A 56,949-nucleotide genomic window follows, 5' to 3' on the forward strand; every position below is an offset into this window, starting at 1 on the left:
CGACCAACGCCAACATGAGTTACAATCATAATGGAAATAGTGTCGACATTGATCAAGAAATGTCAAAATTAGCAGAAACCCAAATTTATTACAACGCGTTGGTCGACCAGATGAATGGGAAGTTTGCAACGCTAAAAACGGTGATCAAAGGAGGGAAATAGGCGGTGTCGATGTTTCAAAGCCTGAACATCTCCGCTTCGGCGCTCACGGCCCAGCGGTTGCGCATGGATGTCATTTCGTCCAACATCGCCAACGTCGATACCACGCGGGCGCGCTTGGTCAACGGCGAGTGGGAACCGTACCGCCGCAAAGTGGTCATATTTGAGCCGCGCGGTGCTCAATTTTCCAGCTATCTGCAGGCCGCCATCGGACGGGCGGAGCCGGTAGAAGGTGGAGTGGAGGTGCGAGAAATTGCCGAGGATCCCGCGCCGTTTAAGCTCGTGTACGATCCGGATCACCCGGACGCCAACGCCGATGGCTACGTTCGCCTGCCGAACGTGGATCCGCTTAAGGAAATGGTCGACTTGATCGGGGCGACTCGCTCCTATGAAGCGAACGTCACGGCGCTGAACGCCTCCAAAGGCATGCTGATGAAGGCGTTGGAAATTGGGAAATAGTTCGTAAGGAGGATGGGCGATGATCGATGGAGTCAACCGCGTCGGGTTGGGAATGACCGCGGCCGTTTCCTCTCCGGTGAAACCGGCTGTGGCGCAAAAGCAGTTTGTCGCTTTTTTCAAAGAAGCGCTCAACCGAGTCAACGAGGCGCAACTTCAAGCGGATGAGCTGACGGAAAAGCTTGTTCGCGGGGAAAATGTCCAACTGCACGATGTGATGATCGCAGGGCAAAAGGCGAGCATCGCCCTGCAGCTGACGCTCGAAGTTCGCAATAAGGCGATTGAGGCCTATCAAGAAATGATGCGCATGCCATTGTAACGACCATGAACAGCATTACATATGGAAGCGGCCGTCATCACGGTGCGATGGCGGTGGGCAGCTCGATTATCGGGGGAATCGTATGAGAGACAAATGGAAAGAGTGGTGGGGCCGGGCTCGCGTGTTTTGGCAAGAACGGACGAAAAGACAAAAACGGCTCACGCTCGCCGTAGCGGCTGCTGTGCTCGCGGCTGCCGGCATCGCGATCTTTTGGGCGACGAGAACAGAAATGGTGCCGCTTTACAGCAACTTGACGCCGCAGGAAGCTGGGCAAATCAAGGCGACGCTCGATGAGCGTGGCGTGCCGGCTGAAGTGGTGGACGGCGGCACGACGATTCAAGTACCAAAAGAGCAAGTCGACGCCTTGAAAGTGGAGCTGGCCGCCGAAGGCATTCCGAACAGTGGAATGATCGACTATTCCTTTTTTGGCCAAAACGCGAGCTTCGGCATGACCGACAACGAGTTTAATATGGTGAAGTTAAAAGCGATGCAGACAGAGCTCGCCAACTTGATCAAAACGATCGATGGCGTGCAAGATGCGAAAGTGATGATTACGCTTCCGCAGCCGAGCGTATTCGTTTCTGATGAAAAAGGGGAAGCCTCGGCTTCGATCGTGCTGAAGACGAAGCCGGGCTACCGGTTTAGCGACGAGCAAATTCGCGCGCTCTATCACCTCGTCGCGAAAAGTGTTCCTAATCTCTCTACAGATAATATCGTCATTATGAATCAGTTTTTTGAGTATTTTGATTTGAAAAATGACGGCGAAAATTCGACAGGAACGACATTCGCTTCGCAGCAGCAAATCAAAAAACAAATCGAACGCGACATCCAGCGCCAAGTGCAGCAGCTGCTTGGCACGATGATGGGGCAGGATAAAGTCGTCGTTTCCGTGACAGCCGATGTCGATTTCACGCAAGAAAAGCGGGAAGAAAACTTAGTCGCCCCGGTCGATGAGAAAAACAATAAAGGCATTGCGGTCAGCGTCCAGCGCATCAAAGAAGCGTATTCGGGAAGCGGGGCGCGCCCGGGCGGCGCGGCCGGAACGGGCACGAACGAAGTGCCGGGCTATCAGTCCGCCAACGGCGATACAAACGGCGATTACGAGCGGACTGAGGAGACGGTCAACAACGAGGTCAACAGAATTAAAAAACAAATCGTGGAAAGTCCGTACAAAATCCGCGACTTAGGCATCCAAGTGATGGTGGAGCCGCCGAAGCCGAATGATCCGAATTCGCTGCCGCCGGAAACGGTCAATGACATTCAAAAGCTGCTAGGGACGATCGTGCGGACGTCGATCGACAAAGGCGAAGGGCAAACGCTCACCGATCAGGACATCAACAACCGCATCGTTGTGTCCGTACAAAAATTCAACGGCAAACCAACGTTTACAGAAACAGCGCCAGCAAGGCCGGCATGGTGGTGGTACGCCGCCGGCGGCGGAGCGCTCTTGCTGATCGCTTTGCTGTTGTTCTTCTGGCTGCGCCGCCGCGAGGACGAAGAGGAAGAGGAAGAGTTTCCGCTCGCTCCGTCGATGGCGGAGCCGGAGTTGCCGGAGCCGCCGGAGACGGAGTCGGTGATGCGCCGCCGGCAGCTTGAGCGTCTGGCGAAAGAAAAGCCGGACGAGTTTGCCAAACTATTAAAAACGTGGCTATCGGAAGAGTAGGAGGAACGGCGTATGGCAAAGCGTGAACGGAAAGGCGGGCTGACGGGCAGACAGAAGGCGGCCATCCTCCTCATTTCCCTTGGCCCGGACGTATCGGCCTCTGTTTATAAGCACTTATCCGAAGACGACATTGAAAAATTGACATTGGAAATTTCCAACGTCCGCCAAGTGACGGCCGACCAAAAAGAAGAAGTGCTCGAAGAGTTCCGTCAGCTCGCGGTAGCGCAAGATTACATCGCCCAAGGCGGCATCGCCTACGCGAAAGAAGTGCTGGAACGAGCGCTCGGCCCAGACAAAGCGATGAGCATCATCCATCGGCTGACATCGGCGCTGATGGTGCGTCCGTTTGACTTCGCCCGCAAAGCCGATCCGATGCAGCTGTTAAACTTCATCCAAAACGAGCATCCGCAAACGATCGCTCTCATTCTCTCCTATTTGGAGCCGGCTCAGGCCGGACAAATTTTGTCCGCGCTTCCGCAGGAAATGCAGGCCGATGTCGCCCGGCGCATCGCGCTGATGGACAGCACATCGCCTGAAATTATCAGCGAAGTCGAACAAATTTTGGAGCGGCGACTGTCGGCAACGTTCGTCCAAGACTACACGCAAGCTGGCGGAATCGAAGCGGTCGTCGAGGTGTTGAACCAAGTCGATCGAAGCACAGAGCGAACGATTTTGGATGCGTTGGAAATACAAGATCCGGAGTTGGCTGAGGAAATCAAAAAACGAATGTTTGTATTTGAAGATATCGTCACGCTTGACAACCGCGCCATCCAGCGCGTCATCCGCGAAGTCGACAACAACGACCTCATGCTGGCCTTGAAGGTGGCAAGCGAGGAAGTGAAAGACGTTGTCTTCCGCAACATGTCGGCGCGAATGGCAGAGACGTTCAAAGAAGAGATGGAATATATGGGACCGGTTCGGCTCCGGGATGTCGAGGAAGCCCAGTCGCGCATTGTTGGCATCATTCGCCGCCTTGAAGAGGCCGGTGAAATCGTCATCGCCCGCGGGGGAGGAGATGATATCATTGTCTAATGTGATTAAAGCGCCAACGGTGGCGGCGCGCGCAGGCAAAAAAATCATCGCCGTGCATCATCCGCTCGCCGTCGGTCTTTCGGAAATGGACGGCAGGCCCGAGGAAATGGAAGCGGTCGTTGCCGCTAGGGAAGAAGCGGCCGAGCTTCGCCGACAAACTGAGCAATATTGCCAGGCGATGCGCGAACAGCTCGCGCGCGAACAAGAGCAATGGCAGGCTGAAAAAGAGCGGCTCATGCAAGAAGCGCGCGCCCAAGGGTATGAAGACGGCTACGCAGCCGGGCACGCGGCGGCGCTCAGCGAGCATCGCGAATGGGTGGAACAGGCGCGGCGCGCGGCGGAGCGGGCGAACAGTGAGTTTTACGCCCGCATCGAAGCGACGGCGGAAACGATGCTCGAAGTGGCGCTAAAAGCGGCAGAACGCATTCTTGGCGCCGCGCTTGAGAACGATCGGAACGCGTTTTTACCGCTTGTTCTGCAAGCGTTGCAAGAAGTGCGGCGGCAGACGGAAGTGGCCGTTTACGTTCATCCGCATTGCTACGAAATGGTGACGGAACAGCAAGAGCGGCTGAAATCCGTTTTTCCGCAGCGCGTCGATTTGTTCATTTATCCCGATGATACGCTGCCGGAATACGGCTGCCTCGTTGAAACGCCGTTCGGGCGCATTGATGCAAGCGTCGATACCCAGCTGGAACGGCTGCGCGAGGCGCTTTTCCGGCGGTTGAAGGAGGAAACGTCCCCTGAACTGGCAGGCGCTTCTTGATGAAATGGCTGTGGCTGACTTGTATCGACGATTTGGTAAAATATCACGCGTCATCGGATTAATGACGGAATCGAAAGGACCGGAAAGTTCGATCGGCGACCTTTGCTACATTCATGAAGCGAGCGGCCGCCGCAAAATCCCCGCTGAAGTCGTCGGCTTTCATGAGCAGCACGTGTTGCTCATGCCGTTTTCCGCCATGACGCACATCGCCCCCGGCTGTCTCGTCGAAGCGGCTGGCAAACCGCTCGAAGTGCATGTCGGTGAGGCGCTGATCGGCACGGTTTTGGATCCGCTCGGCTACCCGCTTGACGGAAGCGCGCTGCCTTTAGGCGTAAAGCCCGTGTCGGTCGAGCGCGATCCACCCAATCCGCTCACCCGGCCGCCGATCGCCGAGCCGCTTGAAGTCGGAGTTCGCGTGATCGATAGCTTGCTTTCCGTCGGCAAAGGGCAACGGGTTGGAATTTTTGCCGGCTCCGGCGTCGGCAAAAGCACCTTGATGGGGATGATCGCCCGCCATACATCGGCTGATGTCAACGTCATTGCCCTGATCGGCGAGCGCGGCCGCGAAGTGCGTGAATTTTTGGAGCGCGATCTCGGTCCGGACGGCCTCGCTCGCTCGATTGTCGTCGTCGCTACGTCCGATCAGCCGGCGTTGATGCGCGTGAAGGGGGCCTATACGGCGACAGCGATCGCCGAATATTTCCGCGACCAAGGAGCCGATGTGATGCTCATGATGGATTCGGTCACTCGCGTCGCCATGGCGCAGCGGGAGATCGGGCTGGCCGTCGGCGAGCCTCCGACGACAAAAGGCTACACGCCATCCGTGTTCGCCCTGTTGCCCAAGCTGCTGGAACGGGCCGGAACAAACGCGTCCGGGACGATCACGGCCTTTTATACGGTGCTTGTCGACGGCGATGACATGAATGAACCGATCGCTGATGCGGTGCGCGGCATTTTGGACGGCCATCTTGTGCTCGAGCGCCAGCTGGCCAACAAAGGGCACTATCCGGCGATTAACGTGCTGAAAAGCGTCAGCCGCGTCATGCCCCACATCATCAGCGCCGAGCATCGCGAAGCAGCGAATCGGCTTCGTCGCCTTCTGTCCACTTATATGGATTCGGAAGACTTGATTCAAATTGGGGCGTACAAGCACGGATCATCCCGTGAAATTGATGAAGCGATTCAGTTTTACCCGCGCATTATGGCGTTTTGCCGCCAAGAGATCGACGAAAAAACGACTCGCGTGGAAAGCATTGAGGCGCTGTTCCGTCTGGTGTCGGCCGGGTGATGGAAACGTGCGCCATCTTCACGGGGGAAAGGGTGAACAAACGTGATGACGACGTTTCGGTTGCAAAAAATATGGGCGATGAAGGAAAAAGAAAAGCAAGCAGCGCTTGGGGAATACAAAGCGGCGGTGCGCAAGTTTGAACAGGCGGCCGAAACACTGTACCGGCTGCTGAAGGAAAAAGAACGAGGCGAAGCGGCCCGGGACGAACAGCTGCGAGCCGGCCTGCCCATCGGGGCCATCCGCCATATGCTGTACTATCTCGCCAACATGGAACGGACGATCGATCATTATCAGCTCGTCGTCATGCAGGCGCGCGAGCAGATGCAACGCCGGCAGCGGCGCTTGGTCGAGCTGAACATCGAGGCGAAAAAATATGAAAAAATGCATGAGCGCGCGCAACAATGGGCCAAGCAGCTCGAAAAAGAGGCGGAGCGCCGCTTCTTTGATGAAATGGCCATCCAGCGGTTTGCGCGCCAAGGAGAGTTGTAGATGGCGGGAAGCAACATCGAACAGGAACAACAGACGAGCCGCTGGCAATGGCTCTTGTTCGTCGTGATCATCCCAAGCGTGTTTGCTGCTTTCTTCCTTTTGTTGATTTTGAACGCCGCCGGTGTTGACGCGGCGAAAACGGCAAAGCAATGGGTCACGAACGTTCCGTTTGTTTCGGAATGGACCGATTGGAAGAAAAAGGAGAAGACGATCCGCGAGGCGATGGCCAAGCAACAAGAAACGATCGCACGGCAAAAACGAACGATCGACGAGCAGCAAAACCAAATTCGCCAGCTCAAAAATGAACTGGCGGCCAAAGAAAAAGAGCTGGCGCGGTTGACAGCCCCCGCCGCCGAACCCGACAAGCCGGCGGCTTCCGCTGCGGAGGCTGCGTCTCCTTCCGTCGATGTCGCGAGTCTGTATGGCGCGATGTCAGACAAGCAGGCAGCGGCCGTTTTAACCGAGCTTTCCGAGAGCGAGGCGCTTGATGTGTTAAGCAAGATGGACCGCGACAAAGCGGCGGCGATTTTGGACAAAATGCCGGCGAAACAAGCAGCGAAGCTGTTGTCCTCGCTGAGCAAATTGACGATGGGAGAGGAGGCGGCCCAATGAATGTGACGTTGACAGCCCGTTCGCCGCAGGCCGTGGGCGATCAGTCCGCCCCGGCGCCGCTTAAAAAGGAAACCGGGCCCAGCGGGGCATTCGCACAATTGCTCGCACATAAACAGACCGAACCCTTCCCGGTGGAAACGGCGGTGGCGGAGCGGCCCCCTTTGCCGGAAAACAAAGCGGAACAACTTGAAAACAAAGTGGAACAACTTGAAAACAAAGCGGAACAAACCGATGGACAGGGCGGTTTCGAGTGGCTTTCCTTTTTTACTGGCCCGACGATCGGAATTTTTCCGGCGTTCCGTTGTTTACAAACCGGAGATGACCAAATGGTTGTCGCAAAAGAGGGGCAACTCATTTCTTCTCAGCCTGATCGCAAAGGCCAACGTTCATCCATTGACATCGGGGCGCTTGAGCTTGGGAGAGAGGGGAGAATGGCCGCGTATGAAGGGGGGCGCTTGACTGCGATCGTCGAACAGGCATCGAACCGCGATAGTAACCGTTTGTCGGCAGAGGGAGCGTCCTATGCTTGGTCATATAAGGCGAACCAAGGGGTTGCTCAGCAGCACGCTGAAATGACATCCATCCCTCTATCTTCTTTGGCGCTGGCGGGAGAACATGAACAACAAGCGCTCGGCTCGGTTCTCCCCGTTGATGTCAGCCCTACCGTCTCTGCTCACGAGCGGCTTTCGCTTCGCAGAGAGGACGGAGTGCGAACGGATGGACAGGCAGGATTTTCTGCCCATCCGACTTCTTGGTTCTCTCCGCCGCTCGGTTCAGACAGCCAGACGAGCCAAGCGGAAAATGGACATTCGGATTTTGTTGTTGACCAAGTCGCCCGCGCTTTGCGGCTGGGACGTTGGATGCGGCTCCCGGGCGGGGCGGCGCAGCTCGTCATCCGTCTTCATCCCGAGCATCTTGGCACAGTGACGGTGAAAATGACGCACGAGGGCGGGAAGCTGACCGCTAAGCTGCTCGTCGCCAACGATGCGGTGAAAGAGTTGCTTCACGCTCATCTGCCGCAGCTCACCCAGCTGCTTGATGCGAGCCAGATCACGGTTGAAAAGTGGACGGTTTGGACCGATTGGGAGGGCTCTTCGTTGCCGCCGCAGTCCGAGGGGCGTCAAGGCGGCCGCCAACATAATGAATCGCGGCGGGAACAAAAGCGGGAATCATCGCCTTCTTCCTCGTTTGCATTAGACGGGGTGGAGGCGGATGAATAGGAGGATGAAAAATGACAACAAACGCCATTGATTCGAATTTGTGGCTGGCTAACGCCGCTCAGCCGGAGTCGAAAACGGGAAATCGCATGTTAGGGAAAGACGATTTTTTAAAAATTTTGCTCGCCCAGTTGCAAAACCAAGATCCTCTCAATCCGCTGGAAGATAAAGATTTTATTTCACAAATGGCGAATTTTTCTTCGCTCGAGCAAATGATGAATATTGCTAATTTAATGCAACAATGGATGCAAACGAGCCACCGCGATATGCTTTTGCGCTATAGTGAATGGATCGGCAAAACGGTTTCTTGGCTGGATGGTAGCGACGTCAAACAAGCGGTTGTTCAATCTGTCCAACAAAAGGACGGACAGGTGGTTTTAGGGCTTGAAAATGGTGCGATGATCGCGGCCGATCAGGTTATCAAAGTCGAACAAACATCGTAAAGGGGAGAGAAATCGATGCTTCGTTCCATGTATTCGGGCATTGGTGCCATGCGCAATTTCCAGACGAAACTGGATGTGATCGGAAACAATATTGCCAATGTCAACACATACGGCTTTAAAAAAGGAAGAACGATTTTTAAAGATTTAATGAGTCAAACGATCTCCGGGGCGAGCGCTCCAGGCGCTGGCCGCGGCGGAACGAATCCAAAACAGGTGGGGCTTGGCGCCCAGCTGGCCGCCATTGACACCGTTCATACCCAAGGAAGCTTGCAAACAACGGGTCGGGTGCTTGATTTGGCCATTTCCGGCGACGGATTTTTCGTCATCGGCGATTCGTCCGGAAACAATCGTCTGTATACGAGAGCAGGAAACTTCTATCTTGATTCACAAGGCTATATTGTGAATGCGGATGGCCAATATCTGCTTGGGACGGGAGGGCGTACGATCAAAATTCCTGCCGACGCTAAAAACATCAGCATTGGCTCGGATGGAATGGTGAACTATGTTGATGCCAACGGCGCATTACAACAAGCGGGACAAATTCAATTGGCGAAATTCGTTAATAACGATGCATTAGAAAAAGTAGGGAACAACTTGTTCCGTGACACAGCCAACTCCGGCCAGCCGACAACAGGGACGCCCGGTACGGGGGGAACCGGAACGATTGTCTCCGGATCGCTGGAAATGTCCAATGTGGATTTAGCGGAAGAATTTACGGAGATGATTGTTGCCCAGCGCGGTTTCCAAGCGAACACGCGCATCATTACCACCTCGGATGAAATTTTGCAAGAGCTCGTGAACTTGAAAAAATAGAATAGGAGGTAGGGCGTGAGCGGCTTTCTCTCGCCCGCTTTTGCCGATGATTTCATTGACGAAGCTCAACGGCAAACGGTTTACGCTCAATGCGCTGTACATTGAACAAGTCGAAGCGTTTCCCGACACGACCGTAACGTTGACAAACGGTAAAAAATTCGTCGTCCGCGAAACGGTTGAGCAAGTGACGGCGCTCGCAAGCGAATTTTATCGGCAAATCGGCATGTTTCGCTTATCGGGAGCAGGAGGATTGGACAGTGAAAGGGAATAAGGCAATGAAACTGATGATTGTTTTGTTGGCGGTCATCGCCTTGGCCGGCACAGCGGTGCTGATGGCGGTGACGAAGATGGGGAATGCCAAAGAGCAGGAGGCGCCGAGCGCTGACGAACTGGCGGAAAGCTCGATCGACATTCCGGAGATGACAACGAATTTAGCCGATGGCCGCTATATTAAAATCGCATTTAAAATCCAAACGGATAGTGACAAAGCGCGGGCAGAGGCGGAGAAGCGCGATTTTCAAATTAAGGATGTGATCATTGAACAACTGGCGGAAATGAAAGCGGCCGACTTTAAAGGAAAAGAAGGAATGGCGGCATTAAAAGAACGGCTGAAGCGCGACATCAATGGGTTGATGCAGGAAGGGAAAGTAGAGAATGTCTACATCACTTCCTTTATCCTCCAATAGCCTGCCGACTAAAGGGGGGAAGGTGAGATGACAGCCGGGGAAGTATTGTCACAAAGCGAAATTGACGCGCTGTTGGCCGCGCTTTCCACCGGGGAAATGAGCGCGGAAGAATTGAAAAAAGAAGAAGAAGGACGGCGCGTCAAAGCGTACGACTTCCGGCGGGCGCTTCGGTTTTCGAAAGACCAGATTCGCAGTTTGACGCGCATTCACGAAAACTTCGCCCGCCTGTTGACAACGTTTTTTTCCGCCCAGCTGCGCACGTATGTGCAAATTTCGGTCGCTTCGGCCGATCAGATCCCATACGAAGAGTTCGTCCGCTCCATTCCGAAGATGACGGTAATCAACGTCTTCGAGGTGCCGCCGCTGAATGGCCACGTGCTTTTGGAAGTCAACCCGAATATCGCCTATGCCATGTTGGATCGGGTGATGGGCGGACGCGGCGTTGGCATGGACAAAGTGGATCAGCTGACGGAGATCGAAACGCGCATCATGTCCAATTTGTTTGACAAAGCATTTGTCCACTGGCGTGATGCGTGGGAGTCGGTGGCTGAGGTCGATCCGCTGTTTGTCGATTTTGAAGTCAATCCGCAGTTTTTGCGCATGATTGCGCCGAATGACACCGTTGTCGTCATTTCGCTCAACACGCAAGTTGGTGAAGCGCGCGGCATGATGAACGTTTGCATTCCGCACGTCGTGCTCGAGCCGATCATGCCGCGGCTGTCGGTGCATTATTGGATGCAGGCGCAAACAAGGGATCGTTCCCCCGAGGAAGCGAAACAGTTGGAACAGCGCGTCCGTGCGGCCAAGCTGCCGATCATTGCCGAGCTCGGCACCGCGTCCATTACGATCAACGAATTTCTTCAGCTCGAGGTCGGCGATGTGATCCAACTTGAGCAGTCCATCCATGAACCGCTGGTCGTCAAAATCGGCCATATCCCGAAATTTATCGGCCAGCCCGGCAAGCGGAACAAAAAGCTGGCGGTGCAAATTTTAGCGATGAGCGAGGGGGACGGAGACAGCCATGATGAATGATGGAATGCTTTCACAAGATGAAATCGATGCGTTGTTGCGCGGAATGGGCAACAGTGAAGGGATCCCGGCGCTTCATGACATCTTTTCTCCACTGGAACAGGACGCTATTGGGGAAATAGGCAATATTTCCTTTGGCAGTTCGGCCACCGCGCTGTCAATGCTCTTGAATCAAAAGGTGGAAATTACGACGCCGAACGTGTCCGTAATTGAACGGTCGAAAATCGCCGATGAATTCCCCCATCCGTATGTCGCCATTCAAGTCAACTACACGGACGGGTTTCTGGGAACGAATTTGCTCGTCATCGAGCAGCATGATGCGGCGGTGATCGCCGATTTAATGTTGGGCGGCGACGGAACGGCGGTGAATGATGAGCTTGGCGAGATTCAATTGAGCGCGGTTCAAGAAGCGATGAACCAAATGATGGGGTCGGCAGCAACATCGATGTCGACGGTTTTTGGCAAGCGAGTGGACATTTCTCCGCCGACGCTTCATCTTCTTGATTTGTCCGAAGGAAAAGGACTGGAGTATTTGCCGGATGAGGAGTTTTTCATTAAAGTGTCCTTCCGGTTGAAGGTCGGTGAGTTGATCGACTCCAACATTATGCAGCTGTTGCCGGTGGATTTCGCCAAGGAATTGGTTGGCTTGTTGCTTGGGCCTCCTTCCGAGCCGAAAGATGTGGAAGAGCGGACGGAGCCGGCGCACGCGCGCGCCATGCCCGCTGATGGGCCCGATCCTAGTCCGACACCGGCGAATGTGGGGGGAGCGATGGTTTCCCAGCCCGCCGGCCGACCGGGACAAGCTTCGGCCGAGCGCGTGAAGGAAGCGGACGTTCGGCCTGTCCAAACCGCCGATTTTGCTGAATTTGACGCTCCATCGTTAGCGGCTGCTGAGACGCGCAATTTGGAACTGCTGTTTGATGTTCCGCTGCAAGTGACGGTGGAGCTCGGGCGGACGAAACGTTCCGTGCAAGAGATTTTGCAGCTGTCAACGGGGTCCATTATTGAATTGGACAAACTGGCCGGGGAGCCGGTTGATATTTTTGTCAACAATAAGCTGATTGCCAAAGGCGAAGTCGTCGTCATCGACGAAAACTTTGGGGTGCGCATCACCGATATTATGAGCCAAAGCGATCGGTTAAAACGGCTAAAATAACAGGCATGCAGGAGGTAGGAATCATGGCAAGAGTGCTTGTCGTTGATGATGCAGCGTTTATGCGTATGATGATCAAAGACATTTTGACGAAAAACGGCCACGAGGTGGTCGCGGAAGCAGCTGACGGGCGGCAGGCGGTCGAAAAGTACAAAGAGACGCGCCCTGACATCGTGACGATGGACATTACGATGCCGGAGATGGACGGGATCGCCGCGCTCAAAGAGATCAAAAAAATCGACAGCAACGCCAAAGTCATTATGTGCTCCGCAATGGGGCAGCAAGCGATGGTCATTGACGCCATTCAAGCCGGAGCGAAAGATTTCGTCGTCAAGCCGTTCCAAGCTGACCGCGTCATTGAAGCGATCAACAAAACGATTGGGTAGGCGGCCAACGGTGAACATCGTGCCCATGAAGTGGTGGACGGCTGTCGTGATGGCGGCGGCGATCGTGCTTGGCGGAATGCCGGCAGCGGCCGCGCAAAATCCGACGGTCGCTGATTGTCTCAAGCATCCGGACGCGTGCGGACCGGACGTTCCGGCTCGCGGATCGGAGACAGCGCCCGCTCCCGCAGCGGATGCCGTTTCCGCCTCCGATGTGCTCCGTTTGATCGGAGCGACCGCTTTTGTTCTCCTGCTTCTTTATGCGCTCTTGAAATGGCTTGGCCGCCGCCAGCAGTTGTTGTCGAACTCCAAAGGTGTCATCGAGCATCTGGGCGGAACGAGCGTCGGGGCGAACCGTTCCGTTCAGTTGGTGAAAGTTGGGCGCCGGTTGCTTGTCATCGGCGTTGCCGACTCCATTCAACTGCTTCGAGAGATCGAGGATGAGGAGGAAATCAGCGAGCTGCTGGCTCAACACCGCAATCGGGTGGAACGAATGACGGAATTTGGCCGGTTTGGCGTCCGCCTTCGCGAACAGTGGATGGCCAAAATGAAGGGGGAAACCAACTCCTCCCGGCCGTTTTCGGCGCTGTTGACTGAGGAGATGAAGCGAATGGCTGAAAAGCGGAACGAATGGCTCAAGCGCGTGAAAGAGAAAGGGACGGGCGGCGATGAATGAATTCGTCCATATGTTTCAGTCGATGGCTCCCGAACACGTCTCGACATCGGTGAAGCTGCTGCTGTTGCTAACGGTTTTGTCGATTGCTCCCGGCATTTTAATCATGATGACTTGTTTTACGCGCATCGTCATTGTGCTGTCGTTCGTGCGCACGGCGCTCGGGACGCAACAAATGCCGCCGAACCAAGTGCTCGTCGGGCTCGCCTTGTTTTTAACCTTTTTCATTATGGCGCCGACATGGAAAGAAATCAACGACCAGGCGCTACAGCCGCTGTTCAATGACCAAATCAACTTGGATGAGGCGTACGAGCGGGCCGCCGTTCCGCTGAAGCAATTTATGAGCGAGCATACAAGGCAGAAAGATTTGGCGCTGTTTTTGTCTTACAGTGGCGCCAAGCAGCCGAAAACGGTCCGCGACATTCCTTTGTCTGCGCTTGTGCCGGCGTTTGCGATCAGCGAATTGAAGACGGCGTTTCAAATGGGATTTATGCTTTTCATTCCGTTTCTCGTCATCGATATGATTGTCGCGAGCGTCCTCATGTCGATGGGGATGATGATGCTGCCGCCGGTGATGATTTCGCTGCCGTTTAAAATTTTATTGTTTGTTCTCGTCGATGGATGGCATTTAGTCATCAAATCATTGCTGCAAAGTTTTCAATAAAAGAATTGGGTGGCGTGGATGAGTGCGGATTTGATCATTCGCCTTGCTGAACAAGGGATTTATATGACGTTGGTCGTCTGCGGGCCGCTGTTGCTGTTGTCGCTTGTCATCGGGCTTGTCGTCAGCGTGTTTCAGGCCGCGACGCAAATCCAGGAGCAGACGCTCGCCTTTGTGCCGAAAATTGTCGCCGTTTTGCTTGGGTTTGTGTTTTTTGGCCCGTGGATGCTCTCGAAAATGGTGTCGTATGCGCACGATATTTTGAACAATCTTGCTTCATTTATAGGCTGATCGGCAATGGAACAACTATGGACTTATTTTCCGGCGTTTTTGCTCGTCTTTGTGCGCACCGCTTCGTTCTTTGCGGCGCTGCCGCTCTTTTCGTACCGGGCGGTGCCGACTGCTTACAAAATCGGCTTGGCGTTTTTTTTCAGCTGGCTCGTTTTTTGGGCGCTGCCCAAATCACCGGTGGCGCTTGACGGCGTTTACGTGTTGCTCGTCTTGAAAGAGGCGCTCATCGGCTTAGGGCTCGGGCTGCTGGCGGCGATCATCATGGCCGCGGTGCAAATCGCCGGCGGGCTGATCGATTTTCAAATCGGGTTTGCCATCGCCAATGTGATCGATCCGCAAACGGGGGCGCAAAGCCCGCTGCTCGGCCAATACCTTCATTCGTTGGCATTGCTCTTGTTGCTTTCGCTCGACGGCCACCATTTGTTGCTTGACGGCCTCTTTTCCAGCTACCACTGGCTGCCGCTTGATCAGTGGCCGCACGTGGCCGATGGACGGGCAGCGGACTATATGGTGCGCTTGTTCGCGGCGATGTTCGCCGCCGCGCTGCAAATGGCTGCCCCGCTCGTCGGTTCGCTCTTTTTGGTCGATGTGGCGCTTGGCTTAGTCGCCCGCGCGGTGCCGCAAATGAACATTTTTGCTGTCGGTTTTTCTGTCAAGACAGCGGCGGCGTTTTTGCTGTTGACGGCGGCGATCGGCACGATGCTGCTTTCTGCGCGCGGACTGTTCCAGCTCATGTTTTCTTCGCTGCGCGGCTTCATGCAGCTGTTGGGGGGCTCATAAGATGGGCGAATGGCGGCTTGATTTGCAGTTTTTTGCTGGTGAAAAAACAGAAAAAGCGACGCCGCGTAAACGGCAGGAAGTGCGCGACAAAGGTCAGGTGGCCAAAAGCGCCGATTTAGTTGCGGCCGCTGTGCTGCTCGGCGCGCTTCTCGCCCTGTTCCTAGCCGGAGGATACGAGCGCGACGGGTTGCTTCGCCTGTTTGCCCGCGCGTTGACCGATTACGCCACGACACCGCTGACGATCGATTCGCTTCACCTTCTGTTTCTTGACTGGCTTCGCCACGGGGCCTTGCTGTTGGCGCCCATCTTTGCCGCGGCGGTGTTTGCCGCCTGGCTTGCCAACTTTTTGCAAGTCGGCGCCCTTTTTACCGTCGAACCGCTGAAAATGGACTGGAATCGGCTCAACCCGGTGCAAGGGGTGAAGCGGCTCGTTTCGTTGCGCGCGGTCGTGGAGATGGTAAAGTCGGTATTAAAGGCGGGCGTGATCGGCGCCGTCGTGTTCGCCGTGCTGTTGGCGGAAAAAAGCAAGCTGTTGGCGCTTGTGGCGCAGCCGGTCGCCGGCGCGCTTGCCGAAATCGGCAGCTTGACCGTGAAAATGGGGTTGTATGCCGCTGTGGCGCTCTTGTTTTTGTCATTGTTTGATTACTTGTACCAACGATTTGAATTTGAAAAAAACATTCGCATGTCCAAGCAAGACATCAAAGACGAGTATAAAAAGACGGAAGGCGACCCGCTCATCAAATCGCGCATCAAGCAAAAGCAGCGCGAAATGGCGATGCGGCGGATGATGCAGGAAGTGCCCAAAGCAGATGTCGTCATCACCAACCCGACGCATTACGCCGTTGCCCTCCGGTATGAAGATGGCAAGATGGAAGCGCCGGTCGTCGTAGCGAAAGGAGCGGACTATATGGCGCTGAAAATCAAGGAAGTGGCGAAAGCCCACGGCGTGGTGACCGTGGAGAATCGTCCGCTGGCGCAGGCGCTCTACCGCCAGACGGAAGTCGGCGACATGATTCCGGAGGCGTTTTTTCAGGCAGTGGCGGAAATTTTGGCATACGTCTATCGGCTGAAGCGAATGTAGCATCAGGGAGAGAAGGGAATGCAAGCGCAAATCAAAGACTTGTCGGTGTTATTTCTTGTCGTGCTCATCGTCGCCATGCTCGTCATCCCGCTGCCGACGTGGCTGTTGAGCGTATTGATCATCATCAATATTTCTCTTGCTTTGCTTGTGCTGCTGACGGCGATGAACACGAAAGAGCCGTTGGAGTTTTCCGTCTTCCCGTCCTTGCTGCTCGTGTTGACGTTGTTTCGGTTAGGGCTGAACGTGTCGACGACGCGTTCGATTTTAAGCACAGGGAAGGCGGGCGGCGTCGTCGAGACGTTCGGGACGTTTGTCGTCGGCGGCGATGTCGTCGTTGGATTTGTCGTGTTTTTGATTTTGGTCATTATTCAGTTTATCGTCATCACGAAAGGGGCGGAGCGCGTCTCTGAAGTGGCGGCCCGCTTCACGCTCGACGCCTTGCCGGGCAAGCAGATGAGCATTGACGCTGATTTAAACGCCGGCATGATCTCGGAGCAAGAGGCGCGCAGGCGGCGGGAAAAAGTCGCGCGCGAGGCCGATTTTTACGGGGCGATGGACGGAGCAAGCAAATTTGTCAAAGGGGATGCCATCGCCGGCATCATTATCGTCGTCATTAACATGCTGTTTGGCATGGTGATTGGCGTTGTCGAGCAAGGGATGGAGATGGCCGAGGCGGCAAAGCGTTATACGCTTTTGACGGTCGGCGACGGCATTGTGAGCCAAATTCCGGCCCTGCTCATTTCGACCGCCACCGGCATCATCGTCACCCGGGCGGCGTCAGACAGCAATTTAAGCGGCGATATTATGCGCCAGCTGTTCGCTTTTCCGAAAATGCTGTATGTGACGGCGGGAACGATTTTTCTGCTCGGTTTGTTTACGCCCATCAACGACGTCTTGACGATGTCGGTGGCCGGTCTGTTGGCGTTGGGCGGCTATCGGTTTATGGAGCAGCAAAAGGAGAGTGAGGCGCTGGCTGTGCCGCCTGAAGAGGAGGCGGCCGCTGCCGACGAATTGAAAAGTCCGGAAAGCGTCGTTCAGCTGCTGCACGTTGACCCGATCGAATTTGAGTTCGGCTATGCGCTTATTCCGCTTGCCGATGCCAATCAAGGCGGCGATCTGCTTGACCGGATCGTCATGATCCGCCGTCAGCTCGCGCTTGAGCTCGGCATCGTCATTCCGGTTGTGCGCATTCGCGACAACATTCAGCTTCAGCCGAATGAGTATCGAATCAAAGTAAAAGGAGAGGAGGTGGCGCGCGGCGAGCTGCTGCTGGATCATTATTTGGCGATGAGCCCCGGTGTTGATGACGATTCCGTCGATGGCATTGAAACGGTCGAGCCGGCGTTCGGTCTCCCTGCCAAATGGATTTCCGAGGCGGTCAAAGACCAAGCGGAGATGCTCGGCTACACGGTCGTCGATCCGCCGTCGGTCGTCTCCACGCATTTGACGGAAGTGCTGAAAGCTCATGCCCACGAACTGCTTGGGCGCCAAGAGACAAAACAGCTGATCGATCATTTGAAAGAGTCGCATCCGGTGCTTGTCGATGAGGTGACGCCGAATCCGCTGTCGGTGGGCGATATTCAAAAAGTGCTGGCCAAGCTGGTAAAAGAGAAGGTATCGATTCGCAATTTGCCGCTCATTTTTGAGGCGCTCGCCGATTTTGCCCGCTTGACGACCGATGCCGATTTGTTGGCGGAATATGCCCGCCAAGCGCTCGCGCGGCAAATTACGAAACAGTATGCCGTGCCGGGTGAACCGCTGCGCGTCATCACGCTGTCCGGAAAAGTGGAAAAGATGATTGCCGACGCCGTGCAGCAAACGGAGCATGGTCGCTATTTGGCGCTCGATCCAGCCCGGATGCAGGCGGTGGTGGACGCGGTCGCCCGCGCGCTCGACCGCTATCCGTTTTCCGGACAAACGCCGATATTGCTTTGCTCCCCCGCGGTGCGCATGTACGTCCGCCAGCTGACCGAACGCACTTTTCCGGCTGTTCCGGTGCTGTCATACAACGAACTGGAAGCGGACGTTGAAGTCCAAAGCGTAGGGATGGTGGAAGTGGAATGAAAGTGAAAAAGTTTATCGCCCCGTCCATGAACGAAGCGATGAAACAAGTGCGCGCTGAGCTGGGACGCGACGCGGTCATTTTGCGGTCAAAAGAGATCCAAACGGGCGGTTTGTTCGGGTTGTTCGCCAAAAAAAAGGTGGAAGTGCTGGCCGGCGTTGATCCGGATCCGCTGCCGCGGCGCCAGCTGGAGACGGCCTTGTTCGAGCGGCCGCCGGCGACCGCGCCGGAAAAAGAGGACCGATCGTTTGCCGATGAGCTCGAGGAACTGAGACGGTTCATCGGTCAGCTGAGTGAACGGCGGCTTGCGCCGGCTTACCCGCCGCCGCTTGCGGCCATTGAACAGCGCCTGATCGACCAAGGGCTGGCCGATAGCTACATTCGCGAAGTGATGGAGCGCTTGCTGGAACGGTGGTATGCCAATCCAAGCGGGCGTTCGTCCGCGGCGGCCGCCGGGTGGGCGAAAGAGGCGGTGCGCAGCTTATTGTCTTCGCTTCCGTTTGCCGGAGCGGCGCAAGCGAAAAAGTATTGGATTTTGCTCGGCCCGACCGGGGTGGGAAAAACGACAACGCTCGCCAAAATCGCGGGGCGCGCTGTGCTGGAACAAGGAAAAACGGTTGGGTTTATCACGACCGATACGTATCGCATCGCCGCCATTGACCAGCTGAAAACGTATGCGCATATTTTGGACGCCCCGTTGGCAGTATGTTATAACGGCGAAGAGTTTCGGGAGGCGAAACGAAAACTGGCCCATTGCGATCTTGTGTTTGTCGATACGGCTGGCCGCAACTTCCGCGATCCGCAATATATCGATGAGCTGCAGCAAACGCTGGAATTCGACAGTGAAACGGAAACGCTTCTCGTGTTCGCCGCCACCGGCAAGTATGAAGACATGAAGGCGATTTACAGCCGCTTTTCCCGCCTTCCCATTGACCGGTTGATTGTGACGAAGCTCGATGAAACCGATTCGTTTGGCGCGATCGTCAACGTGCTGCTCGACAGCCGCCTTGGTGCCGCCTATTTTACGAATGGGCAAAACGTCCCGGACGACATGGTGGACGCGTCCGCTGAGCGGCTTGTTCATTTGTTGTTGGGAGCGGAGGGCGCATGAGCGATCAAGCGGAGCCGCTTCGCCGCGGGCTGCGCCGCCGACAATGGGCGCCAGAGCCGCGGACGATCGCTGTCACGAGCGGAAAAGGCGGGGTTGGCAAATCGAACGTGTCTCTCAATTTTTCGCTGTCGCTTTCTCAGCTGGGCGCACGCGTGCTGCTATTGGACATGGACATCGGGATGGGCAATATTGATATTTTGCTCGGCCAATCGCCTTCGCTGACGCTCGCCGATTGGGTTTCCGAGCGGATGCCGCTCGCGGAGCTGGTGAAAAGCGGCCCGGAGCAGCTTTCGTATATCGCCGGGGGGACGGGGGCGATGCAGTGGCTTTCCATTGACGCTGCCGGCATCGATGAGTTTTTGGTCGAACTGCAAACCGTCGCCTCCTCGTACGATTATCTTCTGTTTGATATGGGAGCGGGCGCTTCCAAAGAACAGCTGTATTTTTTGCGCTCGGTCGATGAGGTGTTCGTTGTCACCACGCCGGAGCCGACAGCCATGACGGATGCGTACGCCATGATGAAATATATGCACGGATCCAGCTGCCAAGCGCCGTTTTCCGTCATCGTCAACCGCGCCGCTAAGGAGTGGGAAGGGCACGAGGTGTTCGGACGGCTGAAGCACGCTGCCGACCGCTTTTTCAATAAAGACATTTCCTTGCTCGGCATCGTTCCCGAAGACCGGGCGGTTGCCCGCGCCGTCGCCAGCCAGACGCCGTTTTTGCTGCTCGAACCGGAAGCGAAGGCCAGCCGGGCCGTGCGTCAGATGGCGCACCGCTATGCGCCGGGCGGAAAAAGGGAGGAGGAACCGGCTGGGCGGGCTTCCCGCTTTTTTGCGAAGCTGCGCCAACTTTTGCTAGAAAGGTAGAGAAACGATGAAAACAATCAAGGTGCTTGTCGTCGACGACTCCGCGTTTATGCGTAAATGCATCAGCGATTTTTTGTCCGAACATCCGCGGCTTGAAGTTGTTGGAACGGCTCGCAACGGCCAGGAGGCGCTCGCCAAAATCGCTTCCCTTTCTCCTGATGTCGTGACGTTAGATGTTGAAATGCCGGTCATGAACGGGCTCGACACGTTACAGCAGATCATGCGCGACCGTCCGTTGCCGGTTGTGATGGTGTCGAGCATGACGACCGAAGGCGCGGCGGCGGCCATCGCCGCCATGCAGCATGGGGCGGTTGATGTGATCGCCAAGCCTTCTGGGCCGATTTCCCTTGATTTGTACAAGATCAAAGAAGAGCTGATACGAAAAGTGCTCCATGCAAGCGAAGTGAATATCCACGCCCTTGTCGCCCAACGCCGCGTCCCGGTGCGGCACCGTTTCTCCGCTCAAACGGCGGGGGCGCAGAAGGCGGTTGTGGCCATCGGCACCTCGACAGGCGGGCCGCGCGCTCTTGAGGTGGTGCTGACGCATCTGCCGCCGGATTTAGCGGCCCCGGTTCTCGTCGTCCAACATATGCCAAAAGGATTTACGAAATCGTTGGCGGACCGGCTCGACGCGCTTGCAACCATGACGGTGAAAGAAGCGGAGGAGGGGGAACGGCTGCAAAACGGCACCGCTTATATCGCTCCGGCCGGTGTCCATCTCGTCGTTTGTAAGGAAAACGGCGCGCTCCAAGCTCGCTTGGACGAGTCGCCGCCGCGCGCCGGCCATCGTCCGGCCGTTGACGTATTGTTTGAATCGCTTGCCGCCATTGACGACGTCCGCAAAGTGGCGGTGGTCATGACGGGAATGGGGACGGATGGGACGGCAGGGCTGAAAAAGCTGAAAGAAAGCGGCAATGTCAAGGCGATTGCCGAAGCGCGTGAGACGGCGGTCGTGTACGGGATGCCGCGAGCGGCGATCGAAGCCGGCGTCATCGATGTCATCGCCCCGCTTGCCGATATCGCCGCCGCCATCGTTCAATCGATCGGGGAATGAGGGGGAACACGGCATGGATATGAGTCAATATTTAGATCTTTTCATTGACGAAAGCAAGGATCATTTGCAAACGATCAACGAACGGCTGCTCGAACTGGAAAAGAGCCCGGATGATGTCGCCATTGTGAACGAAATTTTCCGCGCTGCCCACACGCTAAAAGGCATGTCCGCGACGATGGGGTTTGAGGATTTGGCCAATTTGACGCACCAAATGGAGAACGTGTTGGACGGCCTCCGCAATCACCGGTTTTCGGTGACGCCGGAGCTGCTCGATGTGATTTTTGAGGCGGTCGACCATTTAGAAGCGATGATCGTTTCCATTGCTGAGGGGGGCGACGGGAAGCGTGATGTGAGCGAGACGGTCCGCCGGTTGCGCCAAATCGAGCGAGGGGAGACGCCGGAGGGACCGACCGGCGGCGTGGCCCCGTCTTCGGAGCATGCCTACGGGGAGTTTGAGTATCACGTTCTCCAGCAGGCGCAGGAACAAGGATTTTCTGTCTATGAAATTCGCGTTCGGCTTCGCCAAGACTGCTTGCTGAAAGCAGCGCGCGTCTATATGGTGTTTGAGCGCCTGAATGAAGCCGGAGAAATTGTCAAATCGACGCCTTCCGTCGACTTGCTTGAAGAAGAGCAATTTGATCAAGAGTTTCTTGTCACGGTTGTGTCGAAAGTGCCGGCTGATGAGCTGCAAAAGCAGTTGATGAGCATTTCCGAAGTTGAGCAAGTGGAGATTGCGGCGGCGGCGGTCGGAGAGCGGACGGAAGCGGCGGGAGAGAAAGCGGCGCCGGAGCCGCTTGGCGTAGCCGTGGCGGAACAGGCGGCCGCGCAAGCCGAAGCGGAAGCGCCGGAAAAAACGCCGGCGAAGCAGGCGGCGAAAACGATTCGCGTCAACATTGAACGGCTTGACCGGCTGATGAATTTGTTCGAAGAATTGGTAGTGGACCGCGGTCGGCTTGAGCAAATTTCCCGCGATTTGAATCACGCCGAATTGACGGAGACGGTGGAACGCATGTCCCGCATTTCGAGCGATTTGCAAACGATCATTTTAAACATGCGCATGGTGCCGGTCGAAACCGTGTTCAATCGCTTTCCGCGCATGGTGCGCCAACTCGCCCGCGACCTTGGCAAAAAGGTGCGGCTTGAGGTCATTGGCGCAGAGACCGAGCTCGATCGGACCGTCATTGATGAAATCGGTGATCCGCTTGTTCATTTGATTCGCAATGCGCTCGATCACGGCATTGAAGCGCCCGATGTTCGGATGGCGCACGGGAAGCCGGAGGAAGGGCTCGTTCAATTGCGCGCCTACCATAGCGGCAACCACGTTTTCATTGAAATCGAGGATGATGGCGCCGGTATTTCCCGGGAGAAAGTGCTGCAAAAAGCGATCAAACGCGGCATCGTTTCGCCGGAAGCGGCGGCCCAGCTCACCGACCAGCAAATTTACGGGTTGATTTTCGCCCCGGGCTTCTCCACGGCGGAGCAAGTTTCCGATATTTCGGGGCGCGGCGTCGGGCTCGATGTCGTCAAAAGCACGATCGAATCGCTCGGAGGCGCCGTCACCGTCGATTCAGAGCCGGGAAAAGGGTCGCTGTTTTCGATTCAGCTGCCGCTGACGCTGTCGATTATTTCGGTGCTGCTCGTCCAAATCGCCGAGGAAACGTATGCCATTCCGCTGTCTTCGATCATCGAAACGGCGCTCGTGAAAAAAGAAGAGATTTTCTCCACCCATAATCAACCGGTCATTGATTTTCGCGGCAAAATCGTCCCGCTCGTCCGGCTGAAAGAGGTGTTTGACGTCCCGCGCGCCTCCGATGACGGTGAGGCGGTGGCGGCGGTCATTGTCCGCAAAGGAGAAAAACTGGCGGCCCTAGCCGTGGATTCGTTTATCGGGCAGCAGGAAGTCGTATTGAAATCGCTCGGAAACTATTTATCGTCGGTGTTCGCCATCTCGGGGGCGACGATTTTGGGCGACGGCCGAGTGGCGCTCATCATCGATTGCAACGCGCTTGTGAAATAAAGCGGCGTAAAGAGCAAACGCCAAGCGCTTGGACGCCGTTTGTTTGAGCAGTCTGTGGAATAAAGGGGGAAGATGGGATGACGGCCAGCGTACAGACGGACTGGAAAGTGATTGCTTTTCGCTTAAAGGATGAGGAGTATGCCCTCCCGGTGCAATACGTGCGCTCGATCGAGAAAATGCAGCCGATCACGCGCGTGCCGGGCACGCCCCAGTATGTCAAAGGGGTCATTAACTTGCGCGGCGTCGTGACGCCGATCATTGATTTGCGCGAACGGTTCGGCTTCGCCCCTGAACCGTACAGCGAGCAGACGCGAATCATGATTGCCGCCCTTGACGATGTGGAAGTCGGGTTCATCGTCGATGCGGCGAACGACGTTCTCGATGTCCCGGCCTCGAGCATCGAGCCGCCGCCCGAAGCGGTCGGCGCTGTGGAGGCGAGCTACGTTTCTGGAGTGGCCAAAATTGGAAATCGACTTCTCATCTTGCTTGACTTGGCGAAGGTGCTTGAGCGATAAACTCGGGAGAGGGGCGTTGACGGTTGGATGATGTCCGCAGCTTGACAGGAACACATATCGATATTTTACGCGAAATCGGCAATATAGGCGCTGGCAACGCCGCCACAGCCTTGTCGCTTCTATTGAACAAAAAAATCGAGATGTCGGTGCCGCGCGTCCAAATCGCGACGTTCGCTGAAATGATGGAGCTGATCGGCGGGCCGGAGCAAGTGGTGGCGTGCGTCTATTTGCGGATCGAAGGGGATGCGCCGGGGAACATGTTCTTCGTGCTGCCGCCGGAGCAGGCGGAGCGGTTTGTGCGGCGCATGATCGGCGACGATTCGTTTTCGTTTCAGGACGGGGCCGATGAGCTTGGATGTTCGGCGCTCCAAGAGCTCGGAAACATTTTAGCCGGCTCGTATTTGTCGGCGCTTGCTGATTTTACACAGCTTGCGCTCCATCCTTCGGTGCCGGCGCTGGCGATCGATATGCTCGGAGCGGTATTGTCGTTCGGTCTGCTGGAGCTGTCGCGCGCCGGTGATTACGCCATTTTGATCGATACGGCCATTTACGATGAACGGCGGCCCAATGAAAGCATTGACGGCCATTTCTTTCTCCTTCCTGATCCAGAATCGTTTTCCACCATCTTTCGTGCGTTAGGTGTGAGCGGCGGATGAGCATTGTGCAGGCTGTGAAAATCGGCATCGGTGAAATGGAGGTCGTCAAAGCGCCGAACGTCATTCGTACATGCGGCCTTGGATCGTGCGTCGGCGTGGTCATTTATGACATCGGCAAAGCGGTGGCCGGCATGGCGCACGTGATGCTGCCGCATTCCTCGATGGCGCGCGGCGGGGACATCAACGTTGCCAAGTACGCCGACACGGCGGTGGAAGCGCTCATTCGGCTCGTCGTTGCCTCCGGGGGCCGGAAGGGAATGTTAAGAGCGAAGCTGGCCGGCGGAGCGCAAATGTTTTCGTTTTCTGCGGCCGGCGGAGATATGATGCGCATTGGCGCCCGCAATGTCGAAGAAGTCAAAAAACAGCTCGAACGGTTTCATATTCCGGTTGTCGCCGAAGACGTCGGCGGCCATAACGGCCGGACGATTGAGTTTCATCCGCAAACAGGCGTGCTGTCCATTCGCACGGCTAGCCAGGAACTCAAGGAAATATAACGCCGTTGTGCAAGACGAGGGGGAGAATGATGGGGAGCGCGCTAAAAGGTGAAGAGCGGAAATATTGGGATGACTGGGTCAACCGCCGCGACCGTCATGCGGCCGAGGAACTTGTGGTGCGCTATATGCCGCTCGTTTCCTACCACGTGCAGCGGCTTGCCGCCACGCTGCCGAGCTCCGTGCCCAAAGAGGAGCTTGTCAGCTTGGGGCTTGTCGGTTTGTACGATGCGCTTGAAAAGTTTGACCCATCGCGCGATCTCAAGTTTGACACGTATGCCTCGTTTCGCATCCGCGGCGCCATCTTGGACGGTTTGCGCAAGCAAGACTGGCTGCCGCGGAGCGTGCGCGACAAAGCAAAAAAAATCGAAGAAACAGCGGAGCGGCTCGTGCAGCAACATATGCGGTCGGTGACGGCAAAGGAAATCGCCGCCGAGCTTGGCATGACGGAGGATGAAGTGCAGGCGGCGGCCGGCGAGACGCTGTTTTCTCATTGGCTGCCGCTCGGCCAGACGGCGGCTGAAGACGAGGACGAAGCGTTTTCGATCCGGGATGATCGTGCCGTGCTGCCGGAAGAACAGGTCGTCAAGCAGGAGCTGGTGGAAAAGCTGGCCGAGGGCATCAAACAGCTGAATGAAAAGGAGCAGCTTGTCATCAGTTTGTTTTACAAAGAGGAGTTGACGTTTACGGAAATCGGGAATCTTCTACGCTTGTCCACATCAAGAATTTCCCAAATTCATGCCAAAGCGTTGTGGAAATTGCGCCGCTTTTTCGATATACAGCGGTGATGGAAAGGGAGCGGGAAGATGGACGTTCAACTGCCGGCGCTGCAAAGCGTGATGCCGAAAGCGCCCGAAGCTGGAAACATGCAGACCGCCGCGGCGCAGCATCCGTATACGGTGCAGGCGCAATTGGCGGCCGCAGCCGAAAAACAGAGGGAACAGGCGCGCCGCCGGGTGACCGACAAGCGGACGAACGACCGGGCTCGGTGGGAGGCGTCGCGGTTCGGAAGTCATCCGTATAAAGGAAAAACGATCGATCTTAAAGGATAGTGACCATCATGGAAGCGTTTTGGCTTGTCATTAGTCTGCTGTTGCATCTCTTTTCTTTTTTGTTGATTGTGTTGCTTTTTCTGCGGTTATCGCGGCTTAAAGAGGCCGAAGCGCGCGCTGCGGAGCTTGAAGAGGCGATGGCGGCGCAGCTCGCTCTCTGGAAAGAAGAAAACGACCGTTTTTTGGCCGAACTCGACCGCTTGCTGAACAACAAGGAGGCGTCGGCGGCGGGCCCGGTGCCGCCCCCGACCGGCCTGCTCGCTGAAGAGGAGCCGCCCGCTGCGATGAGCGCGCAGCAGCATGGCCAACCGGCGAAGCGGACCGAAGAAGGCGCAGCGCTGCCAAGGAACGGTGAACGCGGCGCGGAACTTGGGCGAACCGCTCGAGGGAATCGTTTGGCATCCGCTGTGACGGATGGCGAAACGGAACGTCAACCGATGCAGGCGGGCGCCCCAACGAACGAGGCTCAAGAGCAGGAAGAACGTGAGGCACCAAGTGATTTCCTGCCGATCGACGCCATCGAAGATGTGCTTGATTTGTCCCCGTTGGCTCAGTCCGCCGAGCTCGTTCTCCGTCGCTATGAACAAGGAGCGACGGTCGAAGAGCTCGCCAAACAGCTTGGCAAAGGGAAGACAGAAGTGGAGTTGCTGCTGAAATTCGCGAGAAAAACGAGCCAATGAGCGAATCATTGCTTGATTTGCGCCCGATAAATATGATATATTTTTACATGGTGTGAATACACACGCCTGATGATTCCAGCAACGGTGCTGGTGCAGCCAGTCTTGCTGGGGGATGAGGCAGGCGGAGGAACGAAAACCATCAAGGAAACAGGAGGATTACTCATGTCGGTTATTTCCATGAAGCAATTGCTCGAAGCTGGCGTCCACTTTGGACATCAGACGCGCCGTTGGAACCCGAAAATGAAAAAATACATTTTTACGGAGCGCAACGGCATTTACATCATCGACTTGCAAAAAACGGTGAAAAAAGTCGAGGAAGCGTATCACTTCGTCCGCGACTTGGCAGCGAACGGCGGCAAAATTTTGTTCGTCGGCACGAAAAAACAAGCGCAAGAATCCGTCAAGGAAGAAGCGGAGCGCTGCGGCATGTTTTATGTCAATCAGCGCTGGCTCGGCGGCACGCTGACGAACTTCGCGACGATTCAAAAACGGATCAAGCGGCTGCGCGAAATTGAAAAAATGGAAGAAGACGGCGTATTTGACGTTCTGCCGAAAAAAGAAGTCATCGGCTTGAAAAAAGAAAAAGAGCGGCTCGAGAAATTTTTGGGCGGCATCAAAGACATGAAAGAGCTGCCGGATGCGCTGTTCGTCATCGACCCGCGCAAAGAGCGGATCGCGGTGGCGGAAGCGCGCAAGTTGAACATTCCGATCATCGGCATCGTCGACACGAACTGCGATCCGGATGAAATCGACTACGTCATCCCGGCCAACGATGATGCCATCCGCGCGGTCAAGCTGTTGACTTCGAAAATCGCCGACGCTGTCTTGGAAGCGAAACAGGGCGAAGAGGCGGCCGTCGCAGCGGAGTAATGGCGCTCACGAAAGGTGATAAGAGGGAAAGCCTTTTATCACCTTTTTTTGAGACAGAAACGAGCAACTTTTGGCTATACTAACGAATAAGGGCAAAACAGGCATCCGCTGCCGGCATCGATACATATACGCAACAAAGCGAAGGAGGATTTTTTATGGCGATTACAGCACAAATGGTCAAAGAGCTGCGCGAAAAAACGGGCGCAGGCATGATGGACTGCAAAAAAGCGCTCACCGAAACGAACGGTGACATGGAGAAAGCGATCGACTGGCTGCGCGAAAAAGGAATTGCCAAAGCGGCGAAAAAAGCGGATCGCATCGCGGCCGAAGGGGTCGCCTACATCGCTGTGGAAGGCAACACCGCCGTCATTTTGGAAGTGAACTCGGAAACGGACTTCGTCGCCAAAAACGAAGAGTTTCAAGCGCTTGTAAAAACGTTGGCCGCCCACTTGCTGAAACAAAAACCGGCTTCGCTCGATGAAGCGCTCGGACAAACGATGGACAACGGCTCGACCGTCCAAGACTACATCAACGAAGCGATCGCGAAAATTGGCGAAAAAATTACGCTCCGCCGCTTTGCCGTCGTCAACAAAGCGGACGGCGAAACGTTTGGCGCATACTTGCACATGGGCGGGCGCATCGGCGTATTAACGTTATTAGCCGGCAGCGCAAGCGAAGACGTCGCCAAAGATGTCGCCATGCACATCGCGGCGCTTCACCCGAAATACGTCTCGCGCGACGAGGTGCCGCAAGAAGAGGTCGCGCATGAGCGCGAAGTGTTGAAGCAGCAGGCGTTAAACGAAGGCAAGCCGGAAAAAATCGTTGAAAAAATGGTCGAAGGCCGGCTGAACAAGTTTTACGAAGACGTCTGCCTGCTTGAGCAAGCGTTCGTGAAAAACCCGGATGTGACGGTGCGCCAATACGTCGAGTCGAACGGAGCGGCTGTGAAGCAGTTCATCCGCTATGAAGTCGGCGAAGGGCTCGAAAAACGTCAAGACAATTTCGCCGAAGAAGTGATGAGCCAAGTCAGAAAGCAATGACGGACCGCAACAGGGAACACGCGCGTGTTCCCTGTTTTTCAAAGCGATTCGCATCATGGAGGTTTGACATGGAACAACCAAAGTACAAACGCGTCGTGTTAAAGTTGAGCGGGGAAGCGCTCGCCGGAAAGCAAGGTTTTGGCATCCAGCCGGCCGTCATCCAGTCGATCGCCAAACAAGTAAAAGAAGTTGTTGAACTGGGCGTCGAGGTCGCCATCGTCGTCGGCGGCGGCAACATTTGGCGCGGAAAAACGGGAAGCGAAATGGGGATGGACCGGGCGACGGCTGACTATATGGGCATGTTGGCGACGGTGATGAACGCGCTCGCCTTGCAGGACAGCCTTGAGCAGCTCGGCGTGGAAACGCGGGTGCAAACATCGATCGAGATGCGGCAAGTCGCCGAACCGTACATTCGCCGCCGGGCGATCCGCCATTTGGAGAAAAAGCGGGTCGTCATTTTCGCCGCCGGCACCGGCAACCCGTATTTTTCGACCGATACAACGGCGGCGCTCCGGGCGGCGGAAATCGAGGCGGACGTCATTCTCATGGCGAAAAACAATGTCGATGGCGTCTACAGCGCCGATCCGAAGGTCGACGCCAATGCGGTCAAATACGAGGAACTATCGTACTTGGACGTCATTAAACAAGGCCTTGCCGTCATGGATTCGACCGCTTCTTCGCTTTGCATGGATAACAACATTCCGATTATCGTTTTTTCGATTATGGAAGAAGGAAACATTAAACGCGCTGTATTAGGCGAAAATATTGGAACGATCGTGAGGGGGAAATAACGATGGCCAAACACGTGATCCAACAGGCGAAAGAGAAGATGGATAAAGCGGTGCAAGCGTTCACTCGCGAGCTGGCGACGGTGCGCGCCGGGCGGGCGAACGCCGGGTTGCTGGAGAAAGTGACTGTCGATTATTACGGCGTTGCGACGCCGATCAACCAGCTCGCTTCCATCAGCGTGCCGGAAGCGCGCATGCTTGTCATTCAGCCGTATGACAAATCGGTCATTAAAGAGATGGAAAAAGCGATTTTGGCCTCGGATCTAGGGCTGACGCCGTCGAATGACGGATCCGTCATTCGCTTGGTCATTCCGCCGCTCACCGAAGAACGGCGCCGCGAGCTGGCGAAACTGGTCAAAAAATATTCCGAAGACGCGAAAGTCGCCGTGCGCAACATCCGCCGCGACGCGAACGATGAATTGAAAAAGCTCGAGAAAAGCGGCGAGATTACGGAAGACGAGCTCCGCAGCTACACCGATGAAGTGCAAAAGCTGACCGATGACCACATCGCCAAAATCGATGCCATTACGAAAGAGAAAGAAAAAGAAGTGATGGAAGTATAGGCAAAACGTTGCAAACCCTCTATGTTCATGGAGGGTTTTTTTGCTATAATGGAAAAGCAAAACACGTTCGCGGAGGACTTATATGTTTACTAAAAGGCGAAAAATGAACGAGGAAGGCGCACCGGTGACGAAAGAAGAGGTGCTTAGGCGTCCGATTCCGAACCATGTCGCCATCATCATGGACGGCAACGGAAGATGGGCGAAAAGGCGGGCGCTGCCAAGGGCGGCCGGCCATTACGAAGGGATGCAAGTGGTGCGCAAAATCACCCGCTTCGCTAACGGGCTTGGGGTTCGCGTCTTGTCCCTTTACGCGTTTTCCACCGAAAATTGGAAGAGGCCGAAAGGTGAAGTCGATTACTTGATGAAGCTGCCGGAGCAGTTTTTGACGACGTTCCTTCCCGAGTTGATCGCTGAGAACGTGAAAGTGCAGGTCATCGGTCATACGGAGGCGCTGCCGGACCATACGCGCCGAGCGGTCGAAAAAGCCATTCAAGATACAAGCGGCAACACGGGGTTGGTGCTGAATTTTGCCCTCAACTACGGAAGCCGGGCGGAAATTACCGCCGCCGTCCAGCAAATCGCCAAAGAGGTCGAGCGCGGGGCGCTTGCGCCGGAAGACATTACCGAGCCGCTCATTTCTTCGTATTTGATGACGGGGGGGCTCCAAGATCCGGATTTGCTCATTCGGACGAGCGGAGAAATCCGCCTCAGCAATTTTATGCTTTGGCAGCTCGCGTATACGGAACTTTGGTTTACCGATGTGTTATGGCCCGATTTTACCGAACAGCATTTTTTAGAGGCGATTGCCGCCTACCAGCGGCGCGACCGCCGGTTTGGGGGGGTGTCGGCGCAATGAAACAGCGAATCATCACCGGAGTGATCGCGGCGGCGCTCTTTTTGCCGATTGTTATTTTTGGCGGATTTCCGTTTATAATAGTAACATATATCATAGCGACGGTTGGACTGTTCGAACTGCTGCGGATGAAAGGAATGCGGCCGCTGTCGTTGGCAGGGGCGGCCGGCTTTGCCGCTCTTTGGCTGCTGCTCGTTCCCGCTCGCTACGGCGGGGAGTGGCTGTCAGCCGGTGCGGCTAAATTCGCCGTGATCGTCGGCCTTGCCTTCTTGTTGCTCATCGCGACGGTAGTGACCAAAAACGCGTTGACGTTTGACGAGGCGGCGTTTGTCGTCTTGGCGGTGTTGTATGTCGGCGTCGGATTTTTCTGTTTTGCCGCCATTCGTTTAACCGGGTTGTCCTATTTGGTTTATGCGCTGTTCGTCATTTGGGCGACCGACATTGGCGCGTACTTTTGCGGGCGCGCATTCGGGCGGCGCAAGCTATGGCCGGAGATCAGCCCGAAAAAAACGGTGGAGGGAGCTCTTGGCGGCATTGTCTCGGCCGTGGTGGTCGCCGCCGTTTACGAGTGGGCGGCGGAGCCGTTTGCCAGCTTTGCCGCGGCGCTATCGCTCGCGTTGTTGCTTTCCGTGTTCGGCCAGCTCGGCGACTTGGTCGAGTCGGCGTTCAAGCGCCATTACGGGGTGAAAGACTCGGGAGCGATTTTGCCGGGACATGGCGGCGTCTTGGATCGGTTTGACAGCCTATTGTTTGTGCTGCCGCTTTTATACATATTCATCGAAACGATACGATAAGCGGGTGAGGAGTGAAACGATTGAAATCGATCAGTTTATTGGGGGCGAGCGGGTCGATCGGCACGCAGACGCTCGACGTCATCCGCGCCCATCCCGGCCGCTTTCGCCTTGTCGCTGCGTCGGTCGGGAGAAACGTCGAAGCAGCGCGGAAATTGATGGCCGAATTTGCCCCGCGCCTTGTCGCCGTCGCCGATCGCGGCGCGTATGAGACGCTTTGCAGCGAATACGGCGGGCGGACAATGGTCGTGTATGGGGAGGACGGGCTGATTGAAGCCGCCGTCCATCCGGATGCTGACATCGTCGTCACCGCTGTCGTGGGCAGCGTCGGCCTTGTGCCGACGTTAAAAGCGATCGAGGCGGGCAAAACGATCGCGTTGGCCAACAAGGAGACATTGGTCGTTGCCGGCCACTTGGTGACCGCGGCGGCCGAAAAGCGCGGGGTGCCGCTGCTCCCGGTCGACAGCGAGCATTCCGCCATCTTCCAGTGCTTGCAAGGGGAGAAGCTCGAACAGGTTGACAAACTCATTTTAACGGCCTCCGGCGGCAGCTTCCGCGACAGGACGCGCGAGGAGCTTGCTGGGGTCACGGTCGAGGAGGCGCTTTGTCATCCGAATTGGTCGATGGGGGCGAAAATTACGATCGATTCGGCGACGATGATGAACAAAGGATTTGAAGTGATCGAAGCGCACTGGCTGTTCGGGCTGCCGTATGAGCGGATCGATGTCGTCCTGCACCGCGAGAGCGTCATCCATTCGCTCGTTCAGTTTCGCGATACGAGCGTGCTTGCCCAGCTTGGCACACCGGACATGCGCGTTCCGATTCAATACGCCCTCACCTATCCGGAACGGCTGCCGCTTTCTGCGGCGCAACCGCTCGATTTGGCGGCGATCGGATCGCTTCATTTTGCCCCGGTCGACTTCGAGCGCTATCGTTGCCTGCGATTGGCCTACGAGGCCGGAAGGCGGGGCGGCTCGCTGCCAGCGGTGTTGAACGCGGCCAATGAGGAGGCGGTGGCGGCGTTTTTAGCCGGGCGCATCCCGTTTTTGGCGATCGAAGAGTGGATCGAACGGGCCCTTGAGCGCCACCAGCCGATCAGCGATCCATCGCTTGAAGAGATTCGCGCAATTGACGCGGACACGCGCGCTTACGTTCGCACACTACTATCATAAAGGTGGTTGAAACGTTGGAATCGATCATTTCATTTATCGTCGTCTTTGGTGCCCTCGTCTTTTTCCACGAGTTGGGCCATTTGCTGTTAGCGAAGCGGGCCGGCATCCTTTGCCGTGAATTTGCCATCGGCTTTGGGCCGAAAGTGTTTTCGGTGAAGAAAAAAGAGACGGTCTACACCGTCCGGCTGCTTCCGCTTGGCGGTTTCGTCCGCATGGCCGGTGAAGATCCGGAAATGATTGAATTGAAGCGGGGACAAATCGTTGGTCTTTTGCTTGACGGCGACGGAAGAGTGGAAAAAATCATCGTCAACCATAAAGACGATTATCCAAACGCCCGCATCATTGAAGTGGAAGACGCTGATTTGGAGCATGGCATGTACGTGACCGGGTATGTCGACGAAGAGCGGCTTGAGCGTTTTGCCATCAAAGAGCCGGCGTTTTTCGTCGCCGATCGCCAAGAAATTCAAATCGCTCCGTACCACCGTCAGTTTGCCGCCAAAACGCTCGGGCAGCGCACGATGACGATCTTGGCCGGACCGCTCGCCAACTTTGTCTTGGCGCTTGTCGTCTTTATTTTGATCGGCCTTTTGCAAGGCTATCCGGTCGACAAGCCGGTGATCGGCGAGCTGACGCCTGACGGGGCAGCGCGCGCCGCTGGTTTGAAGCAAGGAGATGAAGTGGTGGCGATCAACGGCGAACGGATGGACACATGGACGGAAATCGTTAACACGATTCGCAGTCATCCGCAAGAAACGCTCCAGTTTCAAATTCGGCGGGACGGAAAAGACATGACCGTTGCCGTCACTCCGGAAGCGAAGACAATTCAAGGGGAGACGATCGGTTTGATCGGGGTCTATCAGCCGATGGAAAAGTCGGTGTTTGGCTCCGTGAAGCAAGGGTTGACCGAGACGTACTACTGGACGCGAGAAATTGTCGCCGGCCTCGGCCAGTTGATCACCGGCCAGTTTCATCTTGACATGCTGTCCGGACCGGTCGGCATCGCCGTATCGACTGGCAAAGTCGCCGAATCCGGCATTTACTACTTGATGAAATGGGGCGCGATTTTAAGCATCAACCTTGGGATTATCAACTTGTTGCCGTTGCCGGCGCTCGACGGCGGCCGGCTGCTCTTTTTCGCCATTGAAGCGGTGCGCGGCAAGCCGGTCGACCGGCAAAAAGAAGGGATGGTCCATTTTATCGGCTTCGCTCTGCTCATGCTGCTCATGCTTGTGGTGACATGGAACGATATTCAAAAATTTTTCCTATAAAGAGAGAGAACGAGGTGGCGAATGAATGAGACAAAGTCAAGCGTTTATTCCGACGTTGCGTGAAGTGCCGGCGGACGCAGAAGTGAAAAGTCATCAGCTTCTGTTGCGCGCCGGTTTCATCCGCCAAAGCACGAGCGGCGTTTATACGTTTTTGCCGCTCGGGCAACGCGTTTTGCAAAAAGTAGAAGCGATCATCCGGGAGGAGATGAACCGCATCGGGGCGATGGAGCTCCTCATGCCGGCGTTGCAGCCGGCTGAGCTTTGGCAGCAGTCCGGCCGCTGGTATTCGTACGGTCCCGAGCTCATGCGCCTGAAAGACCGCCATGAGCGCGATTTTGCCCTCGGGCCGACGCATGAGGAAATGATCACAGCGATCGTCCGCGACGAGGTGAAAACTTACAAGCGGCTGCCGCTCGTCTTGTACCAAATTCAAACGAAATTCCGCGACGAAAAACGTCCGCGCTTTGGGCTGCTGCGCGGACGGGAATTTATCATGAAAGACGCGTATTCGTTCCATACGTCGAAAGAAAGCCTCGACGAAACGTACAACAACATGTACGAAGCGTACGCGAACATTTTCCGCCGCTGCGGCTTAAACTTCCGCGCCGTCATCGCCGATTCGGGGGCGATCGGCGGCAAAGACACGCACGAGTTTATGGTGTTATCCGACATCGGCGAGGATACGATCGCCTATTCCGATGCGTCCGACTATGCGGCCAACATCGAGATGGCGCCGGTCGTCGCCACGTATGAAAAGTGTAATGAGCCACCGGCTGAGCTGAAAAAGGTGGCGACCCCGGGGCAAAAAACGATCGCGGAAGTGGCTTCGTACTTGCAAGTCGCGCCGGAGCGCTGCATCAAATCGCTCTTGTTTCACGTCGATGGCCGCTACGTGCTCGTGCTCGTCCGCGGCGACCACGAAGCGAATGAAGTCAAAGTGAAAAACGTCTTGGACGCGACGGTGGTGAGACTGGCGACGCCGGAGGAAACGAGGCAAGTCATGAACGCTCCGGTCGGCTCGCTCGGTCCGATCGGCGTCAAGGAAGAGGTGACGGTGATCGCCGATCATGCCATCGCGGCAATCGTCAACGGCGTCTGCGGCGCCAATGAGGAAGGATATCATTATACGGGCGTCAACCCCGGCCGCGATTTTCCCGTCAGCCAATATGCGGATTTGCGTTTCGTCCAAGAAGGCGACCCGGCTCCCGATGGCAAAGGGACGATCCGCTTCGCCCGCGGCATTGAAGTCGGCCATGTGTTCAAGCTTGGCACGAAATATAGCGAAGCGATGAACGCCGTTTACCTCGATGAAAACGGTCAAGCGCAGACGATGATCATGGGCTGTTACGGCATCGGCGTTTCCCGGCTTGTCGCGGCGATCGCCGAGCAATTTGCCGATGAACACGGGCTCGTCTGGCCGGTTTCGGTCGCGCCGTTCCACGTTCATTTGCTGACGGCGAACGCCAAAAGCGATGAACAGCGGGCGCTCGCCGAGGAATGGTACGACAAGCTTGGACAAGCGGGGTTCGACGTTTTGTACGACGACCGTCCCGAGCGCGCGGGAGTGAAATTTGCCGACAGCGACTTGATCGGCATCCCGGTCCGCGTCACCGTCGGCAAGCGGGCCGGTGAAGGCGTTGTCGAAGTCAAAGTGCGGAAAACCGGCGAGTCGTTTGATGTGCCGGTCGCCGATCTCATCGAGACGGTGCGCCGTCTCTTGCAAGGGTGAACGAACAGCGCTGGTGAACAAGACGATGGCTGTCTTTTTCGCCGGCGCTGTTGCCGTTCGTATGGTATGATAGAAAAAGAGAAACGATTTCATGCGAGGGGAAGCCATGATGAATGCGCAAAAAGAGCGGTTTCTTGTGCTGCTCGAGCAGCTGAACATGACGTCGGATGAATGGCTGCCGCATTTTCGGGAGGCGGCGATTCGCAAAGTGGTGATTGATAAGCACGAAAAGAGCTGGCATTTTTATTTTCGCTTCGCCAACGTGCTGCCGGCTGACGTCTATCAAACATTTGCCAACCGGCTGCAAGCGGCGTTTCGCCATATTGCCGCCGTTCGCCATACGGTCGAAGTCGACGCGCCGCACGTGACGGAGGCGGATGTGCAGGCGTATTGGCCGCTTTGCCTTGAGCAGCTGCAGGAAGGCGTCTCCCCGCTCGTGGACGCGCTCCGCCGCCAGATGCCGGCCGTGAGAGGAAACAAGCTCATCGTCAAAGCCCGGCACGAGGCGGAAGCGTTGGCCATGAAGCGGCGGTTCGCCAAAAAAATCGCCGATGTATACATGTCGTTTGGGTTTCCGTCTCTTCAGCTTGACGTTACTATTGAGCCGGTTGACCAAGAAATGGAGCAGTTTTTGGCGCAAAAGCGGCAAGAGGATGAAGAACGGGCGCTCGCTGTGCTGACCGATTTGGCGAAAGAAGAGGAAAAAACAGCGACAAGCGCTCCGTCTGGTCCGCTTGTCATCGGCTACCCGATTCGCGACGAGGAGCCGGTGCGCCTGCTTGAGACGATCGTCGAGGAAGAGCGGCGCGTCGTCGTCCAAGGGTACGTGTTTGCCGCCGAAGTGAGCGAACTCAAAAGCGGTCGCACGCTGCTGACGGCCAAAATCACCGATTACACGAACTCGATTTTAGTCAAAATGTTCTCGCGCGACAAAGAAGATGCCGAACTGATGCACAGCGTCAAAAAGGGCATGTGGGTGAAAGTGCGCGGCAGCGTGCAAAACGATACGTTCGTCCGCGATCTCGTTCTCATCGCCAACGATTTGAATGAAATCGCCGCCAATGAGCGGCACGATACGGCGCCGGAAGGAAACAAGCGGGTCGAGCTTCATTTGCATACACCGATGAGCCAAATGGATGCCGTCACACCGGTGGCAACGCTTATTGAGCAGGCGAAAAAATGGGGGCATCCGGCCGTTGCCATCACCGATCACGCGGTCGTTCAGTCGTTCCCGGAGGCGTACAGCGCGGCGAAAAAACACGGCATAAAGGTGATTTACGGCCTCGAAGCCAATATCGTCGATGATGGCGTGCCGATCGCCTACAATGAGGCGCATCGCCGCCTTTCCGATGAGACGTATGTCGTCTTTGACGTCGAAACGACGGGGCTGTCGGCCGTGTACAACACGGTCATCGAGCTCGCGGCGGTGAAGGTGAAAGACGGCGAGATCATCGACCGGTTCATGTCGTTTGCCGATCCGGGCCACCCGTTGTCCGTGACGACGATGGAACTGACTGGCATTACCGATGAGATGGTAAAGGGCGCGCCGCGGCCGGAGGAAGTGCTGGCTCGCTTTATCGACTGGGCTGGCGACGCGACGCTCGCCGCCCACAACGCCAGCTTCGACATCGGCTTTTTAAATGCCGGCCTCGCGAAAATGGGGCGCGGCCACGTGCCGAATCCCGTCATTGACACGCTCGAGCTCGCCCGCTTTCTATACCCGGATTTGAAAAACCATCGTCTTAACACGCTATGCAAAAAGTTTGCTATCGAATTGACGCAGCACCACCGGGCGATTTATGACGCCGAGGCGACCGGTCATTTGCTCATGCGGCTATTAAAAGAAGCGGAAGAGCGGGGCATTTTGTATCATGATGAACTGAACAGCCGCACGCACAGCGAGGCGTCCTACCGCCTTGCCCGCCCGTTTCACGCGACGCTGCTGGCGCAAAATGAGACGGGGCTGAAAAATTTGTTTAAGCTCGTTTCCTTGTCGCACATTCACTATTTTCATCGCGTGCCGCGCATCCCGCGCTCCGTGCTTGTGAAGCACCGCGAAGGCTTGCTTGTCGGTTCGGGCTGCGACAAAGGAGAGCTGTTTGACAACTTGATCCAAAAGGCGCCGGAAGAAGTGGAAGACTTGGCTCGCTTTTACGATTTTCTCGAAGTGCATCCGCCGGATGTGTACAAGCCGCTCATTGAAATGGGCTATGTGCAAGACGAAGAGATGATCAAAACTATCATCCGCCACATCGTCGCCCTTGGAGAGAAGCTCAATATTCCCGTTGTCGCCACCGGCAACGTTCATTACTTGAATCGGGAGGACAAAATTTACCGAAAAATTTTGATCCACTCGCAAGGCGGAGCGAATCCGCTCAACCGGCACGACCTGCCAGATGTGTATTTCCGGACGACGAATGAAATGCTCGATTGCTTCTCGTTTTTAGGGCCGGAAAAGGCGAAAGAAATCGTCGTCGACAACACGCAGAAAATCGCCTCGTTAATCGGCGATGTCAAGCCGATCAAAGACGAGTTGTACACCCCGCGCATTGACGGCGCGGATGAGGAAATTCGCGAGATGAGCTACCGGCGGGCGAAGGAAATTTATGGAGATCCGTTGCCGAAGCTCGTTGAAGAGCGGCTCGAAAAAGAGCTGAACAGCATTATCGGCCATGGGTTTGCCGTCATTTATTTGATTTCCCATAAGCTCGTGAAAAAATCGCTTGATGACGGCTACCTCGTCGGCTCGCGCGGGTCGGTCGGCTCATCGTTTGTCGCGACGATGACGGAAATTACCGAAGTGAACCCGCTGCCGCCGCATTACGTCTGCCCAAGCTGCAAGCATTCCGAGTTTTTCAACGATGGGTCGGTCGGCTCGGGCTTTGACTTGCCGGATAAAAACTGCCCGCGATGCGGGGCGAAATACAAAAAAGACGGGCAAGACATCCCGTTTGAGACGTTCCTCGGCTTTAAAGGCGACAAAGTGCCGGATATCGACTTGAACTTCTCAGGGGAATACCAGCCGCGTGCCCATAACTATACGAAAGTGCTGTTTGGCGAAGACAACGTCTACCGCGCGGGCACGATCGGCACGGTGGCCGACAAAACGGCGTACGGATTTGTCAAAGGCTATGTGAGCGACCATAACCTCGAGCTGCGCGGCGCGGAAATCGACCGGCTCGCGGCCGGCTGCACCGGGGTGAAGCGGACGACCGGGCAGCACCCGGGCGGCATTATCGTCGTCCCCGATTATATGGAAATTTACGACTTTACGCCGATTCAATATCCGGCCGATGACACGTCCTCCGAATGGCGGACGACCCATTTCGACTTCCACTCGATTCACGATAATTTGCTGAAGCTTGATATTCTCGGGCACGACGATCCGACCGTCATCCGGATGCTGCAAGATTTAAGCGGCATCGACCCGAAAACGATCCCGACCGATGATCCGGATGTGATGGGCATTTTCAGCAGCACCGAACCGCTCGGCGTCACGCCGGAACAAATTATGTGCAACGTCGGCACGATCGGCATTCCAGAGTTTGGCACGCGCTTCGTAAGACAAATGTTGGAAGAGACAAAACCAAAAACGTTTTCCGAGCTCGTGCAAATTTCCGGGTTGTCGCACGGCACCGATGTGTGGCTCGGCAATGCGCAAGAGCTCATTCAAAACGGGACGTGCACGCTGTCGGAAGTGATCGGCTGCCGCGACGACATCATGGTCTATCTCATTTACCGCGGCCTCGAGCCGTCGCTGGCGTTTAAAATTATGGAATCGGTGCGCAAAGGGAAAGGATTGACGCCGGAATTTGAAGCGGAAATGCGCAAGCACGACGTGCCGGAGTGGTACATTGAGTCATGCAAAAAAATCAAGTACATGTTCCCGAAAGCGCACGCCACCGCCTACGTGTTAATGGCGGTGCGCATCGCCTACTTTAAGGTGCATCATCCGCTCTTGTATTACGCGTCGTACTTCACGGTGCGGGCGGAAGATTTCGACCTTGACGCCATGATCAAAGGATCGGCCGCCATTCGCAAGCGGATTGAAGAAATTAACGCCAAAGGCATCCAAGCGACAGCGAAGGAGAAAAGTTTGCTCACCGTCTTAGAGGTGGCGCTGGAAATGTGCGAGCGCGGCTTTTCGTTCAAAAATATTGATCTGTACCGTTCACAGGCGACCGAATTCGTCATTGACGGCGATTCGCTCATTCCGCCGTTTAACGCCATTCCCGGCCTTGGCGACAACGTGGCACAAGCGATCGTGCGCGCCCGTGAGGAAGGCGAATTTTTATCCAAAGAAGATTTGCAACAGCGCGGCAAAGTGTCGAAAACGCTGTTGGAATATCTGGAACAGCGCGGCTGCCTCGACTCGCTTCCCGACCATAACCAGCTGTCACTGTTTTGACGGCGGAAAACAACCTGCTTTTTTGCGGCCGTTTTCCGTTGCAATATCATTACCAATATGTTATAGTTTTAATGTAATTGGCAAAGATAATGGTAGGCAAAGAGTGGGGAAACCCACTCTTTCGTCTTGAATCGGCATCCGTCTTTCGTTCATTCCCCGCCTTGAGCAGGGGATTTTCTCATTATGCCATACGTGCAGCTTGGCTCGGTAAGGAGGAAAACGATGGGCAAAAAAGTGACAGACACGGTCGAACAACTCGTGGCGCCCATTTTGGACGAAATGGGGCTGGAGCTCGTGGACATCGAATATGTGAAGGAAGGGAAGAACTGGTTCTTGCGCGTTTTTATCGATTCAGAGAACGGGGTCGATATTGAACAGTGCGGCGTTGTCAGTGAAAAACTGAGCGAAAAGCTCGATGAAGTCGATCCGATTCCCCACAACTATTTCTTGGAAGTCTCATCGCCGGGGGCGGAGCGGCCGCTGAAAAACGAAACCGATTTTTACAAAGCGGTCGGGAAACATGTCGTGATCAAAACGTATGAACCGATTGAGGGAGAAAAACAATTTGAAGGCGAGCTGGCCGCTTTTGACGGAACGACCGTGACGCTGTCGGTAAAAGACCGCGGGCGGCAAAAAACGGTCGCCATTCCGTATGAAAAAGTGGCAAGCGCAAGGCTAGCTGTCATTTTCTTTTAAGTGGCAAAAGGGGGATTTTCGTTTCATGAATACGCAACTGCTTGAGGCGTTAGCCGACCTGATGCGGGAAAAAGGCATCAGCCAAGAAGTCATCGTGGAAGCGATCGAAGCGGCGATCGTTTCGGCATACAAGCGCAATTTCGGCCAAGCGCAAAACGTGCGCGTCGACTTCAACATGGACACCGGCACGATCCGCGTGCTCGCGCGCAAGGACGTCGTCGAAGAAGTGACCGACCCGCGCCTCGAAATTTCGCTTGAAGAAGCGCAGCGAATCAATCCGAACTATCAGATCGGCGACGTCGTCGAACTGGAAGTGACACCGCGCGATTTCGGGCGCATCGCGGCGCAGACGGCGAAGCAAGTCGTCACCCAGCGCGTGCGCGAAGCGGAGCGGAGCATTATTTACGCCGAGTTCGTCGACCGCGAGGAAGATATTATGACCGGCATCGTTCAGCGCATCGACCCGCGCTTTGTCTACGTCAGCCTCGGCAAAGCGGAGGCGCTTCTGCCGGCAAACGAACAAATGCCGAACGAAACGTACAAGCCGCACGATCGGCTGAAAGTCTACATTACCAAAGTGGAAAAAACGACAAAAGGGCCGCAAATTTTCGTTTCTCGCACTCATCCGGGCTTGCTGAAGCGGCTGTTTGAGCTGGAAGTGCCGGAAATTTACGATGGCACGGTCGAAATTAAGTCCATCGCCCGCGAAGCTGGCGACCGGTCAAAAATTTCCGTTCATTCCGACAACCCGGAGGTCGACCCGGTGGGCGCCTGCGTCGGGCCGAAGGGGCAGCGCGTCCAAGCGGTCGTTGATGAACTGAACGGGGAAAAAATTGATATCGTCCGCTGGTCGGCGGACCCGGTTGAGTTTGTCGCCAACGCCCTCAGCCCGGCGAAAGTGCTGCGCGTCATCGTGAACGAGGAACAAAAGGCGACGACCGTCGTCGTTCCCGACTACCAGCTGTCGCTCGCCATCGGCAAGCGCGGGCAAAACGCCCGGCTGGCAGCGAAATTAACCGGCTGGAAAATTGATATTAAAAGCGAATCAGAAGCGCGGGAAATGGGCATTGACCCATATGCGCCATCCACTTCGCTTGATTTCAGCGGCGCGGCGGCTGATAATGAACATAGTGAGGAAAGCGGCCAACCGTTCACTGAACCGGCGGACATCGAGTGAGGGGGAATGGAGATGGCAGCGCAAAAGAAAATTCCGTTACGCAAATGCGTCGTCACCGGAGAGATGAAACCGAAACGGGAAATGGTGCGCATCGTCCGCTCCAAAGACGGGGAGGTGTCGATCGACCCGACCGGCAAGAAGGCGGGGCGCGGCGCATACATGACGTTGGATCCGGAATGCATTTTGCTGGCCAAAAAGAAAAACATTTTGGCCCGCCATTTAAAGGCCGAAATTGCGGAAACGCTGTATGACGAGCTGCTCGCGTTGGCGGAAAAGGAGAAGCGCACGGGCCATGAACAATAGCCGCTGGGCATCGCTGTTAGGGCTGGCGCAGCGGGCCGGAAAAGTCGTTTCCGGCGAAGGGCTTGTCGTCAAAGAAGTGCAGCGGGGCAAAGCGCAGCTCGTTTTATTGTCCGAAGACGCATCGGCCAATACGGAAAAAAAAGTGACCGACAAGTGCGCGTTTTATGGCGTTCCGCTTTGCAAAGTGCCGGACCGCTATACGCTTGGCGGGGCGATCGGCAAAGACGCCCGCGTCGTCGTCGCCGTCACCGATGAAGGGTTCGCGCGTCAACTGCTGACGATGCTCGACCGATCTTAATGGGGGTGAATGTATGTCCAAAATGCGTGTCTACGAATACGCCAAAAAACAAAACGTGTCTAGCAAGGACGTTATCCATAAATTGAAAGAAATGAACATCGAAGTGAACAATCATATGACCATGCTCGAGGCCGATGTCGTCGAAAAGCTCGATCATCAATACCGCCCGAACACGGGGAAAAAAGACGGGCGAAAAGAGGAAAAGAAAGGGAAAAAGCCGGAGAAGCCGAAGCGGCCGACGCCGGCGAAAGCGACCGATTTTGCTGATGAAGAACTGTTTGACGATGGAAAAGAAGCGGCGAAAAGCAAGCCGGTGAAGAAAAAAGGTGCGCCAAAAGGGAAGGAAACGAAAAAAACCGAAGCCCAGCAGCAGGAGAAAAAGCTGCTCCAAGCGGCGAAAAAGAAAGGCAAAGGGCCGGCCAAAGGGAAAAAACAAGCCGCCCCGGCCGCGAAGCAGCCGCCGCAGCCGGTGAAAAAAGAAAAAGAGCTGCCGAAAAAAATTACGTTCGAAGGTTCGCTGACGGTAGCCGAGCTGGCGAAAAAATTGGGCCGCGAGCCGTCGGAAATCATTAAAAAGCTGTTTATGCTCGGCGTGATGGCGACCATCAACCAAGACTTAGACAAGGACGCGATCGAACTGATCTGCTCCGATTACGGCGTCGAAGTCGAAGAAAAAGTGACGATCGATGAAACGAACTTCGAAACGATCGAGATTGTCGACGCGCCGGAAGATCTCGTGGAACGGCCGCCGGTTGTGACGATCATGGGGCACGTCGACCACGGAAAAACGACGCTGCTCGATGCGATCCGCCATTCGAAAGTGACGGAGCAAGAAGCGGGCGGCATTACCCAGCACATCGGGGCGTACCAAGTGACCGTCAACGACAAAAAGATTACGTTCCTCGATACGCCGGGGCATGAAGCGTTTACGACGATGCGGGCGCGCGGCGCGCAAGTGACGGATATCGTCATTCTTGTTGTCGCTGCCGATGACGGGGTCATGCCGCAAACGGTCGAAGCGATCAACCACGCCAAGGCCGCCAACGTGCCGATCATCGTCGCCATCAACAAAATGGATAAACCGGAAGCCAACCCAGACCGCGTCATGCAGGAGCTGATGGAATACAACCTCGTTCCGGAAGAATGGGGCGGGGATACGATTTTCTGCAAGTTGTCGGCGAAAACGAAAGAAGGCATTGACCACTTGCTTGAGATGATTTTGCTCGTCAGCGAAATGGAAGAACTGAAGGCGAACCCGAACCGGCGCGCGGTCGGCACGGTGATTGAAGCGAAGCTTGACAAAGGACGCGGCCCGGTGGCGACGCTGTTGATCCAAACCGGAACGCTTCGCATCGGCGATCCGATCGTCGTCGGCACGACGTACGGGCGCGTGCGCGCGATGGTGAACGACAGCGGCCGGCGCGTCAAAGAGGCGGGGCCATCGATGCCGGTCGAAATCACCGGTCTGCACGATGTGCCGCAAGCCGGCGACCGCTTTATGGTGTTTGAAGATGAGAAAAAAGCGCGGCAAATCGGCGAAGTGCGGGCGCAGCGGCAGCTGCAGGAGCAGCGGAGCGTCAAAACGCGCATCAGCTTGGACGATCTGTTTGAACAAATTAAGCAAGGCGAAATGAAAGAGCTGAACTTGATCGTCAAGGCCGACGTCCAAGGATCGGTTGAAGCGCTTGTCGCCGCCTTGCAAAAAATCGACGTCGAAGGCGTGCGGGTGAAAATCATCCACGCTGCCGTTGGAGCCATCACCGAATCGGACATTTCGTTGGCGACGGCTTCAAACGCCATCGTCATCGGTTTTAACGTCCGTCCGGACGCCAACGCGAAGCGCGCCGCCGAATCGGAAAAAGTGGACATCCGCCTCCACCGCATCATTTACAACGTCATCGAGGAAATTGAGGCGGCCATGAAAGGAATGCTCGATCCGGAATACGAAGAAAAAGTGATCGGCCAAGCGGAAGTGCGGCAAACGTTTAAGGTGTCGAAAGTCGGCACGATCGCCGGCTGCTACGTCACCGACGGCAAAATCACCCGCGACAGCAAAGTGCGCCTCATTCGCCAAGGCATCGTCGTCTACGAAGGGGAAATCGATTCGCTCAAGCGGTACAAAGACGATGTGCGCGAAGTGGCGCAAGGCTATGAGTGCGGGGTGACGATCAAAAACTTCAACGATATTAAAGAAGGGGACGTCATCGAGGCGTACGTTATGCAGGAAGTGGCTCGGGCATGATCGGATTCGCCGCGTGCGAGTGCCTGATCTACAACGCCCGGTCGCTGAAGGACAAACGAGCCGTCTTGCAGCGGGTGCTGACGAGAATTCGGCAACGGTACAACGTGTCGGTGGCGGAAATCGATCATCAAGAGGCGTGGCAGCGGGCGAAAATCGGCCTCGTTGCCATCGCGTCCAGCCGCCGCGCTGCCGAACGGGAGCTCGAACGGGCGTTGGCGTTGCTCGATTCGTTTCCCGAGTTGGAGCGGGCGGCGACAGTATTCGAGTGGCTGTGATCGAGGTGATGGATGATGAATATACGGGCAACTCGCGTGGGCGAGCAGATGAAAAAAGAGCTGAGCGACATTATCGGTCGCAAGCTGAAAGACCCGCGCATCGGCTTTGTGACGGTGACCGATGTGCGCGTGACAGGCGATTTGCAGCAGGCCAAAGTGTACATCAGTATCTTGGGCGATGACAAACAGCGGGAAGAGACGCTGAAGGCGCTGGAAAAAGCAAAAGGGTTTATCCGCTCGGAAATCGGGCAGCGCATCCGCCTGCGCAAAACGCCGGACATTTTGTTTGAAATCGACGAAACGATCGAATACGGAAGCCGCATTGAGCAGCTGATCCGGCAACTTTCGGACAGCAAGGAAGCTGACGAGAATGCGGATAAGCAGTAGCAAGGGGGCTGACCGAAAAGGTTGGCTGCTTTCAAGATCGGCACGACCGATCGTGCGGCAGAAGCAGTCAGCACGTATATAGAGCAATAAAAGAGGGGATTCCGATCCTTTTGGGACACCCTCTTTGCCGCACTTTATCCGCAAACGATGCCGAAAATCGGCAGCGGACGTTCCTTTTCATTTGCGAGTATGGAAACAGAAAGGGTGCGCCGATGGACGGGGTATTGCTGCTCCATAAACCGAAAGGAATGACATCGCATGACTGTGTGGCGAGCGTGCGCCGCCTGCTCGGCGTCAAAAAAGCGGGGCACACCGGTACGTTGGATCCGAACGTGTCCGGCGTGCTGCCCATTTGCCTTGGCAAGGCGACGCGCATCGCTGAATTTTTAACCGGCGCGACGAAAACGTACGAAGGAGAAGTGACGCTTGGGGCCGCGACGACAACGGAAGACGCCGACGGCGACATCATCGCCGCCCGCCCGATCGAGCGGGCGATCGCGCGCGCGGAGATCGAAGCGGTGCTGGACAGCTTGACTGGCGAAATAGAGCAAACGCCGCCGATGTACTCCGCGGTGAAAGTGGGCGGCAAAAAACTATATGAATACGCGCGCGCCGGCCTCGAAGTGGAGCGTCCGGTGCGGCGCGTGACGATTTATGAGCTGAAGCTGCTCGATGAGCGTGAGCAGTTCACCGGGGAAACGGTGTCGTTCCGCTTTCGCGTCACGTGCAGCAAAGGCACGTATGTCCGTACGCTTGCGGTGACGATCGGCGAGCGGCTCGGCTACCCGGCGCACATGTCCGATCTGGTCCGGACGGCCTCGGGGCCGTTCCGGCTTGAGGAGTGTGTGACGTTGGCGGAACTTGCCCGGCGAGCGGCTGACGGAACGGCCGCTTCCCTCATCATTCCGATTGAGCGAGCGCTCTTTCATTTGCCGAAATATCAAATCAATGATAAAGTAGCAGAGAAAGTAAAGAACGGGGCGCTGCTTCGCCTTCCCGCATTTTTCGAGCAGGTTGATGGACCGATTGTGCTCGTTTCGCCTGAGCGGGAAGCGCTGGCTCTGTACGTCAAGCACCCGACGCGCCCCGGCTTGATGAAGCCGCTCAAAGTGTTTGGTTCATGAAAAAGGCGCGGCGGAAACAAAGAAGGTAGGTTATCGATATGGAAACGCTGTTTCTTTCACATCCGCATCAGCTCGAACGGCAAGCGCTCCCCCCTGCCGTGATGGCGCTCGGGTATTTTGACGGCATCCACCTCGGCCACCAAAAAGTGATCAAAACGGCGGTCGAGGCTGCGAAGGAGCGCGGGTACGAAAGCGCGGTGATGACGTTCCATCCCCATCCGTCCGTCGTGCTCGGCAAACAGCCTGAACTTCGCGCCATCACGCCGCTTGGCAAAAAAGAGCGGCTCATTGCATCACTTGGCGTCGATCGGCTGTACGTGGTCGAATTTACGCCGACGTTTGCCGCCTTGGCGCCGGAGCAATTTGTCGACGAGTATTTGGACGGACTGCATGTCAAGCACGTGGTCGCCGGCTTTGACTTCACTTACGGGCGGTTCGGAAAAGGAACGATGGAGACGATGCCAATCCACGCCCGCGGCCGATTTGGGCAGACGGTCATTCCGAAACTCGTCGTCGACGGGGAAAAGGTAAGTTCCACCCGCGTGCGGAAGCTGCTGGAAAGCGGGGACGTGGATCAACTTCCCCGCCTGCTCGGCCGCTTTTATGATCTCGAGGGAACGGTCGTAGCCGGGGAGCGGCGCGGGCGGACGATCGGCTTCCCGACCGCGAACATCGCCTTAAACGGCGATTATATTTTGCCGGCAGTCGGCGTCTATGCCGTCAAGGTGACCGTCGATGGCAATGAGTATGAAGGGGTGGCGAACGTCGGATATAAACCGACGTTTCATGCGGCGCGCGAAGGGTTGCCGACGATCGAAGTGCATTTGTTCCATTTTTCCGGCGATCTTTATGGACAAACGCTCGTCGTCGAATGGCATCGCCGGCTGCGGAGCGAACGGAAATTTGCCAGCGTTGACGAACTGGCCGCGCAAATCGCCCGCGACAAGGAGGAGGCGGAGCAGTATTTCCGGCGCTTCAATGAAAAGACTTGCATTTTGCCGGAAAAAGAGGTATTCTAATCAGTGTATGTGAACCGTTGCTTGGCTAGGCGAGTCACCGACGCCCGCTCGGCAACCGGGGATTTCAAGCTAGGGAGGTGAACGAGGATGGCATTGACGCAAGAACGCAAACGCGAAATCATCGAGCAATTTAAAATCCACGAGAACGACACCGGTTCTCCGGAAGTGCAAATTGCGATTTTGACGGAGCAAATCAATACGTTGAACGAGCATTTGCGCGTCCATAAAAAAGACCATCATTCACGGCGCGGCCTGCTGAAAATGGTTGGGAAACGCCGCAATCTATTGACCTACTTGCGCAACAAAGATGTGACGCGCTACCGTGAATTGATTGAGAAACTTGGATTACGTCGATAAAAAAGCGGGAGCATTCCCGCTTTTTTGCTAGTTTGCAGGCGGGATTGACACGGCGATGATAACAATGACGCCGATTCGTCCATACTAATCATCAGCGGCATCCATCATTTCATTTGTACATAGAGAGGAGTACTCGTCTGTATGGAACAAGAGAAACGCGTGTTTTCCATCGAGGTGGCTGGGCGCCCGCTCATAATCGAGACCGGCGAACTGGCGAAACAGGCGAACGGCGCGGCGCTCGTCCGCTATGGCGACACGGTTGTGCTGAGCACGGCCACCGCATCGCGGGAAGCGAAAAGCGTCGACTTTTTCCCGCTGACCGTCAACTACGAGGAGCGGCTGTACGCCGTCGGGAAAATTCCCGGGGGGTTTATTAAGCGCGAAGGCCGGCCGAGCGAAAAAGCGATTTTGGTGAGCCGGTTGATCGACCGCCCGATTCGCCCGCTCTTTGCCGAAGGGTTTCGCAATGAAGTGCAGGTCGTCTCCATGGTCATGAGCGTTGACCAAGACTGCGCGCCAGAAGTGGCCGCCTTAATCGGTTCCTCGCTGGCGCTGACGATTTCCGACATTCCGTTTGAAGGGCCGATCGCCGGTGTGATCGTCGGCCGCGTCGACGGCCAGTTTGTCGTCAACCCGACGGTCGAACAAATGGAAAAAAGCGATCTGCATCTCGTTGTCGCCGGCACGAAAGACGCGATCAACATGGTGGAAGCCGGCGCGGACGAAGTGCCGGAAGAAGTGATGCTCGAAGCGATTATGTTCGGCCATGAGGAAGTGAAGCGGCTCATCGCCTTCCAAGAGGAAATCGCCGCCCAAGTCGGCAAAGAGAAAATGGAAGTCGTCCTGTATGAGCCGGATCCAGCGTTGGAGGCGGAAATTCGCCAGCTTGCGGAAGCCGATATTAAAAAGGCGGTGCAAGTGCCGGAAAAATTGGCGCGCGATGCGGCCATTGAAGACGTGAAAGCGGGCGTCATCGCCAAATACGAGGCGGAAGAAGCGGATGAAGAGAAGTTGAAGCAAGTGCAGGAAATTTTGCACAAGCTCGTGAAAGAGGAAGTGCGCCGTCTGATCACGGTGGACAAAATTCGTCCGGACGGGCGCAAAGTCGATGAAATCCGCCCGCTCTCGTCGGCGGTCGGCGTCCTGCCGCGCACGCACGGCTCCGGCCTGTTTACGCGCGGGCAAACGCAAGTGTTAAGCGTCTGTACGCTTGGGGCGCTCGGCGATGTGCAAATTTTGGACGGGCTTGATTTGGAAGAATCGAAGCGGTTTATGCACCATTACAACTTCCCGCCGTTTTCCGTCGGGGAAACGGGGCCGATGCGCGGGCCGGGGCGGCGTGAAATCGGACACGGGGCGCTTGGCGAGCGGGCGCTTGAGCCGGTCGTGCCGTCGGAGCGGGAGTTTCCGTATACGATCCGCCTTGTTTCCGAAGTGTTGGAGTCGAACGGCTCGACCTCGCAAGCGAGCATTTGCGCCAGCACGCTGGCGATGATGGACGCCGGGGTGCCGATTAAAGCGCCGGTCGCTGGCATCGCCATGGGGTTGGTGAAAAACGGCGATCATTACACGATTTTGACCGACATCCAAGGCATTGAAGACCATCTTGGCGATATGGACTTTAAAGTCGCCGGCACGAGAAAAGGCGTCACCGCCCTGCAGATGGACATTAAAATTAAAGGACTGACGCGCGACATTTTGGAAGAAGCGCTCATGCAAGCGCGCAAAGGGCGGCTGGAGATTTTGGACCATATGATGCAGACGCTCAGCGAACCGCGCAAAGAGCTGTCCAAATATGCGCCGAAAATTTTGATCATGCACATCAATCCGGACAAAATCCGCGAGGTGATCGGACCAAGCGGCAAGCAGATCAACAAAATCATCGACGAGACCGGCGTCAAAATCGACATCGAACAAGACGGCACGATTTTCATCTCGTCGGTCGACGAAGCGGCCAACCAAAAAGCGAAGCAAATCATCGAAGACATCGTCCGCGAAGTCGAAGTCGGCCAAGTGTATTTAGGCAAAGTGAAGCGGATCGAAAAATTCGGCGCCTTTGTTGAACTGTTCAACGGCAAAGACGGGCTTGTCCACATTTCCGAACTGGCCGAAGAACGGGTCGGCAAAGTCGAAGACGTCGTTTCGATCGGCGATGAAATTTTAGTCAAAGTCACAGAAATCGATAAACAAGGACGCGTCAACCTGTCGCGCAAAGCGGTGTTGCGCGACGCCCGCGGCATCGGCCAGGCGCCGAAAGAGACGCGGGAAAAACGGGGAAGACGGCCGGAGCGCCACCGCATGAAGCCTTAGGAATTTGTTTCTTAAGGCTCTTTTGTTATGTTCTACACTGTCCCCTGCCTACATATTTTGTAGTAATGAAAAAGGAGGGGGACAAGGGTGAACAACGCATCCATCCGCTATATGGCGCTGGCGGTCATGTTGCTTGCCGCTTGGATGGCCGTGCATTGGCCGCCGGTCGGCAACTATGTCGAGAGCTGGCGTCCGACGGACACAACGGCGATGAAAAAGGAGCGCGACAAGCTGTATGAAACGATCGTCAAGCAGGCGAAGCAGTACGAAATTCCCGCCCAAGATGCGGTCATTGATAAAGTGTGGAAGGCGACGCCCGGGTATAACGGTCTGGCCGTCGATATTGAGGCTTCCTATCAAAACATGAAAAAAACAGGAACGTTCGATGAGCGCAAGCTTGTGTTCCGCCAAGTGCCGCCGCGCGTTCATTTGGACGATTTGCCGCCGGCGCCAATCTACCGCGGCCATCCCGACAAACCGATGGTGGCGCTGACGGTCAATGTCGCTTGGGGGGAAGAATACCTTCCTGACATGCTCGAGACGCTGAAAAAGCATCAAGTCAAGGCAACGTTCTTTTTGGAAGGGCAATGGGTAAAAAAACATCCGGAGATGGCAAAAATGATTGCAGATGCCGGCCATGAGATCGGCAACCATTCCTACAGCCATCCTGATATGAAAATGCTCAGCGGCGACGACATTCGCCGCGAGCTCAAGAAAACGAACGAAGTGATCGAAGCGGCGACCGCGGTCCAATGCAAATGGTTCGCTCCGCCAAGCGGCAGCTATCGCGACGAGGTCGTCGAGATCGCCGCGGAACTTGGCATGAAAACGATTCTATGGAGCGTCGATACAATTGATTGGCAAAAACCAGCCCCATCTGTTATAGTGAAACGGGTGGCAGCGAACATCCATCCCGGCGCCATCGTGTTAATGCATCCGACGATGCCGACGGCGGCGGCGCTCGATGAGCTGATCGTCTCAATCAAACGCCAAGGTTACGCGTTAGGCAGCTTGACGGCCTTATTCGATGAGAAAAGACTGGCAAACAAACAGGAGGAACATGGAGTTGATTAACAAATATACGTGCAAAAACGGTGTGCGAATCGTGCTCGAGCAAATCCCGACGGTTCGATCGGTAGCCATCGGCGTATGGATTGGCACAGGATCGCGCAACGAAACAGAACAAAACAACGGGATCTCGCATTTTTTGGAGCACATGTTTTTTAAAGGAACAACCACGCGCACGGCGCGAGACATCGCCGAAGCGTTCGACAGCATCGGCGGGCAAGTGAACGCCTTTACCTCGAAGGAGTATACGTGTTACTACGCCAAAGTGTTGGATGAACATGCCCCGCTGGCGCTTGACATGCTCGCCGATATGTTTTTCCACTCAACGTTTGTGGAAGATGAGCTCCACAAAGAACGCAACGTTGTGCTCGAGGAGATCAAAATGTACGAAGACACGCCCGATGACATCGTCCACGATTTGCTCGGCAAGGCGTGTTACGCGAACCACCCGCTCGGCTATCCGATTTTAGGCACGGAAGAGACGTTGCGCACGTTTACCGGCGATACGCTGCGCCAGTATATGGCCGATTACTACACGCCGGATCGCGTTGTCGTTTCGGTGGCGGGCAACGTGGATGAGCGGTTTATCGATGAGATCGAGCGCTATTTCGGCTCGTTCACGGCAGCGAATCGGTCGCCTTCTCCAGGGACGCCGTCGTTTGCGCCGCAAAAGATGGCGCGCAAAAAAGACGTCGAACAGGCGCATGTGTGCATCGGGTTCAACGGGCTGCCGATCGGTCATCCGGACGCGTACCCACTCCTCATCTTAAACAACATTTTAGGCGGCAGCATGAGCAGCCGGCTGTTTCAGGAAGTGCGCGAACAGCGCGGATTGGCGTATTCGGTGTTCTCGTACCATTCCGCCTACCAAGACAGCGGATTGCTCGCCATTTACGCCGGCACCGGGAGCGAGCAGCTCGATGTTTTGTTTGCGACGATTCAAGAAACGATCCAGCAATTAAAAGAAGGCGGCATTACCGAAAAAGAGCTGCATAACAGCAAAGAACAAATGAAGGGAAGTTTGATGCTCGGACTGGAAAGCACGAACAGCCGGATGAGCCGCAACGGCAAAAACGAACTGCTCCTTGGCCGCCATCGCTCGCTTGACGAAATCATTGAGGAGATTGAGAGCGTCACGGTGGAAAAAGTGAACGAGCTGGCGCGCACGGTGTTCACCGACGATTACGCGCTCGCCCTCATCAGCCCGGACGGCGTGCTGCCGCGTCCGCTTCGCTCATAAACGGGCGTAAAAAAGCTAACGACCTTTTCCTGAGGTGGTTAGCTTTTTTCTTTTTTGTCTCTTATTCTTCGGGAATGTCGATCATCACCATATCGGAGCCAATTTTGCGGATATAGTTCCACGGCACGCGAATTTCTTGATGGTCTTTCCGCAGCCCGAACCATTTTCCTGTCGGAATAAGGAGCGCCTCCACTTGCCCGGTTTGCTCGTTGATTTCCAAATCCGTTTGTCCGAGCACCCCGAGCCGCTCGGCCCTTCTGACATCCACGATTTCTTTGCCGCTTAGTTCGCTCAGCCTCACCGTCGATTCCCTCCTTTTTGTCCCTTTATTCTATGTATAGAAACGGAACGGCAAAACATGACTGTTGCAGCCCGGCGTCGCGATGATGACGCCCATTTTTTCCCGCCGGGTCATTCACCCATGGTTTTCCCCCGACATAAGATGGGAAAAGAAATGAAGCAGTTTGCCAACAAAGAAGGTGAGCGTACAACATGATGCTGACAGGAATGCATGTCGCCATCATCGGCGGTGATGCGAGGCAGCTGGAAGTCATTCGCAAACTCGTGGAATTGGATGCCAAGTTATCGCTCGTTGGCTTTGACCAGCTGGCCCATCATTTTACCGGGGCCGTGAAGCTGCCGATTGACGAAGTCGATTTTCCTGATTTGGATGCTATTATTTTGCCGGTTCACGGCACGACGTTGGATGGAAAAGTAAACAGCGTGTTCGCCCAAGAACCGATTCCATTCACCGAAGAAATGGTGAAACGAACGGCCCAACGCTGCACCATTTACTCCGGCATCAGCAACTCGTATTTGGATGAGCTGGTGAGAAAGACCGAACGTAAGCACGTGCAGCTGTTTGCGCGCGATGATGTGGCCATCTACAACTCCATTCCGACCGCCGAAGGCACGGTGATGATGGTCATTCAGCACACCGATTTTACGATTCACGGCTCGCGCGTCGCCGTCTTAGGGCTCGGACGCGTCGGCATGACCGTTGCCCGGACGTTTGCCGCCCTAGGGGCGAAAGTGAAAGTCGGGGCGCGCCGGTCGGAGCATCTCGCCCGCATTACCGAAATGGGGCTCGTGCCGTTTCACCTAAACGATTTGGAAAAAGAAGTGCGCGATATTGACGTCTGCATCAACACGATTCCGCATTTGATTGTCACGGCGAGCGTGATCGCCAAAATGCCGGCCCATACGCTGATCATCGATTTGGCGTCCAAACCGGGCGGCACCGACTTTCGCTACGCCGAAAAACGCGGCGTGAAAGCCATTTTAGCGCCCGGGCTGCCCGGGATCGTCGCGCCGAAAACAGCCGGACAAATCATCGCCAACGTTTTGGCGCAGCTTTTGTATGAAGATTGGCAAAAACGGGAGGAGAACAAACGATGAGCGGAAACAGCCTGAAAGGAAAACGAATCGGCTTTGGCCTCACCGGGTCGCATTGCACGTATGATGCGGTGTTTCCCGAAATTGAAAAACTTGTCCATGAAGGGGCCGAAGTATTGCCGATTGTTACGTACACCGTTAAGACGACCAACACCCGTTTCGGCGAAGGGGAGGAATGGGTGAAAAAACTCGAACAGTTGACGGGAAACGAAGTGATTGACACGATCGTCAAAGCGGAGCCGCTCGGGCCGAAAATTCCGCTCGACTGCATGGTGATCGCTCCGCTCACCGGCAACTCGATGAGCAAGCTGGCCAACGCCATGACCGATTCCCCGGTGCTCATGGCGGCCAAAGCGACGATGCGCAACCACCGCCCGGTCGTGCTCGGCATTTCCACAAACGATGCGCTCGGCTTAAACGGCGTCAACTTGATGCGGCTGATGGCGGCGAAAAACATTTACTTTATTCCGTTCGGCCAAGACGCCCCGCAGGCGAAGCCAAACTCGATGGTCGCCTACATGCCGCTGTTGCGCGACACGGTTCTCGCCGCGCTGGAAGGAAAACAGCTGCAGCCGGTGGTCATCGAACGCTTCCGCTACAACTGAATCAAAAATCAAAGCGGCGCATAAAAATGTTCTCTCGTCCACAGCGGAATGTGATAAAATAAAGACTATGAATTCACTTCTTAGAGTGACGATGTGGAAGGAGAATGGTGGATGACTCAAAAGCAATATCATGTCGCTGTCGTCGGAGCAACGGGGGCCGTCGGGCAGCAAATGGTGCGGACGCTTGAGGATCGGAACTTTCCGGTTGGAACATTGACTTTGTTGTCATCGGAGCGGTCGGCTGGCAAAACAATGCGGTTCCGCGGCGAGGAAATTGAGGTGCAAGCGGCATCACCCGAGCGCTTTGAAGGGGTGGACATCGCCTTGTTCAGCGCCGGCGGGGCGGTATCGAAGGCATTGGCGCCGGAAGCGGTGCGGCGCGGGGCGGTCGTCATCGACAATACGAGCGCCTTTCGGATGGACGAAAACGTGCCGCTTGTCGTCCCGGAAGTGAACGGAAGCGATTTGACGTGGCATAACGGCATTATCGCCAATCCGAACTGCTCGACGATCCAAATGGTCGTGGCGTTGGAGCCGATTCGGAAGGCGTTTGGCTTAGAGCGCGTGATCGTTTCAACGTACCAAGCCGTCTCCGGGGCCGGGGCGCAGGCGATCGAAGAGCTGCATGCGCAGACGAAAGCGGTGCTCGAAGGGAAGCCGGTCGAGGCGAACATTTTGCCAGTGAAATCGGATCGGAAGCATTACCCGATTGCGTTCAACGCCATACCGCAAATCGATAAGTTCCAAGACAACGGCTTTACATTTGAAGAAATGAAAATGATCAACGAAACGAAAAAAATTATGCACATGCCCGAGCTGAAAGTGGCGGCAACGTGCGTGCGCATTCCGGTGGCGAGCGGGCACTCGGAATCGGTGTACATCGAAGTTGAGCAAGACGGCGTCACCGTTGCCGACTTGCACGAGGTGCTTCGCGAGGCGCCGGGTGTCGTGCTGCAAGATGATCCGAGCGAACAGCTGTATCCGATGCCGGTCCATTGCGTCGGCCAGTATGATGTGTTTGTCGGCCGCATCCGCCGCGATTTGGATCATCCGCGCGGCTTCCACCTCTGGATTGTCGCCGACAACTTGCTGAAAGGGGCGGCTTCGAACTCGGTGCAAATCGCGGAACATTTACGAAAGCTCGGGTTGATATAACGCCGTTTTTTCACGGCATCTCCCGCCTCAACGCGGCACGGCGTTCGCCTGACACAAGGCGGACGCCCAAGGATGGGCCAGCGTGACGGAGGCCCCGCCTTCCTCGCAGCGAAGGCCGGGAAAGTTTATCCAATCGTCGAGGTGTTACCATGAAAATTATCGTCCAAAAGTTCGGCGGCACGTCCGTCCGCGATGAACGCGGGCGAAACATGGCGCGCCGCCACATTGAAAAGGCGCTTGAAGACGGCTACAAAGTTGTTGTCGTCGTATCGGCCATGGGCCGATACGGCGATCCGTACGCGACCGACACGCTTCTTAGCCTGATCGGCGGCTCCGAGCATCATGTGACAAAGCGCGAACAAGACTTGCTCATGGCGTGCGGAGAAATCATCTCCAGCGTCGTGTTCAGCAACTTGTTGAACGCCCACGGCATCAAAGCGGCGGCGTTCACGGGCGCGCAAGCCGGATTCCGCACGAACAGCGACTATACGAACGCCAAAATCGTCGAGATGCGCTGCGACCGCCTCCTTGAGGCGCTTGAACAGCACGATGTCGCCGTCGTGGCCGGCTTTCAAGGGATGGCGGAAAACGGCGATATCACAACGCTCGGCCGCGGTGGCAGCGACACATCGGCGGCGGCGCTCGGCGCGGCGCTAAACGCCGAGCGGGTCGATATTTTCACCGATGTCGACGGCGTCATGACCGCTGATCCGCGCATTGTCGAAAACGCCCGACCGCTTGAGGTTGTCACCTATACGGAAATTTGCAACATGGCGTATCAAGGGGCGAAAGTCATTCACCCGCGCGCGGTCGAAATCGCTATGCAGGCGAAAGTGCCGCTGCGCATCCGCTCGACGTATTCGGATGCGCCGGGAACGCTTGTCACCTCCTCGATTCGTCCGCAAAAGGGGAGCGACGTGCGGGAGCGGCTAGTGACGGGCATCGCCCATGTCGCCAACGTCACGCAAATCAAGGTGCTGGCGAAAGAAGGGCATTATGAGCTGCAGTCGGACGTGTTTCAAGCGATGGCCCACGAAGGGATCAGCGTCGATTTTATCAATATTTCCCCATACGGCGTTATCTACACGGTCAGCGGCGAGATGACGGACAAAGCGATTGCTGCTTTGCGCCGCATCGGCTATGAACCGGCCGTGACGCCGCGTTGCGCCAAAGTATCGGTCGTCGGCGCCGGCATCGCCGGCGTGCCCGGGGTGACGGCGAAAATCGTCACCGCCTTGTCAGAACAAGGCATTCAAATTTTGCAATCGGCTGACAGCCATACGACCATTTGGGTGTTAGTGAAAGAGGAAGATATGGAAAAA

The 56,949-nt window shown here is 55.8% G+C and carries 61 protein-coding genes (2 of these 61 cut by a window edge); 60 read left to right on the forward strand and 1 reads right to left on the reverse strand.

Going from position 1 to position 56,949, the window contains the following annotated elements:
- The 56 genes from flgB to B4113_RS17740 all read left to right on the forward strand — a co-directional run.
- Positions 1–161, forward strand: the final stretch of a protein-coding gene (gene flgB, locus B4113_RS17465; RefSeq protein WP_033022997.1) for a flagellar basal body rod protein FlgB. 229 nt of this gene lie to the left of the window's left edge; 161 of the gene's 390 nt are visible here — the last part of the coding sequence; the start codon falls outside the window, past its left edge; it ends in the stop codon at positions 159–161.
- A 3-nt stretch (positions 162–164) separates the two neighbouring features.
- Positions 165–617 (forward strand): flagellar basal body rod protein FlgC, encoded by a 453-nt coding sequence (gene flgC / locus B4113_RS17470; protein ID WP_061912715.1) that lies wholly within the window; start codon positions 165–167, stop codon positions 615–617.
- 19 nt (positions 618–636) lie between these two features.
- The gene (gene fliE, locus B4113_RS17475; RefSeq protein ID WP_061912716.1) at positions 637–933 is read left to right on the forward strand and encodes a flagellar hook-basal body complex protein FliE; all 297 of its coding nucleotides are present in this window, start codon (positions 637–639) and stop codon (positions 931–933) included.
- 82 nt (positions 934–1,015) lie between these two features.
- On the forward strand, positions 1,016–2,596 hold the full coding sequence (gene fliF / locus B4113_RS17480) for a flagellar basal-body MS-ring/collar protein FliF (protein WP_061912717.1): 1,581 nt from the start codon (positions 1,016–1,018) through the stop codon (positions 2,594–2,596).
- 12 nt (positions 2,597–2,608) lie between these two features.
- Positions 2,609–3,628, forward strand: a complete 1,020-nt coding sequence (gene fliG, locus B4113_RS17485) for a flagellar motor switch protein FliG (RefSeq protein ID WP_033023007.1) — start codon at positions 2,609–2,611, stop codon at positions 3,626–3,628.
- Complete coding sequence (gene fliH, locus B4113_RS17490) at positions 3,612–4,391, forward strand: flagellar assembly protein FliH (protein ID WP_061912718.1); 780 nt, start codon at positions 3,612–3,614, stop codon at positions 4,389–4,391. Before fliG ends, fliH begins: the two co-directional genes overlap by 17 nt.
- A gap of 4 nt (positions 4,392–4,395) precedes the next feature.
- Positions 4,396–5,679, forward strand: a complete 1,284-nt coding sequence (gene fliI, locus B4113_RS17495; protein ID WP_061912719.1) for a flagellar protein export ATPase FliI — start codon at positions 4,396–4,398, stop codon at positions 5,677–5,679.
- 42 nt (positions 5,680–5,721) lie between these two features.
- Complete coding sequence (fliJ, locus tag B4113_RS17500) at positions 5,722–6,168, forward strand: flagellar export protein FliJ (protein ID WP_153017179.1); 447 nt, start codon at positions 5,722–5,724, stop codon at positions 6,166–6,168.
- Positions 6,169–6,780, forward strand: coding sequence for a MotE family protein (locus B4113_RS17505; RefSeq protein WP_061912721.1), 612 nt, complete (start codon positions 6,169–6,171; stop codon positions 6,778–6,780). It begins immediately after the preceding gene.
- Positions 6,777–8,000, forward strand: a complete 1,224-nt coding sequence (locus B4113_RS20875) for a flagellar hook-length control protein FliK (protein WP_231559813.1) — start codon at positions 6,777–6,779, stop codon at positions 7,998–8,000. The genes B4113_RS17505 and B4113_RS20875 overlap by 4 nt, the downstream gene beginning before the upstream one ends.
- Before the next feature lie 11 nt (positions 8,001–8,011).
- Positions 8,012–8,440 carry a flagellar hook assembly protein FlgD gene (flgD, locus tag B4113_RS17515; protein ID WP_033023011.1) on the forward strand — a complete coding sequence of 143 codons (429 nt, stop codon included), beginning with the start codon at positions 8,012–8,014 and terminating at the stop codon, positions 8,438–8,440.
- A 15-nt stretch (positions 8,441–8,455) separates the two neighbouring features.
- The gene (gene flgG / locus B4113_RS17520; protein WP_033023013.1) at positions 8,456–9,253 is read left to right on the forward strand and encodes a flagellar basal body rod protein FlgG; all 798 of its coding nucleotides are present in this window, start codon (positions 8,456–8,458) and stop codon (positions 9,251–9,253) included.
- Between the two features lie 46 nt (positions 9,254–9,299).
- Positions 9,300–9,524, forward strand: a complete 225-nt coding sequence (locus tag B4113_RS17525; RefSeq protein WP_033023261.1) for a flagellar FlbD family protein — start codon at positions 9,300–9,302, stop codon at positions 9,522–9,524.
- The gene (fliL, locus tag B4113_RS17530; protein ID WP_033023014.1) at positions 9,511–9,939 is read left to right on the forward strand and encodes a flagellar basal body-associated protein FliL; all 429 of its coding nucleotides are present in this window, start codon (positions 9,511–9,513) and stop codon (positions 9,937–9,939) included. Before B4113_RS17525 ends, fliL begins: the two co-directional genes overlap by 14 nt.
- 27 nt (positions 9,940–9,966) lie before the next feature.
- Positions 9,967–10,971 (forward strand): flagellar motor switch protein FliM, encoded by a 1,005-nt coding sequence (gene fliM, locus B4113_RS17535; RefSeq protein WP_033023020.1) that lies wholly within the window; start codon positions 9,967–9,969, stop codon positions 10,969–10,971.
- On the forward strand, positions 10,961–12,124 hold the full coding sequence (fliY, locus tag B4113_RS17540; RefSeq protein ID WP_033023023.1) for a flagellar motor switch phosphatase FliY: 1,164 nt from the start codon (positions 10,961–10,963) through the stop codon (positions 12,122–12,124). The genes fliM and fliY overlap by 11 nt, the downstream gene beginning before the upstream one ends.
- Positions 12,125–12,147: 23 nt before the next feature.
- On the forward strand, positions 12,148–12,507 hold the full coding sequence (locus tag B4113_RS17545) for a response regulator (protein ID WP_033023025.1): 360 nt from the start codon (positions 12,148–12,150) through the stop codon (positions 12,505–12,507).
- Between the two features lie 25 nt (positions 12,508–12,532).
- On the forward strand, positions 12,533–13,180 hold the full coding sequence (gene fliZ / locus B4113_RS17550; protein ID WP_033023026.1) for a flagella biosynthesis regulatory protein FliZ: 648 nt from the start codon (positions 12,533–12,535) through the stop codon (positions 13,178–13,180).
- A complete protein-coding gene (fliP, locus tag B4113_RS17555; protein WP_033023027.1) occupies positions 13,173–13,841 on the forward strand; it encodes a flagellar type III secretion system pore protein FliP in 669 nt (222 codons plus the stop codon). Before fliZ ends, fliP begins: the two co-directional genes overlap by 8 nt.
- An 18-nt stretch (positions 13,842–13,859) precedes the next feature.
- Positions 13,860–14,129, forward strand: coding sequence for a flagellar biosynthesis protein FliQ (fliQ, locus tag B4113_RS17560; RefSeq protein WP_033023029.1), 270 nt, complete (start codon positions 13,860–13,862; stop codon positions 14,127–14,129).
- 6 nt (positions 14,130–14,135) lie between these two features.
- Positions 14,136–14,909, forward strand: coding sequence for a flagellar biosynthetic protein FliR (gene fliR / locus B4113_RS17565; RefSeq protein WP_033843511.1), 774 nt, complete (start codon positions 14,136–14,138; stop codon positions 14,907–14,909).
- Position 14,910: 1 nt separating this feature from the next.
- Positions 14,911–15,990: a flagellar biosynthesis protein FlhB gene (flhB, locus tag B4113_RS17570; protein ID WP_033843512.1), complete on the forward strand. Its 1,080-nt coding sequence runs from the start codon at positions 14,911–14,913 to the stop codon at positions 15,988–15,990.
- A gap of 18 nt (positions 15,991–16,008) precedes the next feature.
- Positions 16,009–18,054, forward strand: coding sequence for a flagellar biosynthesis protein FlhA (gene flhA, locus B4113_RS17575; protein WP_033843513.1), 2,046 nt, complete (start codon positions 16,009–16,011; stop codon positions 18,052–18,054).
- Complete coding sequence (gene flhF, locus B4113_RS17580) at positions 18,051–19,163, forward strand: flagellar biosynthesis protein FlhF (protein ID WP_033843514.1); 1,113 nt, start codon at positions 18,051–18,053, stop codon at positions 19,161–19,163. Before flhA ends, flhF begins: the two co-directional genes overlap by 4 nt.
- Complete coding sequence (locus B4113_RS17585; protein ID WP_033843515.1) at positions 19,160–20,029, forward strand: MinD/ParA family protein; 870 nt, start codon at positions 19,160–19,162, stop codon at positions 20,027–20,029. The genes flhF and B4113_RS17585 overlap by 4 nt, the downstream gene beginning before the upstream one ends.
- Before the next feature lie 7 nt (positions 20,030–20,036).
- Entirely contained in the window at positions 20,037–21,083 is a 1,047-nt protein-coding gene (locus B4113_RS17590) for a chemotaxis response regulator protein-glutamate methylesterase (protein WP_033843516.1), read from the forward strand.
- A 13-nt stretch (positions 21,084–21,096) separates the two neighbouring features.
- Complete coding sequence (locus B4113_RS17595) at positions 21,097–23,100, forward strand: chemotaxis protein CheA (RefSeq protein WP_033843518.1); 2,004 nt, start codon at positions 21,097–21,099, stop codon at positions 23,098–23,100.
- A 77-nt stretch (positions 23,101–23,177) separates the two neighbouring features.
- Positions 23,178–23,615, forward strand: coding sequence for a chemotaxis protein CheW (locus B4113_RS17600; RefSeq protein WP_033023055.1), 438 nt, complete (start codon positions 23,178–23,180; stop codon positions 23,613–23,615).
- 23 nt (positions 23,616–23,638) lie between these two features.
- Positions 23,639–24,271, forward strand: a complete 633-nt coding sequence (locus B4113_RS17605) for a chemotaxis protein CheC (RefSeq protein ID WP_033843519.1) — start codon at positions 23,639–23,641, stop codon at positions 24,269–24,271.
- Positions 24,268–24,765, forward strand: coding sequence for a chemotaxis protein CheD (locus B4113_RS17610; RefSeq protein ID WP_033843520.1), 498 nt, complete (start codon positions 24,268–24,270; stop codon positions 24,763–24,765). Before B4113_RS17605 ends, B4113_RS17610 begins: the two co-directional genes overlap by 4 nt.
- Before the next feature lie 29 nt (positions 24,766–24,794).
- Complete coding sequence (locus B4113_RS17615; RefSeq protein WP_033843521.1) at positions 24,795–25,550, forward strand: FliA/WhiG family RNA polymerase sigma factor; 756 nt, start codon at positions 24,795–24,797, stop codon at positions 25,548–25,550.
- Positions 25,551–25,568: 18 nt separating this feature from the next.
- Positions 25,569–25,814, forward strand: coding sequence for a hypothetical protein (locus tag B4113_RS17620; protein WP_033843522.1), 246 nt, complete (start codon positions 25,569–25,571; stop codon positions 25,812–25,814).
- A gap of 8 nt (positions 25,815–25,822) precedes the next feature.
- The gene (locus B4113_RS17625; RefSeq protein WP_033844854.1) at positions 25,823–26,494 is read left to right on the forward strand and encodes a hypothetical protein; all 672 of its coding nucleotides are present in this window, start codon (positions 25,823–25,825) and stop codon (positions 26,492–26,494) included.
- A 162-nt stretch (positions 26,495–26,656) separates the two neighbouring features.
- Positions 26,657–27,364 (forward strand): 30S ribosomal protein S2, encoded by a 708-nt coding sequence (rpsB, locus tag B4113_RS17630; protein WP_033023265.1) that lies wholly within the window; start codon positions 26,657–26,659, stop codon positions 27,362–27,364.
- A 155-nt stretch (positions 27,365–27,519) separates the two neighbouring features.
- The gene (gene tsf, locus B4113_RS17635; RefSeq protein WP_033843523.1) at positions 27,520–28,404 is read left to right on the forward strand and encodes a translation elongation factor Ts; all 885 of its coding nucleotides are present in this window, start codon (positions 27,520–27,522) and stop codon (positions 28,402–28,404) included.
- Positions 28,405–28,472: 68 nt separating this feature from the next.
- Complete coding sequence (pyrH, locus tag B4113_RS17640; protein WP_033843524.1) at positions 28,473–29,195, forward strand: UMP kinase; 723 nt, start codon at positions 28,473–28,475, stop codon at positions 29,193–29,195.
- 2 nt (positions 29,196–29,197) lie between these two features.
- Positions 29,198–29,755 (forward strand): ribosome recycling factor, encoded by a 558-nt coding sequence (gene frr / locus B4113_RS17645; protein ID WP_033023066.1) that lies wholly within the window; start codon positions 29,198–29,200, stop codon positions 29,753–29,755.
- Positions 29,756–29,837: 82 nt separating this feature from the next.
- On the forward strand, positions 29,838–30,611 hold the full coding sequence (locus tag B4113_RS17650; RefSeq protein ID WP_033023072.1) for an isoprenyl transferase: 774 nt from the start codon (positions 29,838–29,840) through the stop codon (positions 30,609–30,611).
- On the forward strand, positions 30,608–31,402 hold the full coding sequence (locus B4113_RS17655) for a phosphatidate cytidylyltransferase (protein ID WP_033843525.1): 795 nt from the start codon (positions 30,608–30,610) through the stop codon (positions 31,400–31,402). The genes B4113_RS17650 and B4113_RS17655 overlap by 4 nt, the downstream gene beginning before the upstream one ends.
- Positions 31,403–31,422: 20 nt before the next feature.
- A complete protein-coding gene (dxr, locus tag B4113_RS17660; protein WP_033843526.1) occupies positions 31,423–32,571 on the forward strand; it encodes a 1-deoxy-D-xylulose-5-phosphate reductoisomerase in 1,149 nt (382 codons plus the stop codon).
- A 2-nt stretch (positions 32,572–32,573) separates the two neighbouring features.
- Positions 32,574–33,839: an RIP metalloprotease RseP gene (rseP, locus tag B4113_RS17665; protein WP_172418587.1), complete on the forward strand. Its 1,266-nt coding sequence runs from the start codon at positions 32,574–32,576 to the stop codon at positions 33,837–33,839.
- A gap of 25 nt (positions 33,840–33,864) precedes the next feature.
- Positions 33,865–35,568, forward strand: a complete 1,704-nt coding sequence (locus tag B4113_RS17670; protein ID WP_033843528.1) for a proline--tRNA ligase — start codon at positions 33,865–33,867, stop codon at positions 35,566–35,568.
- 106 nt (positions 35,569–35,674) lie between these two features.
- Positions 35,675–39,976, forward strand: coding sequence for a PolC-type DNA polymerase III (locus B4113_RS17675; protein WP_033844855.1), 4,302 nt, complete (start codon positions 35,675–35,677; stop codon positions 39,974–39,976).
- A gap of 222 nt (positions 39,977–40,198) precedes the next feature.
- A complete protein-coding gene (gene rimP, locus B4113_RS17680; protein WP_033843529.1) occupies positions 40,199–40,672 on the forward strand; it encodes a ribosome maturation factor RimP in 474 nt (157 codons plus the stop codon).
- A gap of 25 nt (positions 40,673–40,697) precedes the next feature.
- A complete protein-coding gene (gene nusA, locus B4113_RS17685) occupies positions 40,698–41,849 on the forward strand; it encodes a transcription termination factor NusA (protein ID WP_033023087.1) in 1,152 nt (383 codons plus the stop codon).
- Positions 41,850–41,861: 12 nt separating this feature from the next.
- The gene (gene rnpM, locus B4113_RS17690; RefSeq protein WP_033023089.1) at positions 41,862–42,152 is read left to right on the forward strand and encodes an RNase P modulator RnpM; all 291 of its coding nucleotides are present in this window, start codon (positions 41,862–41,864) and stop codon (positions 42,150–42,152) included.
- Positions 42,142–42,450, forward strand: coding sequence for a YlxQ family RNA-binding protein (locus tag B4113_RS17695; protein WP_033843530.1), 309 nt, complete (start codon positions 42,142–42,144; stop codon positions 42,448–42,450). The genes rnpM and B4113_RS17695 overlap by 11 nt, the downstream gene beginning before the upstream one ends.
- Positions 42,451–42,463: 13 nt before the next feature.
- Positions 42,464–44,692, forward strand: coding sequence for a translation initiation factor IF-2 (gene infB / locus B4113_RS17700; RefSeq protein WP_033843531.1), 2,229 nt, complete (start codon positions 42,464–42,466; stop codon positions 44,690–44,692).
- Entirely contained in the window at positions 44,689–44,967 is a 279-nt protein-coding gene (locus B4113_RS17705; RefSeq protein WP_033023101.1) for a DUF503 domain-containing protein, read from the forward strand. The genes infB and B4113_RS17705 overlap by 4 nt, the downstream gene beginning before the upstream one ends.
- 15 nt (positions 44,968–44,982) lie before the next feature.
- Positions 44,983–45,354, forward strand: a complete 372-nt coding sequence (gene rbfA, locus B4113_RS17710; protein WP_033023102.1) for a 30S ribosome-binding factor RbfA — start codon at positions 44,983–44,985, stop codon at positions 45,352–45,354.
- 212 nt (positions 45,355–45,566) lie between these two features.
- Positions 45,567–46,478, forward strand: coding sequence for a tRNA pseudouridine(55) synthase TruB (truB, locus tag B4113_RS17715; RefSeq protein ID WP_033843532.1), 912 nt, complete (start codon positions 45,567–45,569; stop codon positions 46,476–46,478).
- A gap of 38 nt (positions 46,479–46,516) precedes the next feature.
- The gene (ribF, locus tag B4113_RS17720) at positions 46,517–47,497 is read left to right on the forward strand and encodes a bifunctional riboflavin kinase/FAD synthetase (protein WP_033843533.1); all 981 of its coding nucleotides are present in this window, start codon (positions 46,517–46,519) and stop codon (positions 47,495–47,497) included.
- Positions 47,498–47,584: 87 nt separating this feature from the next.
- Positions 47,585–47,854, forward strand: a complete 270-nt coding sequence (gene rpsO / locus B4113_RS17725) for a 30S ribosomal protein S15 (protein ID WP_033023106.1) — start codon at positions 47,585–47,587, stop codon at positions 47,852–47,854.
- A gap of 141 nt (positions 47,855–47,995) precedes the next feature.
- Entirely contained in the window at positions 47,996–50,164 is a 2,169-nt protein-coding gene (pnp, locus tag B4113_RS17730; RefSeq protein ID WP_033843534.1) for a polyribonucleotide nucleotidyltransferase, read from the forward strand.
- Positions 50,165–50,251: 87 nt separating this feature from the next.
- Positions 50,252–51,238 (forward strand): polysaccharide deacetylase family protein, encoded by a 987-nt coding sequence (locus B4113_RS17735; RefSeq protein WP_033843535.1) that lies wholly within the window; start codon positions 50,252–50,254, stop codon positions 51,236–51,238.
- Positions 51,225–52,472: a pitrilysin family protein gene (locus B4113_RS17740; protein WP_033843536.1), complete on the forward strand. Its 1,248-nt coding sequence runs from the start codon at positions 51,225–51,227 to the stop codon at positions 52,470–52,472. The genes B4113_RS17735 and B4113_RS17740 overlap by 14 nt, the downstream gene beginning before the upstream one ends.
- A gap of 61 nt (positions 52,473–52,533) precedes the next feature.
- Here the strand turns inward: B4113_RS17740 and B4113_RS17745 are convergent, their stop codons facing one another.
- Entirely contained in the window at positions 52,534–52,773 is a 240-nt protein-coding gene (locus B4113_RS17745; protein WP_033023112.1) for a YlmC/YmxH family sporulation protein, read from the reverse strand.
- A gap of 191 nt (positions 52,774–52,964) precedes the next feature.
- On the opposite strand from B4113_RS17745, the gene dpaA reads away from it, so the two are divergent.
- The 4 genes from dpaA to dapG all read left to right on the forward strand — a co-directional run.
- Positions 52,965–53,870, forward strand: a complete 906-nt coding sequence (gene dpaA, locus B4113_RS17750; protein WP_061912722.1) for a dipicolinic acid synthetase subunit A — start codon at positions 52,965–52,967, stop codon at positions 53,868–53,870.
- Positions 53,867–54,472 (forward strand): dipicolinate synthase subunit B, encoded by a 606-nt coding sequence (locus tag B4113_RS17755; RefSeq protein ID WP_033023114.1) that lies wholly within the window; start codon positions 53,867–53,869, stop codon positions 54,470–54,472. Before dpaA ends, B4113_RS17755 begins: the two co-directional genes overlap by 4 nt.
- Positions 54,473–54,583: 111 nt before the next feature.
- A complete protein-coding gene (gene asd, locus B4113_RS17760) occupies positions 54,584–55,627 on the forward strand; it encodes an aspartate-semialdehyde dehydrogenase (protein ID WP_033023115.1) in 1,044 nt (347 codons plus the stop codon).
- A 149-nt stretch (positions 55,628–55,776) separates the two neighbouring features.
- Positions 55,777–56,949, forward strand: the 5' portion of a protein-coding gene (gene dapG / locus B4113_RS17765) for an aspartate kinase (RefSeq protein ID WP_061912723.1). Its footprint extends 75 nt past the window's final position; only the first 1,173 of its 1,248 coding nucleotides appear in the window; it begins with the start codon at positions 55,777–55,779; its stop codon lies beyond the right edge, outside the window.

Origin of the sequence: Geobacillus sp. B4113_201601 (assembly GCF_001587475.1) — a bacterium.
GTDB classification, from domain to species: Bacteria; Bacillota; Bacilli; order Bacillales; family Anoxybacillaceae; genus Geobacillus; species Geobacillus icigianus.

Excerpts from the sequence above, each read along its gene's own strand:
- fliM (WP_033023020.1), top strand. The coding sequence starts at position 9,967 with ATGACAGCCGGGGAAGTATTGTCACAAAGCGAAATTGACGCGCTGTTG.
- fliH (WP_061912718.1), top strand. The coding sequence starts at position 3,612 with ATGATATCATTGTCTAATGTGATTAAAGCGCCAACGGTGGCGGCGCGC.
- rimP (WP_033843529.1), top strand. The coding sequence starts at position 40,199 with ATGGGCAAAAAAGTGACAGACACGGTCGAACAACTCGTGGCGCCCATT.
- fliI (WP_061912719.1), top strand. The coding sequence starts at position 4,396 with ATGGCTGTGGCTGACTTGTATCGACGATTTGGTAAAATATCACGCGTC.
- fliF (WP_061912717.1), top strand. The coding sequence starts at position 1,016 with ATGAGAGACAAATGGAAAGAGTGGTGGGGCCGGGCTCGCGTGTTTTGG.
- B4113_RS17695 (WP_033843530.1), top strand. The coding sequence starts at position 42,142 with ATGAACAATAGCCGCTGGGCATCGCTGTTAGGGCTGGCGCAGCGGGCC.
- fliE (WP_061912716.1), top strand. The coding sequence starts at position 637 with ATGATCGATGGAGTCAACCGCGTCGGGTTGGGAATGACCGCGGCCGTT.
- ribF (WP_033843533.1), top strand. The coding sequence starts at position 46,517 with ATGGAAACGCTGTTTCTTTCACATCCGCATCAGCTCGAACGGCAAGCG.
- rpsO (WP_033023106.1), top strand. The coding sequence starts at position 47,585 with ATGGCATTGACGCAAGAACGCAAACGCGAAATCATCGAGCAATTTAAA.
- fliG (WP_033023007.1), top strand. The coding sequence starts at position 2,609 with ATGGCAAAGCGTGAACGGAAAGGCGGGCTGACGGGCAGACAGAAGGCG.
- B4113_RS17705 (WP_033023101.1), top strand. The coding sequence starts at position 44,689 with ATGATCGGATTCGCCGCGTGCGAGTGCCTGATCTACAACGCCCGGTCG.
- B4113_RS20875 (WP_231559813.1), top strand. The coding sequence starts at position 6,777 with ATGAATGTGACGTTGACAGCCCGTTCGCCGCAGGCCGTGGGCGATCAG.
- flhF (WP_033843514.1), top strand. The coding sequence starts at position 18,051 with ATGAAAGTGAAAAAGTTTATCGCCCCGTCCATGAACGAAGCGATGAAA.
- asd (WP_033023115.1), top strand. The coding sequence starts at position 54,584 with ATGACTCAAAAGCAATATCATGTCGCTGTCGTCGGAGCAACGGGGGCC.
- pyrH (WP_033843524.1), top strand. The coding sequence starts at position 28,473 with ATGGAACAACCAAAGTACAAACGCGTCGTGTTAAAGTTGAGCGGGGAA.
- rpsB (WP_033023265.1), top strand. The coding sequence starts at position 26,657 with ATGTCGGTTATTTCCATGAAGCAATTGCTCGAAGCTGGCGTCCACTTT.
- B4113_RS17740 (WP_033843536.1), top strand. The coding sequence starts at position 51,225 with ATGGAGTTGATTAACAAATATACGTGCAAAAACGGTGTGCGAATCGTG.
- B4113_RS17590 (WP_033843516.1), top strand. The coding sequence starts at position 20,037 with ATGAAAACAATCAAGGTGCTTGTCGTCGACGACTCCGCGTTTATGCGT.
- B4113_RS17625 (WP_033844854.1), top strand. The coding sequence starts at position 25,823 with ATGGAAGCGTTTTGGCTTGTCATTAGTCTGCTGTTGCATCTCTTTTCT.
- B4113_RS17545 (WP_033023025.1), top strand. The coding sequence starts at position 12,148 with ATGGCAAGAGTGCTTGTCGTTGATGATGCAGCGTTTATGCGTATGATG.
- fliY (WP_033023023.1), top strand. The coding sequence starts at position 10,961 with ATGATGAATGATGGAATGCTTTCACAAGATGAAATCGATGCGTTGTTG.
- B4113_RS17650 (WP_033023072.1), top strand. The coding sequence starts at position 29,838 with ATGTTTACTAAAAGGCGAAAAATGAACGAGGAAGGCGCACCGGTGACG.
- B4113_RS17610 (WP_033843520.1), top strand. The coding sequence starts at position 24,268 with ATGAGCATTGTGCAGGCTGTGAAAATCGGCATCGGTGAAATGGAGGTC.
- fliP (WP_033023027.1), top strand. The coding sequence starts at position 13,173 with ATGAATGAATTCGTCCATATGTTTCAGTCGATGGCTCCCGAACACGTC.
- B4113_RS17600 (WP_033023055.1), top strand. The coding sequence starts at position 23,178 with ATGACGGCCAGCGTACAGACGGACTGGAAAGTGATTGCTTTTCGCTTA.
- tsf (WP_033843523.1), top strand. The coding sequence starts at position 27,520 with ATGGCGATTACAGCACAAATGGTCAAAGAGCTGCGCGAAAAAACGGGC.
- rnpM (WP_033023089.1), top strand. The coding sequence starts at position 41,862 with ATGGCAGCGCAAAAGAAAATTCCGTTACGCAAATGCGTCGTCACCGGA.
- rbfA (WP_033023102.1), top strand. The coding sequence starts at position 44,983 with ATGAATATACGGGCAACTCGCGTGGGCGAGCAGATGAAAAAAGAGCTG.
- fliZ (WP_033023026.1), top strand. The coding sequence starts at position 12,533 with ATGAAGTGGTGGACGGCTGTCGTGATGGCGGCGGCGATCGTGCTTGGC.
- flgD (WP_033023011.1), top strand. The coding sequence starts at position 8,012 with ATGACAACAAACGCCATTGATTCGAATTTGTGGCTGGCTAACGCCGCT.
- B4113_RS17615 (WP_033843521.1), top strand. The coding sequence starts at position 24,795 with ATGGGGAGCGCGCTAAAAGGTGAAGAGCGGAAATATTGGGATGACTGG.
- B4113_RS17525 (WP_033023261.1), top strand. The coding sequence starts at position 9,300 with ATGATTTCATTGACGAAGCTCAACGGCAAACGGTTTACGCTCAATGCG.
- truB (WP_033843532.1), top strand. The coding sequence starts at position 45,567 with ATGGACGGGGTATTGCTGCTCCATAAACCGAAAGGAATGACATCGCAT.
- fliR (WP_033843511.1), top strand. The coding sequence starts at position 14,136 with ATGGAACAACTATGGACTTATTTTCCGGCGTTTTTGCTCGTCTTTGTG.
- B4113_RS17670 (WP_033843528.1), top strand. The coding sequence starts at position 33,865 with ATGAGACAAAGTCAAGCGTTTATTCCGACGTTGCGTGAAGTGCCGGCG.
- flhA (WP_033843513.1), top strand. The coding sequence starts at position 16,009 with ATGCAAGCGCAAATCAAAGACTTGTCGGTGTTATTTCTTGTCGTGCTC.
- infB (WP_033843531.1), top strand. The coding sequence starts at position 42,464 with ATGTCCAAAATGCGTGTCTACGAATACGCCAAAAAACAAAACGTGTCT.
- B4113_RS17655 (WP_033843525.1), top strand. The coding sequence starts at position 30,608 with ATGAAACAGCGAATCATCACCGGAGTGATCGCGGCGGCGCTCTTTTTG.
- B4113_RS17675 (WP_033844855.1), top strand. The coding sequence starts at position 35,675 with ATGATGAATGCGCAAAAAGAGCGGTTTCTTGTGCTGCTCGAGCAGCTG.
- B4113_RS17620 (WP_033843522.1), top strand. The coding sequence starts at position 25,569 with ATGGACGTTCAACTGCCGGCGCTGCAAAGCGTGATGCCGAAAGCGCCC.
- fliQ (WP_033023029.1), top strand. The coding sequence starts at position 13,860 with ATGAGTGCGGATTTGATCATTCGCCTTGCTGAACAAGGGATTTATATG.
- flhB (WP_033843512.1), top strand. The coding sequence starts at position 14,911 with ATGGGCGAATGGCGGCTTGATTTGCAGTTTTTTGCTGGTGAAAAAACA.
- B4113_RS17585 (WP_033843515.1), top strand. The coding sequence starts at position 19,160 with ATGAGCGATCAAGCGGAGCCGCTTCGCCGCGGGCTGCGCCGCCGACAA.
- frr (WP_033023066.1), top strand. The coding sequence starts at position 29,198 with ATGGCCAAACACGTGATCCAACAGGCGAAAGAGAAGATGGATAAAGCG.
- nusA (WP_033023087.1), top strand. The coding sequence starts at position 40,698 with ATGAATACGCAACTGCTTGAGGCGTTAGCCGACCTGATGCGGGAAAAA.
- B4113_RS17755 (WP_033023114.1), top strand. The coding sequence starts at position 53,867 with ATGAGCGGAAACAGCCTGAAAGGAAAACGAATCGGCTTTGGCCTCACC.
- B4113_RS17505 (WP_061912721.1), top strand. The coding sequence starts at position 6,169 with ATGGCGGGAAGCAACATCGAACAGGAACAACAGACGAGCCGCTGGCAA.
- pnp (WP_033843534.1), top strand. The coding sequence starts at position 47,996 with ATGGAACAAGAGAAACGCGTGTTTTCCATCGAGGTGGCTGGGCGCCCG.
- B4113_RS17595 (WP_033843518.1), top strand. The coding sequence starts at position 21,097 with ATGGATATGAGTCAATATTTAGATCTTTTCATTGACGAAAGCAAGGAT.
- dpaA (WP_061912722.1), top strand. The coding sequence starts at position 52,965 with ATGATGCTGACAGGAATGCATGTCGCCATCATCGGCGGTGATGCGAGG.
- flgG (WP_033023013.1), top strand. The coding sequence starts at position 8,456 with ATGCTTCGTTCCATGTATTCGGGCATTGGTGCCATGCGCAATTTCCAG.